Raw genomic sequence first — 57,671 nt, 5'->3', positions numbered from 1 at the left:
CGTGATTATGTCATTCGATCATTCAATCTTGATAAGCCGTATGACCAGTTCATTCGCGAACAACTTGCTGGGGACGAATTACCGGAAACCGGCAGCGACGGCGTGATTGCGACAGGGTTTTATCGGCTCGGGATGTGGGACGACGAACCTGCCGACAAGCTTCTTGCCGTCTTTGACGTGCTCGATGATATCATTACGACGACTTCTCAAGGGTTTCTCGGGCTGACGGTCAATTGTGCCCGGTGCCACGACCATAAGATCGATCCAATCCCGCAGCAAGACTACTACAGCATGCTTGCGTTCTTTCAGGGGATCACACCCAATGGGAATCCCAGCCCCAATACCGAGCGTCCGATCTTCGAGAATGACGCCGCGCGTCAAACGTATGACGCGGCGGTGAAGAAGCATCAGGATCGCCTGAATCAGTTGCAGGCATCGATCTCGACGATCGAGAACGAGTTTCGCGAGAAACTGCGCGAACGACAGACATTGGCCGATCAGCCGGATCTGGATGATCTCGAATATCGCTTCTACCGCGATACCTGGCAGTCACTACCTGATTTTGACAGCATCAAACCCGAGACGGTTGCTCGACTGGAGAAAGGCTTTTTCGATATCACCCCTGCCACGCGCGAGTTCGCATTTGGCTTTGTCTTCACGGGAGTGCTGAAGGTTCCTCAAGACGGTGAGTACACATTCAGTCTTGATTCCGACGATGGTTCGCGTCTGATCGTGGATGGCCAATCTGCCGTTGTCTACGACGGAATCCACGGATTGGGTAGTCCTCGCACGGGCAAGATTCGCTTGAAGCAAGGTCGAGTTCCGATCCGTCTGGACTACTTTCAGGGGCCGACGGGGGCGAAGGCGCTCGTTGTAAAGTGGTCGGGACCGGGAGTGGAATCGCGATCTCTTTCAGCCGGGGCGGAAAATGGACAATTGACCTCAGTCAAGAATCGGCCGGACTTCGCGGCTCTGATGGCCGCGCAGGGGCCGACAATTCTCGGCGGCGAGCGCCACGACCAATACGCGAAATTGACGAAAGAATTGGGTGAAGCCAAACGCCACCGGGTTGAGGCTGCATACGCGCTGTGCGTAACCGAGGTGGGGCCCAATCCTCCTGAGACCATGCTGCTCAAACGGGGCAATCCTCAGTCACCCGGTGAAAAGGTCGTCCCCGCGTTTATTACATCGCTGGGAGGAGGCACCGCAATCATTCCGGAACCGGGCCCCGCGGCTACCTCGTCAGGCCGTCGACTCGCTCTCGCGAACTGGATCGCATCGTCGGACAACCGATTGACCGCTCGCGTCATGGTCAATCGAATCTGGCAACACCTGTTCGGGCGAGGAATCGTGCGTTCACCCAACAACTTCGGTCTGCTCGGTGATCGACCCACTCATCCTGAACTTCTCGATTGGCTGGCGCTGCAACTCAGCACGGGCGGACATGCCGTGCCGGTTTCGGCAAAATCAGGCGGCGCTATCGCCAGCAACAACACTGCAATTGGAAACGTTCCATGGTCCATGAAGCGAATTCACAAGCTGATTGTGATGTCGAACGCCTATCGCATGTCGTCACAAGCTTCGATGCCTGTCGCCGCGTTTTCGAAGAACGGCATGGCGGTCACTGATCCCCGCGTCGTCGATCCCTTGAACAATCTCTTCTGGCGACATGACATGCGGAGGTTGAGTGCCGAAGAGATTCGTGATTCGATTCTCGCTGTCGATGGTCGCTTGAATCCGAAGATGTATGGTCCGGGCGTGTTTCCCGCGATTAGTGACGAGGTCAAGGCCGGCCAATCGGAGCCGGGCAAAGGGTGGGAAACGTCATCGCCGGAAGAGCAAGCTCGGCGAAGTATTTACGTGCAGGTCAAACGTTCGTTGTTGCTACCGATCTTGTCGGACTTTGATTTCGCCGACACCGACAGCAGTTGCGCCGCTCGATTCACAACCACTCAACCGACTCAAGCTTTGGGAATGCTGAATGGCGCGTTCCTCAATCAGGAAGCCGCAGAGTTCGCTCGACGGCTCAGGACGGAAGCGGGTGACGATGTGCAAAAGCAGGTCGCGATTGCCTATCGGTTGACGCTTGGCCGTGAACCCGATCCATCCATCATTGAAGAGGGGCTGAAACTGATCGAGTCCTTGAAATCAAAACACAATTTGACGGCCGAGAAAGCACTCGATCAATTCTGTCTGATGACACTCAATTTGAACGAGTTTATCTACCTCGATTGATGAAATTCATCGGTCGCGACGCTGGAGCGATCGGACCCCTGTCAACCAAGATCGCAAATAGCGGCCGCTAAAAATCTGATTCTTCGGTCCAGCCTGATGGAAGCGTTTCGGAGCCGAAACGCTCTTCGACCCAGGGATCACCGTGATTGTGATAGCCCTGTTGTTCCCACAGTCCAGGCTGGTCGTGATCGAGGAAAGTTAGCGAACGGCACCATTTCGCGCTCTTCCACGCGTAGAGTCGTGGAACCACCAGCCGAACGGGCCCCCCGTGTTCAAAGTTGATTGGCTGGCCGTCGTGCGTGTCCGCGAGCAGCACATCGGGCTGTGCAATGTCCGCCAACGGCATATTGGTCGTCCAGCCGTCGTCATATCCCAGAGCGATGACGAATCGAGCCTCGGGTTTGACACCCGCGCGTTCCATCAGCGTTTGGATGGAAACGCCCTCCCAGATGTTGCCAAGCCGGGACCAGCGCGTCACGCAGTGAAAGTCAGAGAATACTTTTGCCCGGGGTAAGGCCAGGTATTCTGTCCAGTTCAGCGAGAATGGACGTTCAACCAGTCCGCCTACTTCGAATCGCCACTGGTCGACAGGAATGTCCGGAATCGGTCCCCATTGCAGGACGGGCCATTTGCGCGTACGAGTCTGTCCCGGTGGAATTCGATTCTCGCGAAAGGTGTCCGAGCTGATGATGATTCCGGGGGGAACCGAAGAAGGGGCAGCCGGGTCGCCGGTTTGGTATTTGGGATCGCCTTCCATCGTGGATTGTCCTCGCATCGTCCGGCAGGAATTCAAGTGCAGTTCAGGGACCCGTTCATTCGTTCTGGTGTAGCGAACTCGCCGCGCGATGAACAGGCTTCCTGGTATCGGCGCAAGCAAGTCTGCATTGGCAGAGTGTTGGGATTCCTCGGCGAGGCCTTTGTCGAACAACTCAGAAATCGGCGATCAGTTCGCCATCCGAGCGATGGGCCAGGTTACGGAACGTCTTGGCGTTGATGGCCTGACTGAGGAATCGCACCGAACCATCGCCCAGCAGGATGTGAATGCCTGTCCAATGTGGACTGTGGTAGCCACCGACATACAGCGGATCATCAAGTGCAGTGGGATTTGCTGCCGCGTCCAGTGAGGGACCTGTGAATTCCGCGTGCATGGCAAATTCTGTTTTCGCAGGTGTTCCGTCAGCCGGTGCGGACTCTGGCCGAACGACGACGGCGTTTCGGAGTGACGAGCGTGTACCAGACATCCATCCGAGTTGGCTTCGTTGATCAATTTGAGATTCCACCACCATCATCGTATTGGAACTGCCATCGGGAATATCTTCATAGCGGACAGCGCTATTGAGGAACAATACGCCGTTCTGGTTTACATCGATCGGTGCTTCGACATCGTGATGGACGCCGCAATAGGATGTCGCGGGAGCGGGACTGCTGAACCTTAACGGGTCGGAAGGACAGATGAGCAGATTCACGCGATGTGAGCGGACCGATGAATTAGCGGTGTCATAGACACCGCGTGTGAAGTCGATCTTACGAAACGCATTCTGCTGATCGACGTAAGGCAGAATTTGAGTCAGCCAGCTCATGTGATAGCCACCTGACTCGGTTGATCGAATTGGCCCCGATTCATTTTGTGATCCTGCCGGCAAAGTTGTGTTCGCCATCAGGTAGTTGTTGAGTGCTAATCCGATTTGCATCAAATTGCTTTTGCATTGGGTCCGCCGTGCCGCTTCACGTGCTTGCTGCACCGCTGGCACTAGCATGGACATCAATACGGCGATGATTGCAATCGTGACGAGCATTTCGATGATCGTGAACCCGCGCGAGCGTTGGGGTGGCCGTGTGCGGAACGTATTGAACGCTTGAAGCATGTTGGAGACGTCCTGTTCAAAAGCAGACTGTCCGAATTCGATCGGCCAGATGGAAAACCCAACTAACAGCATGTGGAAGTAACGGGGACTGTCTCCGGCCAGATTAAAAAACGCCATGACATCGTGGCTGCCAAGATTCCTGTCCCCCTTACTTCAACAGGCTGCTAAAATATGGATGACTTCAAAAGTTCACCGTCGGCGCGGTGTCCCAGGCAGCGCAGGGTTTGGGCGTCAATGTTATCGCTGATAAAGCGAACGGCACCATCGCCCATGAGCATTTGGAGTCCGCCGGTGTGGTAACTTCCGGGGCCACCTGCAGAATTGCTCGTGGTGCTGCCTGTCATCGTAGGGTCGCCTTGGCCCTGTAGTTGCGGGCGCGGATGTTTCTCGTATTCAACGACGTGGTTGTTTCCACCTGCGGGATTTCCATTGGGGCTCTTCGATGTCTTGATGACAGCCAGCGTCAGCGTCCTCAGAGTGGATCGCGTGCCCGACATCCATCCCAAATCCGTTGTGGCATTGGGAACGACTTCGACGAGCATGGCGGTATACGAACTACCATCGACGATCTGTTCGTACGAAATCGAGCTGTTGAGGAAGAGTAACCCGTTTTGATTGACATCGATCAACGTTTCGAAGTCATTGTGAATGCCACAATAGTTGGTCGTTGGATATCCCAGTGCCCCTCGACTGATGAAACTTGAAGGACAGACAAATGCCGCGATGGGCCGTAAGCGAGTCGACAGATTACCTTTGTCGTACACTGAAAGTTTGAAATCGATCTGATTGAACGCATTCTGCTGGTCGATATAGGGCAGAATCTGAGTCAACCATCCCATATGGTATCCACCGCCCTCTGTCGATTGGATCGGCCCCGAAATGTTCTGAGTTCCGGGAGGAAGGACTTCAAACGCCATCGCGTAGTTTTGTAGTGCAATGCCAAGTTGCATTAGATTATTCTTGCACTGAGTTCTCCTGGCGGCTTCGCGAGACTGTTGGATTGCGGGAAGGAGCAGCGCGAAGAGCACCGAGACGATTGTGATCACGGCCATCAATTCGATCAGGCTAAAGCCTGATCGGGAGTGACTTTGATCGCGAGAACTTCTGGTCGATGTCAACATGACCGTGATTCCAAGGTGTGGATTTTTCTGCTTGAGACACAGCACACTGCGAGGTTGATCAAAAGATTGGTATCTGACGCTGAATGCGAACGAGGTTGGGATGATTGATCGGGTATTCCACCATCATGCGAAGTGATTTCTTCGAAGGTTCGTCAGGAACAGATGTGATGTCCATTCGCACCGTTGCCTCACGGCCGCTGACCAACTGGCTCGATGGGATGTTCCAAACTTCGCCCTGAAAATCGGGGTGGTTCTGCCGTTTCGCGAGAGCGCGGTCACAAGCGGAATCGGCGATCAGATTCGCCTGCATCCGAATTTCCTCGTTCATCGACTCTCGATGCGCGAGCCCCGTCATGCGCACTAGAGCCGCGATCAAGATCGAGGCCACAAGCAGAGCCATGAGTGAAAACACGATCGCCGCACCTCGGCGTGACTCGTTGGATGTGCGAATGCAGAGTTGGTGTCGATTCATTGGGGCACCTTTTCATCTTGGACCGGTGCATTGCGCTCGCCGTCGGATTCGAGATTCGCCTGCGGTACTGGCCAGCGATTGAGGTAGGCATCGATGACGAGCGGTCGCAATGGCCGCGGTGCTCGGGAATCCCGAGTGATCGTACTGCTGGGGCGCTCGATGCTCAGGGTTCTTAGATTGGGGTTGGCCGGGAATTCTGGCGATAGATGCGGTTGACAGTCTGGGAGGCGAAAGTCCTCACGCGCCATGACCGTGTCGCCTTTGACAAGCTCTCTTGTCAGACGATGTTGATCGGCCTGATATCGGATATGTGTTCCCTCTCCCAGATCCAGGTCGAGCTCTCGATGGAGACGCTCACCCGAAATCGGCATTGTGCCTGATTTCGCGCGATGGACATCATTGCGAAAATCGGTTGCGATTTTTGAGATAACTCGTTCCATGACAAAAGATTCTGATGCCATCCTTTCAGATCGCATTAACAGATGGAACGTGATTCCCGTAAGCATTATGACGACGGACAGCATTGACGACGCAACGATCATTTCGAGCATGGTCAGCCCCCATCGAAAATGGATCTGGCAATCGTCCTTAGATCGTGCCCTTCGACGGCGTCGGGCCCCAATTTGGTTTCGTGAATGGTGACGAGTGATCATCGTCATCGTGGAGTCTCCTTTGAATGAGAGACCCAGTACGACATTCGAATCGGTGTGACAAATTGGTCGCCTCGATCCTTCCAGCGCACGGTCGCCACGATCTGACGTGACTCGCTCTCGTCCTCAATTGCCTGGACGATCAATGACTGTTCGACGCCAGGCAAGATCGCTTTCAAATGTGCGTCAACGTCGGGGACGGACAATTCTCCGGGGTCGAGTTCTGACCAACCAAGTTGTCGGGTCTGCTCCAAAAGATTGACGGCATGCTGCAATGCGAACTGCCGCTGCTCAGTCGTCCGCCTTTCGCGCGCGACGATGGCAAACATCGGAACGGCGGTTGAAAGCAGGATTGCCAGCAAAACGCATGCGCCGATCAATTCGATCAGAGTGAATCCGCGAGGATGCGATATCGAGTGAGTGAACCGATCGTCTCTGTCGATGGCGGCAGGCGGCGGCGAAATTCGGATCATAGTCAGCATGCTTTCAGGTGGCTTTCATCTCATCCGTGGGCTGACGGTTGTCATGCACAGTCGTTCAAAAGCTTCAACACTGGTAGGAACAAGGCGACGATGAGACACCCGATGGCCAATCCAACAATGACCAGTGCGATCGGTTGCAGGAACTCAAGCCATGTTCGAATTCGGAACAAGCGCCGCCGATCAAGATTGTCCGCCAGCGTTTGAAGCACCCAAGGTAGATTGCCGGCACGTTCGGCAGACTCCAGCACATAAGTTTCCGCCGAAGACAAAATTCCGCGCGACTGCAGCGTTTGCCAACAGGGATCGCCGTCTCGAATATCATCCAGGGCCAGTCCAAGCTGTCGGCGAAGTTTCAGCGGGCCCGCAAATCGAACGATCGGATCGAGCGCCTGATCCAAGGGGATGCGTTGCGCGATGCCTTGCGCCAGCGATCGCAGAACATCCGGCGTGTGCCACCGAATGAACCAACGACCGAGAATCGACTGGAGTAAGATCGGCCAGCTATAGTACTCGGCAAATCCCACCAGGATTAGAAGTGAGGCCGGAATGTAGACAAAAAGGGGAAGCCCCATGATCGCCCAGTGACGAGCGACGATGTTTGAAGCATGAACGAGCGACTCAGTGACGTCGGGTAACTCCGTGTTGAAATCTTCGAAGATCCTAAGGTACTTCGGAATGATGTAGTACATGATGAACCCGATGACGAGGAATGCCACCGAGATCAACATCAGCGGGTAGGCCAGGCTGCTTCCCCCAAGATTCGATTTTTGATCTTCGGCCAGTTCACGAGTCGCACGAGCGGCCGTTGTGGAAAGCGATTCCTGTAGCGAATTCGCCAGGACTCCCGAGTGGATCTGCATCGTCGCCGAATCGGGCAGCAGGCCTTGTGGAACCGCGAGTTCGGTGAGTGATTGACCATCATGAAGCCGGTCGGCCATCGCGGTCAGCAGGCGGTGACGGCGTCCCGTCGTTCCACGCGCATAGGCATCTACTTCGGCGGCCAGCGGGCGCCCCAATTTCACCGCGGTCGCGAGAACCCATAACAACTCTGCCTCGCGTGCTCGATTCTGAACGCCTGCGAAACGAATCTCGGCGTAGATGATGGAGACACATACAGAGAGTCCCAAAATCAGCCCGATCACTCCCACGGCGTAACCGTTGACGGCCAAAATCGACATGCCGACCAAAGCGAGAGCCATTAATACGACGCTGGCGCGTAGCAACAATATCCGGCGTTTCTCCGCCGCAACCGAGTCACGTTGTACGGAAACGACGGCGCGCAACAAGATCGCCGAGACGAGCAGTCCGTATGGCAGGCTGATTAGTAAAATCGTGCTCATCAAATGAATCTCGATTCCTCACGGATCAACCAGTCATTGATCGAAGCAGGTGAATCAACGTTGCGAACAGGATACCACCGATGAATCCAGCGCAACCCAGGACGACATAAATCGCCAATTGGGCAATCATTCCATTGGCGACGGTGAGCGTCACCTGCGACTGGGCAGCGAAAATATCGGCCAGACCTCGCATTGAATCAACGAATGCGGATGACGAACTGACCCCGCGAAAGGCTTGGCACAATGTGCTCGGAAATTGAATCTTGATTGCCGCTTCCTCGGCTGTTGCTCCTTCTTGGAGACTCTTGATCATCCGGTCGCATTTACGTGTCAGCCATGGATCGTCACTGGCTTCGCCAGCGAAGTGCAAAGCTCGCGAGAACGGCAGTCCTGACTCTGTCAGTAGAGAAAGAATCTGGCAGAAGTCCATTAACGATGCGAGCCGAAAACTACGGCCGATTAACGGAAGTGACGTGGCCCATCTCCGACCCCATCCAAAGAGTCCTGCGGATATAATCGCCGCCAGTCCTGCAAGTCCTCCAGCAATCAAGATAAACCAGGGCAACCATGTGAATTTCGAGAAGAATCCAGACACGCTGAGCAGTCCCGAGGTCATCAGCGGTGTATTGACGTCCAAGTCGTTAAAGACGGAACCAAGTTGTGGCACCACCACCGTCAAAATGAATCCACAAATCAAGGTGGAGAACCAGAACAAGAAGATCGGATACGAAAGGCCCAACCAGATCTGCGTTCGGAGCGATGCCGTGCGTTGTGCCTGATCGATTCCGTATTGAAGAGTGGAATCCAATCGGCCGCATTCCAGTCCCGCGACGATCAGCGTTTTCATTTGACGGTTAAGGCCAGATTCGGCCTTCGTCACCGCCTCTTCCAAGGGCTCACCGCGTTCAAGTCGCTGGCTCAGTTCGAGCAACGCTACCCTCGTCCGGTGTGACTTTGTTTGTTCGGCGAGCGCGTGAAGTCCCGTCTCAAGTGGCAATCCAGCACGGATCACCTGACTGAACTGCGTGGCGATTGGCAGCGTATCGGAATTGCGAGGTTGAAGGATCTCATCACTGCTGGACATGAGTGGTCCTTGGACGCTTCGATTGCAAACAGGTCATGATCGATACATCCGATTTCTGCGTGAAACGATTTTGGCGTCATGGCCGTGATGAACGTGACTGTGCTGCAAGGATTGGAGGAATTCATGCGACGGGGACCCAGTCGTCGCGCGGCTGGCAGTACGCTTGGATGAAAGTACTCCTTTTGGAATGAGCTCTCAATTCAGCCAGCTTGTCGTCACTTCGAACGGAAACATGGGTCGGCGTCGCTTTTGATAGGGAAGTTGGGTCATATCTGCGACGGTGACACCCCGTGTGTTGACGCGCAGGATGCTTGGGCAGACCTCATGATAGGCCGCGAGTGGGGCGTTGACTCCTTTTGCGACGAGGATCTGAAATCGTTCTGGCTTCAGGCCAAACGCGGTGAGTTGCCTCAAGCTGAACGGTGGCGTTCGCTTCGAGGTCAGCATGATTGTCAATCCTTGGTTGTTCACAAGGACTGCGGTGCGCCCCTGATCAAACTCTGTAAATCCGCCATGCCGAACGCCGGTTTCCGAGTAACGGCCATCGGACAATTGCTGAACCGTGAATGTGGCCTTCAGCGGCGCTCCATGCAGTTCATCCATACGTCCACCAATTGTCATCATGGCGGTTCCGCCGACTCCCAGTTTTTCGGCTTCGATCACCGATTGAGGGTCATCAATACAGACAAAGGCGGGGCCGATCCCTGTCCGAAGCAATTCGTGTGCGATCCAGGTCCCGTCGCCAGGTGATCCGCCGCCGACATTGTCACCCATATCAAGCAAACAGACAGGCCCGGGCAAATGACTCGCCTGGGCGACGGCGTCTTCCACTGACAGGAAGTTTCCCGCCAATCCCTGACGCAGCGCCCACATCTCTGCCGCCAGTTCGTTGGCCAGTTGTTGAGCGAATTCCCGATTGCCATTTGTGATGACCAGCGTCGACGAACCCATTTCGTCGACGTCCGCATAGGGAAAACCGAGCATCAGGCTTGCACCTATGACACCGTCACGGCGGCGAACTTTGTCAAAGCAGCCTGTCAGTTCCCGACAGGGGGATTCGGACGTGCATTGCCGTTCAATGTTCATCGCCATCGGCGGATACGAAGCGGCCTGAACTGGCTTCCATTCTCCACGCAACGTTTTGGCCATGATCTCGGCCGCCTCCAACCCTCGATCCTCTTGATCCACGTGAGGATTCGTGCGATACGAGACCAGGGCATTGGTCGCCGCGACCATGGCGGGCGACAGGTTGCCGTGAGGATCAAGTGTTCCGATGATCGGCATCTCGGGACCGACAAGATCTCTGAGACGCGTCAGCCATTCGCCATCCGCATCTGGAAAGTTCGCGGCAACCGTTGCACCATGAGGTGCGACCAATAGGCCGTCGAGATGCCCTGCCCGTCGAACCTGATCCAGCATCGTTTCGAGGAGCGTTTCAAACGCAGCGGGCTCAATCGCGCCAAACGGCATGGCCCGAGCGGCGAAGAGTGGCACCGCCTCAATTCCCGCCCGTCGCAATCCATCCAGGAATCCCCTCAATTCGTGGTGCGCGCCGGCGAATTGCTTCCGAACATCTTCACCGATAAGCAACAATTCCTGTCGAAAATGATCCAGAGTGGTCGCACCAGGCAAGAAGGTATTGGACTCTTGAATCAACGCGAGGATGCCGACCCGGGCCATTGGCAACTTTCCGAATAAGATTGTCACAGAATCGCCGTCCACGGAAGCTGGTTTGGATAACCACTCAAGTGAACGTCACCGTATGCTAAACTAACGACACGATGTCTGAAACTGACTGCAACTCGTTTTTTGGGTGGGGTGTGAATTGCGAAATTTTTCAACGGCGACGCGCTTGACACCATCGAAATCATCGATCACCGAACGGTGATCCAAGCCGGGGCTCAACCTGACGGTTTGGTCGCTGGGGGGCACGACGCCAACTAATGTAACCCGTTTGGGGATGAGCCTAACGCATTTTCACTGCAAAAAACGCGAGGCACAGCGCGCGGCAGTTGCAGCAAGCGGCTTTTTGCGATGAAAATCGACCTGTCCCCCGCTATTTCAACAGCCCTCGAATTCAAAGGGGCGCGAAGCAGTACGAGTGTCACACGGCTTGTCGATTTCATCTTCGCACTGGTCAAGTCCGAAGCTCGGCATATGATGCTCCACCTCAATTCCCATGATGGCCGCCACCTTTGACTGGCACTGGTGGCTGAGCTTCACTCGTGGTCTTTCAACACGAATTGATCCAAGAATGACCGCGTCGAGAGCGGGCCAACGAGACTGCGATCTGCGCGAAACGGTGAGCACGATGTGGTTGTGCCACTCATACGACCACGTTGAGTGTGAGCGAGACGTCATCGAGCATCGACGTCCGAAGGCGCTCCGAACGTCGATGCGAACTTCGTCAGATGCCGACGGCGTCAACGGATCCGTCGACTTGCTGTCGAAACGCCGGACCTGCTTCTTTTGGGGGGCGGGAATAGGCCTTCAGATTGATGGGATATTGATCAATCAGCCCGCGCATCGTCACGAATGAGGAATTCGCGCCATCAGAAGACGCGCCTACGCTCCAGCGAAATTCTTCCAACTGAGTGAAGAGTTGACTGAGTCGTTTGAAATCGAGTTCAAACCCAACGATTTGTGCGTGACCGTCGAACTTGCCACCAACGATTTCCGTGGCACCCAGATAGAGACGCACTTCCCAACCCAGATCTGTGAATTCACACTGCGAGCCGACACGGCCAACTCCGCACATCGGCTCGAAGAGCGCCGCAACTTGATGCACGAAGACGCTTAACCATTCCGGACGGTGCTGTCGGTTGTGGCGTTCTCGCTTGTGATGTTCGAGCTGCTTCAAAAGTTGCTGAACAAGAAGATGCGAATGAGCCAAGATGGCGAACTCCGGTTGGAAAACCTCGGGATCTCAACAGGCAAGCAGACTGCGAGTTCCATCCCGCCGCGCGATTTTCCAGAACGAAGAGAACAGAGCTGTAGGACGTCCAGTTCATCAGCCACGCTGCTGATGCAATTGGACCAGACGGTTCAAAATGTCTGACTTATTGGGGATCACGAGCAGGCCCAAAGCGTTTGGCGCAAAGAGGTCCCTGCGACAGGGCGGGCTCTTCAAACCACGATGACACGTGATGCCTTCGAAGTCGTTGTCATTCGAAGATCGTCTCGACCAAGTACATATCGGGCGAATTGTCTCGGAAGCGGAGCGGAACTCGTGAGACAGACCGTTCGGCAATCGTTCCAGGTGCAATCAGGCACCGTTTGCAGCCGTTCCGAATCCGCAGGGCATTAACGATTGCAGCGGCTTGCCCGCCCATGCCGCGTTGTCCGTCGCCGGATTGAAAAGTTGACGGAACGGCGAGAATCGCCGCATTTTTTGTAAGAGTTGCAAGTAAATTTGGCGCCCGGATTTAGGTCCTTCCTCGTGCTGCCATACGGTCCGAAAAATCTAACGCATTGAAAAAAATGATCTTGTGTCGATCGTTCCGATCCGGCAAGATTTGCCGGTCGCGATTCGGTTCGCCAATTGCTCTTGTCGCGATGATCTGTTGTGCCTCGGCATGACGCCCTGGTGGCGATAGATCACTTCCTTGGAGTTTCGGAATTAGCATGGACGCTGTCTTCCGCGGATTACTTCTGCTTGGCGCTCTCTCGTCGTTAGGCGCCAGCTACCGAACACCCAATTTCGTCGTGGAAGCTCCGTCAGCGGAGTTCGCGAAACAGGTGGGCGATGCGGCCGAGGTTTATCGCCATGAATTGGCCATCGACTGGATCGGCAAGCCACTGCCGGGGAAATGGAAATACCCCTGCCCGATCAAGGTTCAGGTCGGAAAAATGGGTGCAGGTGGAAAAACGACCTTCAACTTCCAAAGCGGTGAAGTGTACGGCTGGAATATGGAGATCCAGGGCAGCGAACAGCGAATCCTGGATTCCGTGTTGCCGCACGAGATCAACCATACGATCTTCGCCAGCCACTTCCGACGTCCCCTGCCCCGCTGGGCCGACGAAGGTGCCGCGTCGTTAATCGAACATGAATCCGAACGAAATCAGCTTCGCCAAATTCACCGCCGAGTCTTGGGAACGCGACGAAAGATCCCGCTGAAAACCCTGCTGGAAATGAAGCAGTATCCGCAAGATCAACAAGATGTCCTGACGTTGTATGCGGAAGGCCATTCGCTGGCAGACTTCTTAATCCAAAAAAGTGGCAAGCTCGAATACATGCGACTGATGTCACTGGCTCATGACCGCGGTTGGGAATCGTCACTGAAAAGCCTCTACAGTTTCCGCAGTCTTGAATCACTCGAGAACGAATGGGAACAATGGGTCAGCGATGGCAGTCCAAAGTTGAGCATCCCCGAAGGCTCACAAGTGGCTGGAACGACACGCACGCCGCCTGAGACAACGATCCGCGGACAATCTCCCGAAACTGGCAAAGTGGCCGATGGCAACATCAAACTGGGGACACCTCTCAATCTGGCGTCCAACGAAGGTTCTGACAAATCCAAGCCACGTGATGTCGCCACCAGTGCATCCTCTCGCAGCCGCGATGAACTGCGAGAACCTCTGCTGACGGTCAGCCGCCAGACCACCGACGCCGCCAAGATCATTCAGGAATAAGGGCAAGCCGATTCAAGAGCAAAGAATCGTCCCGATCTGACGGTAATCCGTTCATTTCGACACGGAATTCCGACGGCCGAACGATTTCCACAGGATTTGGGACACGACGAGGAAAACCCCATCCGATAAAGATGTTCTGGAATTGCGGCGAACCTTGTCATCGGCCATCGGGTCGTTATACTGTCGCCCCTCGCATCGAGAAATCGAAGCACCCAGCCCAAGTGGCGGAACTGGCAGACGCGCTAGGTTGAGGGCCTAGTGGTAGCAATACCGTGCAGGTTCGATTCCTGTCTTGGGCAATTAGCAACCCCTGAATCTAAAAAGAGTTAGGTTCAGGGGTTTTTCGTTTTCATTCGTGTAAAATCACATGTAAAAAGCTCGTGTAAAACTGCGTGTAAAATCGGTCGGTCAATTCGATCCTGTCTCACGTGTAAAAATTCGTGTAAAATCCGGATAAGACAGACTGTCATTTTTCAGGCTTGTTCTCACTGAAGAGCTTCTCAAAAAATTGACGAGCAAATGAAGCAGCCCACATGCGCAATGAGTGCATGTGGGCTTTTGATTCAATTCCGTCGCCGTCACATCTTCTCAAACCCTTTGAAGTGAACGACCGCCTTGATTGAGGTTAATGGAATCCGAACCACATTCAATCCGGTGATATCCTCGACGACAACGAAATTAGGTCCGACTTCCAAGACCTTGTGCGATTGCGGCAGTTTCAAGTCGCCGTCGAGGACCGTGATCTGATACCGATCTCCAGTTTCCTTCAGACTGACAAGTTGATCAACCTTCAGCGAAGCCAATACACCGGTCGCTTTGGACTGTTCCTGCTGACCGAACAGGGGTGTCATGACGAGAGCGGCAAGCAGAAGAAGGATGGCAGGATTCTTCATTTCTCACCTTGAAAAGAAAAGCAGGGGTGTCATGGATATCCAAGACCCCACCAAGGGAACCAAGCCACAGGTTTTTTCGAAATAATTGATTGCCGTGGATCTTTGTAACACAGGTACAACTCGACTGAGTTCCATCCGTGCAAAAAATCGTCGCTTCCAACGCCAAGTCAATAATCGATTGGGATGCGACGAATTCGTTCAGGTCGGTTCAGCGAATCAAACCGAAATCTCAGTTCGAGCCAGTTTCACGGCCAAATCAAGCAAGTAATCTTGGAAGTCTCGGCTGGTGTCGGTCGATCCAGTGACGTGATGAGAGACTTCTTCGAGTGCCACTTTCAGCAGTCGATTCGACAATCCTTCTCGTTCGTTCGTGAGAGAAGCAGATCCGGCCAAATCCGAGTTGATGAAAACCAGCCCATCCCGGTAGAAGCCGTTCAACATCGAACCACCGTCGAGAATCGACGTGAAGCACTTCACAACCGGCTTTTCTTTGCCGTTGGTCAATCGGATTTGTTCAAGCAGTTCCCAAACAAAATCGACAGCGGCTTGAGCATCTGGAGTTGCTTCGGTGATTTCACGACCTGAAAGTTCGTCGGTTGAAAGTACGGTTATTCAGATTGGCCTGCGGCGGGAGTGATGGTTCAACTCTGCAAGATCGGTTATCAGGAACCAGTCGATGCACGTGCAGAGTTTGAGAAGTTGGGGTTTAAGTCAGAAACGATTACATCCGCTTCGATGATCGGTTACGTGCTTGCAATTGAGAACTCAGCGATTGTATTGCTGCGAGGCACAGACGATTCGGAGGATTGGGGACAAAACGCATCATTTCTGTCTTTGAAAACACCGGACGGTGCAATCCACAGCGGCTTTCACAATGCGTACCAACCACTTCACATACAAATTGAGAAGCTTTTGCATCGATTCAATCCGAAGCGTGTCTGGATCACTGGCCACAGCCTCGGCGGTGCATTGGCCATCGTTGCTTCGTATCGCTTAACGAGTGGCGATAATCCACCGATTGCGGGAGTGATGACTTTCGGTCAGCCGATGGTCGTAGGCTCAGGGTTGAAGGACTTCATGAAGTCGAAGCTCGACGGAAAGTACGTTCTGCCAGAAGTCGATGAGATCATTCGTCGATTCAAGGAATGCGGAAAGTTCGCCAAGAAGCACAGGCTGCGAACCTGCTTCCACCCTGATCAATTTGTCGTTCTGAACTCACCAAGGCTCGATGTCGTTGAGAAATCTGTTCAGGAGCTTGAATATCAAGCGGAAGTTGCCGAATGGATCGGAGCCGATGTCATCAACATCCACGGCGGCGGTGCTTACGGTGACAAACCAAAGGCTCTCGCCGATTTTGCCCGCAACCTTGACCGGCTTTCAGCAAGGGGCAGAAGCGACGGTTGAGAATGACGACAAGACCTACACGCCAGAAGACCTTCTTGGCATTTGTCGAATCACCGGCGTTCAACTGGTGTACGACGTGCATCATCACCGATGCAATCCCGATGGCTTGAGCATTGAAGACGCCACGAAGAAGGCATTGGCGACATGGGATCGGGAGGCACTATTTCATGTTTCCAGCCCGATGGATGGCTGGAGCAAGCCGAAACCGGAACGCCACCACGATTTCATCAACATCACCGATTTTCCGGAATGCTGGCGGGGTCTGGGTGCAACCATTGAGGTTGAAGCCAAGGCCAAGGAAGTCGCCGTGTTGAAGTTGCGAAAGCAATTGTCGGAACAGTGGCTTGTTTACATCATGCGATGTGCTGATGGATCACTCTACACTGGAATCACGAACGATTTGGAACGACGGGTCGAACAGCATAATGCCGGAACTGCTGCACGATACACTCGCTCTCGGCTGCCTGTTGTTTGTGTCTACCGGGAACTTCAACAGAACCAGAGCATGGCTTCGAAGCGAGAACTGGCGATTAAGTTGTTGTCACTAACAGCCAAAGAAGCCCTGATTCGGATGATGAACGAAGGCAAGTGATCTCGGTGAGTGGTTCGATTTCTCACAGTGATGAGCTTTGGAACGCAACTGATCAGACTTTATGACTTCTTCTCACGTCCGTTCTTCCTGTTCCCACGGCGGCTCAGGAGATTTATCCGCCCAAAGCCCGTTTTTCGCATTCCGAGCTTCGCCTTATGCCACAGCCAGTTCCTTCGACTTGGAATACTGCTTGTATTGCCAAGCCAATCCGTCCTGAACCATTTCGAGGTTGATGTGACGGTCGCCCAAGTAAATTTCACCGAGAACTCGACCGTATCGGTCCTTTTCTTTCCACTTCACGACAACTTCATTTTCACCGATTTTCTCGCTCAATCGTTCCTTGCTCTTGGTCCCGAACGCCTGCGCTTTTTCCGGTGCGTCAATGCCTTGAAGTCGAATCTTGTGCTGAACTTTTTCGACATCGAGAACCGTGACCGTATCGCCGTCAGCGATACTGACGACCTTACCTTTGATTTCGTCCGCATAGCAGATAGTGGACAGGACGACAAAAAGTAACGGGGCGGCCATCCATCGCATTGGAAATTCCTTTTGAAAATATCGAGGCAGCCCGGTTGAATCTGCTTGAATGTAACTGGAGAATATCCCCGACACGTCCAAATCGCTCGTTTTTCGGAATCGACCCAATGGCAATGGAATTATTCGTAGAACAAAACGGCGAGATTTCCGGTCCATTCTCTCCACAAGAATTGAAGATAATGGCTCGTGATCACGAGATCAGCAAGAATGATTTCATTCGTAAAACGAGGGATGGCAAACCAGTCAAAGCCGCACATGTCAAAGGCTTATTTGCGGAACCAACCACAGAACCTGCCTCGGCATCGAAAATCGTATCATCACCCGCAGCAACAAAAGAAGAAACGCCGCTAGGACTCAAAGTAGTACCGAGAGAACCAGAACCTAATTCGGCACAACCGCCAAATCAAATTGGTCTCGCCATTTTGGTTGTAATAGGATTGTTAGTGGCACTAGGTGTTTGGCATGTTGCAGACGGCGTTCAAAAAGTAGGACAAGAGAACAGGCGACGGGCTGAGAGAGAAGACGCTGAATTTAAGCGCAATTGGGAGTACGAAAATAGCAAGCCTCTCAATAAAGATCTAAAAACGATTTATGACGCCGAGGTGAAAAGTTTACCTGCTGGAACTCGGGTTCCATCGTTCGGTGAATTCCGAGATGACGTCAAGCGTAGAGTTGGAAAGTGAGCAATTTTGCAAAGCCGAGCAGAGCTCTTCGAGTTTTAACTATCAGAAATCATGAGAGCGTTCGCCAGAATCATCGTCGAAGAAAATTAAGGCCAATGGACCGCATGGTTCGGTGATTTGCCGCAGGTCGCTATCGGTGGCGAATGGCCGAGTGATGCAATTCGCAAATTGCTCGAACATTGTGGCGAAGCGAACTTTGATGCAGACGGAATGATTGCCGTCGAGGATGGCGCTCGTGATGGTCATCTTGAGTTCTTGATGCCGCTCTTGGGATTTCGGAGGATTCCAGTACCGTCAGTGAACTGAAACGAACAAGGGGCTTTCGTGAATCATAATTGAGAACTTGCTGAACCTCACATCAACTCACTCCACGATACAGCACTGGCTGAAGCTGGCATGACACTCGCAACGAGCCTTTGAGAATGTACAGGCGAGGTTGTCTGGCGATGTCAAAAACTCGATAGAGATGGAACTGCTGAGGTACGTCCTCAGAACAGCGTACTTCATTTGAAGAAACATGGAATGGGAAAAACTTGCCGAGTCCTGTGGCCTTAACTTCGAGCAGCTTTTCCGATTCATCGGTTTCGTCAAACGAAATGATGTCAAACCCAAGTCCATCACCGATATCTCGTGAAGCCCAAGTTACCTTCTTCGCCAGATCATCTCGCCCTAAAGACAATAGGCGGGATATTTCCAGTTCAAGGACGAATTCTTCGCCGATCAGTCCCAAACGACGATTCGTGGCATCACGCTCTGCAAAATCAATTCTGCGTGGCTTCCGAGTGATCCACGGTTTTGAATCTGATTTCGGCACGATGATTTGTTCGGGAGGTTCCTCAATGACGTCTTCAAACTTCGTCTGTTTGTTCGGCGGTGGTTCTACGGGATTCAAAATTGGACCTGCCGCAACTTGTTGCCAGAAATCGGGTCGCTTCTCCAGAAATGATTCCACTTCGGTCGCAAGGATCGACTGGTAGTTACTGCGGGGCTTGTAACCTTCAATGTACGGCAAGCCAAAATCGACCAAAACACCGCTAACATTCTGATGCTTGAATTCAATTGAACCGTCTGATCGTCCCGACAAGTGTGGAGCCAAGATTTTCCGATGATCGGACTTCTTGTATGGCACTCCCAAAAGTTCAGATTCAAGCATCGTGAAATAATCGGCGACGACGAGACGCACTTCTTGCTCTGACCAATTCTGCCCCATCTGTGGTTGATCAGGGTTCGAATCTGCCATCTGCGGTCTCTTTCACAGAGTGATTGTGTTTTGGATTTCTTCTAAGCAGGCTTCCGGCGTGATTTTCTTCATGATCGTCATCCATCCTCGTCGCACGGGAGCCGCCAAATCGAATTTACCATCGCCAACGTGTTGTATTCGAGCGGCATGAGTTTCAAGTTCTGGTGGAACATCGTGTCCCGTCCGCATTATGACGACGAAGTGCAGTGCATCACGGTGCCAACGAGTGAACAAATCATGGGGCCAATTGAACTGTGGGTTCTTTGGCTTCTTGCAATATCGTTTCTTCAATTTGGCGACGATTGGGGCGGATTGTGCTTCAATCATTTCTCGAAGCAACAGTTTTTGTTCTGTGGCCGAGTTTGTTGACAGCAGTTTCTGTCATCGGCATAATCAAAATGCTTTGTTTCCTGAATAACTGCTGTCATCCCTAACAGAGAGAGCACAGAGAGCATGTCTAAGTATATCACAGTCGAAGTTCATTTCGTAGAAGGAACTGTGGGTGCAGCAGGCGGAATAACCTTGTCGGGTAAATTCGATATTGATTTTGGAATTAAAATTTATACTAGTCCTGCAGGATGGGAGGTGCTCGAACATGACGCACTCTCTTTAACAGAGCAGGAATTCAAATTTAATCGAAAGAAGGCAAGAGACTGCCACCATATGTTTAAGCTAAAGCTTAACGATAATTCTGATCCGACAATTACTCCTCATGGAAATACAAGAATTAAAGATGTGTCTTATCAGAATGATGACGACGGGCTGTAGATTGGCCTGAGCATAAAGGATTACTCTGCATCATTCAGCTAATCGATCCTCAATCGTCATCACCGCAACCATCGACTCACGATAAAACGACCGCTCCTTCATTTTGTCCAAATCCATTCCAGTGACTAACCACCGGCCACGTTTGATGTACGGATTTGAATCCAGAGTTTCATCGTCCAATGGCTGAAGTTCTGTGTCCCGAACTTCCTTCACAAGAATTCGGCGTTCTTCCAACTTGCTTGGCAGACAAGCGAAATTGATTGACGGGTACAATAACCGATACGAATGACCCTGCAAAAGTGTTCGGTGAGAAATTGGAACGATCTCCAAACCAGGGCATGATTACGGGCATCGAATAATCGATGGCACGCCGACCCAAAGAAACGACACTGCTCGACATTGAGCTTGGGTAATCCGCTAGAAAATGCGAATTAAAAGAAGGCCGCAGTTTGGTCTGCGTAGGCACCGCCAGCACCGGCTGGATTTGGTTGGGTCAAATGACTTGGCAGATGATACTCAGAAATGGCAGTCGTGCAAGGCGAACATCAATAGCGAATTAAGCCACAGCCCTTTGAGCATTTTCTTCGCTTCATTTGCTGCATCCGATTTGCTGTAGAATTCAAGAGCTCACTGCTGGTTTGCCAAATTCGCTTCCACTTGGAATTCCGTCATTTCTTCGGTGCTTCAACAGTTGGGCAACCTGCCTCAATCCATTTCTGCACCGCATCGAGGCTCCAGCGAATTGCGGCACCAATTCGAATTGGCGGCGGCATCTGCCCCGTGGTGTGCATGCTGTACAGAGTTCTCTCAGAAACTCTTAGGAGCGTCGCCGTCTCTTTTGAAGTGAGAAGCAGCCCTTGGTGTTCTGGCAGCTTCTGCCCGGCGAACAGTGCGTTTTGTGATGATCTGAGGCGTGCTGCCATTTTCAATTCTTCTTGCGTAAATATGGCCTGTTTGATGGCCGGTGCAAGGAGTTCGGCAAAAGAATTGATGGCGTCTTCGTCAATCGTAACTTCGACTTGAACTTTGATTGTTGTCATTTTACTCGCCGTTAATCCTTCAACCGTACTGACTCGTTTCAAGGCCCATCGTGCCGAGTCTGAATCTACGGCACTATCACCCGATAGTCTCATGCAATACGATCATTGAACAAATCCTCACGAATTTCGGAATTCAGAGATCCGTTTTCGAGAATCGGACGTTGGCAATCGCAAAGGAGGAAATCAAACCGTGGGGATTCGCACCGCACTTGATGACAAGGACCATACGTCGAATTTGATTGCAGCAGTCAGTGCTTTGGCTACAGTCATTTTCGGTAGTTTTTCTATCGGATTTAGCCTCTATTGTTGGCAACTCCAACGGAATGACTTGGCCGAGACGAAGACGCAAAGCAAGTTAGACTTGAAAGAGCAAACTGATCGCTTCCAGAGACAGCTTGACCAATTCGAAAAAGCTCATCACCTAGAAGTCACTCCTCGACTTCAGTTGGAAATTGATTCGTGGCGAGAGACGCCGCTTGGGATGATGAAAATACCCACCGTTAAACTAATAAATACAGGCAGGGGAACCGCTTACGATATCGTAGTTGATACGTATGTTGAACGATTTGAATATCTTGAGCTTCCAAGCAAAGAGAGAGAGAAGTTTCAAGAAATGTACGAAGTTCTTCCGGGTGAAGTTCGGGTGACTGACGTGGACACAAGCAGTCTTGCCGGGAATCGCTTGATTGACCACCGGACGGTTCGGCCGAATGATGCACTCGATGGTCTGGCGATTCGAATTCCATTCTCGGGCGGCAATCATATTCAAGGCATAGGTGGCTATGCAAAAATCTCCTTCACCGATGAAGATGGTAGCCAGATCACCGATTTCCAGCAGTTTTTTGCTTTCTTCAATATGTCTGACAGTGGCACGCCGTACTCCTCAACAGAATTCAAATCAGCACGCCATCAAAAAGATTGGACCGTCGGAGAGTTACGGCGATCAATGCTGAAAGGAATGCAGCAGGCGAAATCAGCACAAGTGGGATCAGCTAAGCCTGCAATGTGAAGCAGCGTCAAACCAGCAACTATCGCCGCTGTTTTGATGTCGTCCAAGGTCCATCGTTCCGATTCTTGATCGCCGATTTCATGGCCTCATCTGCCGAGTAGACGTTCCGTGCAATCGGCTTTCCTGCCCGATAGTACGCCTCCTTCGGTACGATCCTTTTTCCAGTCGGCAATGCAAGATCAACAACGAAGCCATCTCGCTCGCACCAATCATGTTCAATCCGCTTGTCTAACTGGTCCCTCCAGACCGTGCCGTGTGCGGCGAGCCATTTTCATCGGCGTCACCCGCCCAGCAGAATACGACATAAACACGGTGGCGGTCCTGTCGGTGTATCCTCAGGTTCGTCTCGAGTGATTCTGGTCAGTGACGGAAGCCCCGATGCCGTCAACTCTGGGCCTGCAAATCGACACCGCTACTCCACCAACTTCAACTTGGGTTTCCGATTCGCCGCAGTTTCTGGGTAAACAAAGTGAGGGTATGAGTTGGCAGTGCCTCTCTTGAGCTTTGCTACTGGGGCAGTGAGAACACGTCCTTCCTATCTTATTTGTTGGAAGGAGTCGCAGCTAATCGAAATCCGGAACCGTGTCCAGATTTAAGATCCCATTCATCTTTCATTGCACATGATCTATAACCCGATCCGCAATCAAATGGAGCGTGCGTAAAGTCGCCGCCTCGACTGATCCACTCTGCGCTTTCAGGAAATCTACTAGATCTTGTAGCTGGCCCTCTGGGATCACGCCCGCCTTTCAACTGAACTGAATACCAGTCACTACACCACTCGTCTACATTTCCATACATGTCAAACAACCCCCACGCATTTGGTTTCTTCATTTTGACTGGTTGCGGGGATGCGCCCTTAAGTCCCATTAACAGGAAAGTATTGGTTTGGAACCATCCATATTCATCCGATTTCGAGACATCATCACCAAAAGAAAACCGTGTTTTCGTCCCAGCTCGGCAAGCGTACTCCCATTGAGCCTCGGTAGGTAGCGTAAACTTCCAGTCGATAGGAAGTCTGCCGACTCTGTGTTCCCGATCTGTCATTCTGAGACAATAGGCGATAGCATCGTCTCGGCTAATACAGCTTGCAGGATAGTTGACACCGTCCTTGACGAACTGGTCTAACCCCATCCAGGGGCTGCTATCCATCAATTGCTTCCATTGACTTTGTGTGACCTCCGTCTCTCCCAACCAGAAGCCATTGGTCAGAGTCACGCCAACTTGGTATTCATCGGACACTCGCTCAGACTTCGAGGTTCCCATCATGAACGTACCTGCGGGGCACCAACGAAATGCAATTCCTGGAAGAAGCTCCTTGCGGTCTCCAGCTTTTTCTCCTTCCATGTTGCCGCTATTCGAAAAGACCAACTGAAGATCAATCGAATCATTCGAAAATGGACGTGGGGTTTGTTTGTCTGATCGGTTTCTACTTGCGACTAACCTCGGCACTTTTTTCTTCAATCGATCTGCCAATATCCCTGTCGTGGCATCCTCGCCGTTTGTGGTTAGATCATTCAGTTCGTCCAGCAGGCACTTTGTGAATGCTCCGTGCCCCCAATCCTTGTGCTCAAACGCCTGCTGATTCGGGGAACATCCAAACAAGACCGCTGTATTGTCAGGAATCTCTGAGACCTTGAAGCTGGCGCCAACACTTAGGGATCTTCCTCGTGCTTGATTAGGAACCTTGCGGCAACAGTCCGCCAAAACGACTCGATTCCCAGCTTTGGCAACTTTCAACGAGAGAAGAATCTCTGCCATTTTGATCAGGTTCTTGGGGTCAGGTTCGATCATTGGTTCACCGTTGTCGTCGTTAAGAGCAATTCCGTCACGACTTTTCACAATTCGAACTGAGGCATCATAGGGACAAAAACAGCCTTCAGGATCTTGCCCAGATCCAGCATCAATCAGAACTCCATGACCAAATAGCCCGATGAGAATTACACCGTCCGCTTCACCTTTTTCGTTCAGTGAGTCAAGTTTGTTGCGGATCGCAGCTTGATTTGCTTGCTTGCCGAGCAGCAGCTCAACTTCATACCCAAACGATTTCAGCAACTCACCAAGTTCTTTGGCGTCAACCTCGGGATACTCCAATTGAGGTTTATTCATTCCTGAATGCTCGTACTTCGTTACCGCCACGAGAAGTGCGTATTTCTTAGGTGTTTGGGCATTTGCTATACTCGTGATGATCAGCAATGCGAGAGAGATTAAGGGAACGATGAAACGCATAAGTGGTGCCCACTATATGAAAGGCAAAGTTTTTTGAGGTAAATGATCGAATTCGGCTGCGAAACTAAAGTCAGCGCCTTGGTGCGCTTGATGCAGTTCTGTTTCCTCACGATCAATGCTGGTCATGCAATCGAACGCTACGCCATTCCGCTCCGATCTCCTCGGTACTCTCCATTCTTCCTACGGACCTACGTGAACGGCTATCCTCGGTCATTCAAGAAGTCACTGCGGACGATTGTACCGGATGCTCACAGTTGACAAGACTCGATCCCCAATTTTTACGGGTTCCAACTTAAACTGCTGATCCAGTGGTGCCCCCTTGCCGGTCTCCCCTCCAAAACTTCGACTTAAGCTGCCATTTGGTCGACATGATTCACGGAATTGTGCGGTAATTACTCCCACCGCACCCCGGGTATTCAGCTGAGTTGCCGCACCTTGTCCAAGCTTATTGACGACAAATGAAAAGACATTGTCCCGCTTAGATTGATCGACGGTATGCAACCATCCCTTGATGACAACCGTCGTTCCCTTGAGGACAAGGAACCCCGGATATCTGGCTTTCTTGCCATCCGGCCCCAAATCGGAGGTAAACGACGTTGTGACATCGAGTCCATCGACAGTGATCGAAGCAATCGCATCGGCTTTGTCGTTGTTCGCAATTTCAATGTCGTAATACTCCCCAACGCCAACATTCGTGAATGCCAATCCCTTCACACTCTCCGGCACGACGGGAGTTGCCTTTCCATTAAACGAACTCTTCTTGAGAATCCCCATGCTGAATTCTGGAGCACCTTTCGCTGCGACTCGATGACCACCGACAAGGTCAAATTCAGGCTTTTCGACGGCTCTTTGCGTCGATTCATTCCTGTCCTTCAATTCTCCCTCGGGCTTCGCTTTGTTCAATCCCAAAACTCGGTCGATGTCATCCGTTTCGTTGACTTCGATATCAGGAATCGTGACCAGCACTTTTCCCAATTGCTTGATGGTGACTACTAGTCGCACGATCTTGAGTCCCAGGTTGTCACCCGCACCTTCGGCATAGACGTAGTTGCCTGCCAATGTATAGTCAGAATTATCGTCCCGAAAGTTCGCCAGCAATTCTCCTAAACGTCGTTGAAGTTCGACGCCAAAATTAGAGTTTCTCGCTGATGATCCTTCGCCATCAAATTGTCCTAAAGCCAGTTTTTGGCCTTTGACTAAGGGGTTTTCAGTCAAATTCTGCGTTACGAGATCGGCAAGATCGTTGATCCGTCCGTTGAGTGACATTTTTTTGGGAGCGCCGTCGGCGACTCCCATTGAAAACATTCCGATTGCATATACGAGAATGAAAACTCGATTCATGATGATTCCTTATCGATTCAAGTTATGTGGTTAGGGCTTGGCGAATTGTTTAATCGAAAAATCCAAACCGAACGCTGTAAGTTGCATGATTGAAACTCCGCCTCGAAGGCTTTCCCAGTAAGCACGTTTGATCTTACCGTCAGGTCTCAAAAGGATTCCCATCCCCAATTGGCGCAGGCGTTCGTCGTTGCGGATTCGTTCTTCCAAGCGTTTCGTGTCCAGTCCAATTCCATCGGGTGTTACCAGATTCAATTCTGCCGCCACGGTCTGCAAATCGAGTTCGTCCAACGCATAGAGTCGAGCTATTTCACTGACAGGTTCAGCAAACTCGTGAATATCTCGATTTGAATCCTGACCAACACTCAAGAAGCTCTTGGTAGCTCGTTCAGTGGCACGATTGAAAAGATCAGCATCCGCATTCACTTTGGTCAGGAATTCGTCTTTCGTTGGATGCAGCCTCTTCACCTGATCTCGGGCCTTGTCAAACACCAACGAGAAGTCACGAATCTCATCGCTCGGCGGATTAATCATTCCCTGCTTGTGACAGGCAAAACAGGATACGCCGGTGACAATGGCGGGAGAGCCAGAAGTTTTCAGTGCATCGCTGACGACTTCAATCGGTCCCGCATCAATTCGTTCATCTTTGCCGTTCACCAAAAAATACGCCTGAAGTCCATTTGGTAAGTTGAAAATGATCTCTCCGCCATCATGATCGAACGACTGTTTGATGAACGGATTGCCGGGGTATGCTGGACCTAACGGAAATTGGGCAAGGATCGAACGCCGATTGTCCGCCTTGAAGTCATAGCTCTTCCAATACGCACCAAATCGAGACGGATGTCGTTCCAGCAGCCGGTTTTGTTCGGAAACTCCGCTGGGTGTGAAACCAGATCGAGCAACCTTTGCATCTCCCTGCTCAATATTCGAAATCACATCGACACCTAGAAAGTGTTCCAGATCACGGGCCGTCATGTGCTTGGGATTGGCAGGTTGATTGCGATCATCAAGTCGACCCTTCACGTCCGGCAAATAAAGATCGAACAGGATCGTGTGATATAACGGCGGGCGAGTTGCTGTGGCGATGAACCAGTCCGCCCTCACGAGGTACAAGGATTCCTTGTTCATCATGTTCGTGACTTCTTTGTCCAGATCGAGCAGCGTGGAATCATTCAGATTTTCGAATCCAATTCCAAATGGGTAATGGGAACGAATGGCTTTCCACTGGTCGTCCCCCCAGCCAAGTTGTTGAAGATCCACCACGAAAATCGTGCGATCCGTACCTTCCATGGCTTTGGGAATCGTCATTTCCCGTTCCCAAGACAGGCTGTTCAATGCCTTGGAGAGACCGGCACGAGCCAGCGCCAACGTTTCATCAGAGACTTCTGGATTGTTATGCATCTCCGTGAGTGAGAAATACCGTAGCCGAGCTTGGATACGTGGGTCCCGAACATTTTTTAAGTGCTTGCGGATGGCTTCCAGCGATGTCTGGACGGTGACTGGCTTCCGGGCCTTGGGTTGCGGAAACTTTGGGGCGCCAGCATCAATCCATTGGGCGACAAGTTTCGTGTCATCGGCAACCATTTTTGAGAGTTGCGGTTGTGAAGGCGGTGGCATCGTTCCTTTGGAGGCTTTTTTCCACAGGGAAGAATCCTGTGATTTGCCGGGTTTGATCACGTCGTTATCGATCATTGATTGAGCGTCACGGACATCGAAATTGGCATTCGAAGCAGACCCGTCGCCACGGTGACATTGCAGGCAGGATCTTCTCAAGGCCGCCCCTGCTTTTATGGCCAACTCTTCAGCAGGGAGGCTGTTTTGTCTTTCATCCGCCGCTACGAAAATCGCACTGGACGACAATAGAACAGCAATGGATAAGATTAACTTCATGAACGGAATCCTTTGATCGGGAGCGATCATTAATCTTTTGAGAGCTGTCGTGGGTTCAGACTTTTCATAGTGGTAGATGTGAATGCGATCGTTCGTGAACATTCGATGCCCGAATTCCCGCAAAATATTTCCGAATAAGATCATGAATTGCTACTTCACCGCTAAAACGACGGCTGCCAAACGAAAACCTATTCCGCTGTCTCGATCTTCGGGTGACCTTTTACTCCGACACCCTGAGCGAGAGAATCTATCGCCGCTGTACCAACTACCGCCCCGTATCACATGCTCTGAGCCGGTACTACTTCCAACAGGGTCTCGGCCGCCGCTTAATCTGCTACGATACAAGTAGCTGCACCATTCGCTAACATTGCCGTGCATGTCGTTTAATCCCCAGTCATTTGGCTTTTTCTGGCCAACTACATGAACATAGCGCTCTTCTGAAACCCAGCCGTACTCACTCAGTTGAGATTCATCATCACCATACGAATATGCCGTCCTCATTTCGGCTCGGCATGCGTATTCCCATTGCGCCTCGCTCGGCAAGCTATACTTCCATTCGTTAGGTAATTGTCCCGAACTGTGTTCACGTCTTGTCAGCTTCTCACAAAACGAGACAGCTTCCAAGTAGGTGATGTAACTCGCTGCGCAATCAGTTCTACCAATCCAGGGTTTCGTCCCCATTAAAGTCAACCACTGCTTTTGCGTGACCTCTGTCTCGCACATCCAATATCCTTTAGTCAGAGTGACGGAAACCTCGTTTTCATTGTCATCATGCCACTTTTCAGACTTCGGACTTCCCATTATAAAGACACCTGCAGGACACCACCGAAAGAAGTAACCTTTCATTAATTCTTTTCGATCACCAGCCTTCAAGCCATCAAATCTTTGGGTGCGAGTATAGACGGCCTCAATAGTATTCATTCTTTGTTGAGGCTTCGCAGATTCAGATAGCTTCGCTTCTTCTGGTTCGCCCGGTTTCTCAGTTCTTGGTTTCGAAGGTGACAATGACGTCAACTTTAAATCCACACGTCCGCCAGTCGAAATCGATCTGGGTGTTTGGCTGGCACGAACCTTGTCTCTCACGAGTTGTTCGACGGCTTCTTCCACATCGGCGGCGACGAAGGCAACCAGTGATTTGCCATGTGAAGCATTCTGCCGAATCGCATCCAACAAGCATTTGGTGAATGCTCCATGTCCCCATTCAGGATGTTCGTACGCCTTTTCCGAAGCAGAGCACGCAAACAACACTGCAGTATTTGTTGGCAGTTGATTGGTCTCCAGGCTTGTGCCGAATGACCTTCCCCGAGCGGCATTCGGGTCACTCCGACAGCAATCGGCAAAAAGGATTCTATTCGTGGCTTTTGATTCACGGAGCGCCAACAAAACATCTTCGATTGCGATCATCGTGTCGGCATCAGGCTCCATCCTCGCTTTGCCATTGTCGTCGGAGATCGGAAGTCCCTTCTTATCCCGCTTTGATTTCACCACCGTATCGTAAGGGCAAAAGTACGACGTTTTAGTCGAGTCAAACTCGATCCCATGTCCGAACAAACCGACAACGACGACTCCCTTGTTGCCACCTTTTGTCGCAAAGGTTGCCAATTTATTGCGAATAATGTCCTGGGTCGCTTGCTTGCCAAGCAGCAGGTCGACCTCGTACCCAGCCTCCTTGAGCAAGTCGTTCATCGACTTGGCATCGACTTCAGGATACTGAATAGGCGTCTGATTCATGTCGGGATGATCATATTCCCGAACGGCGTCTAGGAGAGCGTATTTCTGAGGCTTCGGCTCCTGGGCACAAATTGGGCCAACGCAGAGGAACAATGCTGCAATAGTCGTCAACATTTTCATGACACTGTCCAAATTGCTCGCACCATCTGGGTGCAGTCGGTATGTTCGTTCGATGGACTTCGGTTGCGGAGCTGGCACCGGGAAGCGAACAGAATCTTGTCGAATTCCGTCTTGGTTTTCCACGCAGTACCAAGCACTCTCTGAGAAAAAGATTGCTGCAGCGTCATGGTTTCGCCACGAATTCAGCAGTGAACTCTGCGCCGTTTCATATATCCATCAGGTGAACGGATACGGCTCCAAAACCTTCCCCGAATTCTTCTTGAAGTTCTCGAAATCCTTAGGAACTGAAAGTCCAAAATCTCGGGGAAGGAAATCGACGACGGGCCGTTTACTTGAAGGAGGGGGGCCTCTAGTCAGTGAAACAGGGATTATTTCCATGGTTCATGCTCCTCAACTTCTTCGTGGCCGATTTCGGCTGGCGCTCTTCGACTACATTCACTCACTGGGGGACAGGCCATACAATACCTTTTTGTGTACGTTACATTCTTTTTGCGGTAATTGTTCTTTCTGGAAAGCACGCATTTTCTGAAGAGATCCAGTCGATGGCGGGAACACGGACACTTGAATCCAGGACCGTCAACGGTGATCGACGCCGATAGCCATCCACACCAGGTGGGGCAGTAGCTATCTAACAAATGGGGCATCAAGGACATGCACTGAAATGTCTTTGAGTGGTGCAGCGATCGGTACGCTATCAAGTGGCCAAGATCCTCAGTGACCGCAACACGGCGAGGACCGGGTGAATCGAGGAGGTTGCTGGGTCTTCAGTCCTGAGGACAGTCGATCTGCACTCTGAAACCACGACCCAGGCGGTTATGGGGGCATTTTCTTAAAATTTCGCCTGGCCGCAGTCATAGAATATGATAAGGGAATGCATATCTCCATTGCTCAGTGTGGCCGCAGCGTGATCCAGTCGGTCAATCGATCACCAAGTCATCGTAACACTGAAGCAGTCTGAATCCGACCCCGGCTGGGACGCTCAATTTGCTCACATCATCGATGCCCGTGGAAATCTGAATCAAGGCATCGAGTAGCGTCTTCTCGTCGTCATCTGGAAGCGTCTCGTCGTTCAGGTGCTTTTCGTGGTAGGCAAGCCATGCCGCCGTGATGCTGCACCAGACGGCAACTTCACTCTTGGGCTCACTGTCCCTCATGAAGCCAATCTCGAACTGCTCAAGCGTCATGTTGAGGTATGGGCCGATGAGATTGAATACTGCCTCGATCTCTTCGAGCAACTCTGGCGGAAGTTACTCGTGGCGAATCGGGCCTGGCCGAAGCTTGCTGGGATTGATGAATTCGGGCTCGGTCATGTTAGAGCGACCTTTCGATTTCGGCAGAATCTGCTTCTGCCTTGCTTAGCAGCCTGTTGAAGTAACGGGGACTGGCTCCGACCAAATTCAAAAAACGCCATGACATTGTGAATGCCAAGGTTCCTATCGCCCTTACTTCAGCAGGCTGTTAGAGAATCGTTCCGTCAGTCCAGCTCAAAATGACGTCATTGTCTAGCCATTTGACGCAATCGTTAAACAAATGCCGATACGCAGAAAAACTTGTCGACCCCGAATCAAAAGGACGGGCTAAGATTTTACCAGATGTCGATTTTTGCACCAGAGGGCTCGATGTGAACCGCTGCAAGGACGTAGCAAATGCGACAATTTACCTCTCTTTGCTTGTTGTACATCATCGTTTTATCATTGGGTTGCACGCAAGTTTTAGTTCGTAAAGACCCAAGTTTGAAAGATAAAGGAATTAGGTACTGGCGCCCTAAACCCTACTTGTTTATTGGCCCCGCTGGAAGCGAGCCGCAGGCTTCAGCAAAACCCGGCGATCAATCCAAGGGCGGGAATAACGAGACCAAGTTGGTCCAAGATCCCGACAAACCTACTATAACCGAGGTATCAAACTTTACGAAAGTATCGATGACGATAAGGTATATGCCTGACTATAATGAAGAGTATTCAATTCGTATGACTCCTGGGCTGGGTATTGGAAAACTTGATATCGTACTCCAAGACGGTTGGAACTTGACTACTGTTGGAATTCAGCAAGACCAACAAACCGCTGCGATTTTGAATTCCGTCGCCGGCCTGATTTCCGCAGTACATGGCGGTTCACCGGCCGCTTCAAAAGACACGAAAAACGCCAGCTTTAACGGTGACTCATCTGGCGGCGGAGTTGAGCAGATTTTCGATGCCAGCCGAGATGTGCCGCTTGGATTCTACGAACCAATAATCGCCACAGATCAATGTGGGCGGAAATCTCTCTTTGGGTGGCGATATGTGGGTTTCATGCCATACGCAGGATGTCCCGTTGAACCTTGCATAGGAACTCCGACAGTTAGCTGCGATCCTCACGAATTGTGGGGAATCTTTGCGACAAAAGATGCCCTTAGATTTCAGCGTCTGTCCGAAATGGAAGAGGGAGTGATCGGCTACGGAGAAAAAGACAATCGCCCTAACCTGAACGACAAGCGATTCAAACTACTTTCTCAGTCAAATCCGAAGCCGTCAACCGATCCTACGCCTGAATCGAGTGAAACTGATGAACAATCAGAATTATGCCCGCCTTCACGAGAGTCGTCGGAAAGAAACTCCAACTTGTTTAGGAACCGGCGTTTGTCAATGAATACTTCATTTCGGCGAAAGTAGGTAATCCATCATCGAGTCCGCCAAAAAGGGGCTCACCGTACATTTTTCCTTCGGTGCGACTTGCTTGCCACTCAGGCCAAGAGTTGACAAGGCACGTTGTAACGGGAGTTCCCAATTTCGCATGATGAAAATCACTGGGCAACGAAGAGCATCAGTCCAGCGTATTCACTGCCTAAGTACGCCCGCTCATGCTGGATCTGCAAGCGGTAGAGGATTGTCTTCCGAAATTGATTCCGTTGCCGCCGCCTCACCAAAAAACTCCACGATTGGAACCCCAATCGAGTCTTGAATCTCCACATTCTGAGCCATCATTGTTGGCGGAAAGTCCACTCTTTGAACTCCGGGAGCAAGGGCTTTGAAATGGAAAAAGCTCACACCTCCTTCACGCCGAACACCAGTTGAACCGCCTGTCACGAGCAACCCGCCTGCATCTAACCGGGCATAGGTCTCCTGCGGTGCATCATCGATTCGAATGTCAAATTCTTCTTCAACGAATACCCTGATCTCCTCGCCACTTTGGAAAACTCGTGTCATTTTTGTCACCAGTTGGTTGTCCTACCTGAGCCTGAACCGCCTGAACTCGTTTGATGGTCACGTCAGACGACGCCGAGGCGAAGAAGAGTGTTCGCTTCGAGCTTCTCGTTCTACCTGCTAACTCAGGGTCTACTTTTTCGTTGTGACTTTCTTGACGGCTTTCATTGTCTTTTTTACGACCTTCGTGACTGCCTTTTTCGCATCGACGGTGACCTCCCTTGCGATCTTGAGGTCTTTCTTGACTGTCTTTGCAACCGCTTTCGTGGCTTTTCTCGCAGTCGTCGTCGCCTTCTTGGCAAAATCCGAAACCACTTGGCCGACCGTGTTGAGAACAGAGGCTTTTTTCTTCGCCATTTTTTCCCCTTCCCTTTCATTGGTCTGACTGAAGCCTGATGCTCAAACGATCTTGAGTAACGAGACATTCCTTGTCAACAAGATTCAACGGCGGACCGGGCGTAAGGCCAATCCATCAAGGCCGCCGACAAGCAGGAGTGGATAGCCACGTTTCTTTTGGTTTATTGTGTGCTTTGAAATAGATCGTGGTTTTATTCGTCTGATCCTGACCCACTAAGCGGACCAATCACGGATTGACGACTAGAGGCAGTTTCAAAACCCACTTTTGCAATAAATACTATGGCAGGCAATTTGCGTACCCATGTGAGCGAAAGGAGCAACTCACATGCTTATGTCCCTGTCTCATTGGCCCCAGCGACGGCCGCCGAATACGACAGGGTCCAGGACGGCCCCGAAGCCTTTTTTAACAGATGCTCAGTGGGATTTGATCAAAGATTTGTTTGCAAACCCTCCTCCGTCGCCCGCCGCCTTCGATCACGACCTCAGAGCCATTCTTGCTGCCGCCCTAGGTCTTCCTTGTGATCGTCGTTCAGTCTTTGGCTTTGACGGGTACCCTCGACGCATCGGGACGAACGTGATGTCACACGCCCAAACCTGATTGGGACGCACGATCTCAACATCTCGCAAAAGGTACGGGTAGATCTTGTGCCCGACCGCTCGCTGTGTCGTCCGAGGACTCGGGGCAAGAGACTTAAGCCCCATTTCTCTCAGTAATCGCTGTATTTTCTTGCGATTGACCAACTCACCATGCCGTGCCAGATGAGACACCATCCCGCGACTGCCCAGATGCGGATGTTGGAGATACTGCTCGTCAATCAGTCGCATCAAACGAAGATCTTCTTCGCTCACGCTGACCGGTTCGTAATACACGTTCGAGCGATGCAGGCCCAGCAGCGCGCACTGCCGACGAATGCTCACGAAGCGATCGCTCGGATCAATCCAAGACCGACGTTCAGCCACCGTGCTCGGCCACTTTTTTTTTGAGCCAATCGAGCTCAACCTTCAGTCGACCGATTTGTTCATAGAGCTCTGCGGAACTCGGTTCGTCGGTGGTGGCCTTGCTCGCTGAAGGACTCTCGAAAATCGAAATCGCTCCTTCCAACAGCTGCTTTTTCCAAAGTGCAATCTGCGTCGCATGAACTTTATGAATCGATACCAATTCGCTCGTCGTCTTCAATCCACGAATCGCATCCAAGGCAACTTTCGCCTTAAATGGTCCGTCGAATTTACGTCTGCTCCGAGGCACGGTTGTCTCCCGCTCAATTGCTCGACACGATGCCTCAATAATCCTCGATCCAAACTCCGTTTTCTATCTAAGACGGTGGTCCGAAAAACGGGGTCCACTTCACATACTGTTTCTCCACAACACCTTGATCACGGATGAAGGTTTGAAAGTTTTGAGCGGCCACAAACACCTGACGATAATCAGCGTTGGCTCTACGAAGGTCACTGAAGCGGGTCAACAACGGTTGAGGGCCTCCTTCCCTGATTTGACGATCCAGCAATGACCATTGGATTCCAAGTGGTCGTCGAAGAACCGCATGCACACTCTTCAGGAGAGAACCCTGTTTCGGGGTGACCGTCAGTTTCTGACTCCCAAACTCACTGGCCGATTTTGAATCGGGCCAACCTCTTACACACCGGCATTTTTTCAGCCGCCGCATTTTTGAAGTTCCGTTTTCAGGGGAGCTTTTTGCGATACAGCCAGATTTTTCAGAGTTGATGAATATGAAAAAGGGTGGTGATGAACCCCATAGGGGCGACCATGCCCTGAAACTTTCTGGGGAGTCTCAGAGAAGTTTCTCGATTACAAATTTTGCAACGAGGTCGGTCTTCTCGGAAGAAACTCCATGAAGCGTGCTCTGGGGATCAAGCGAGTGTCTCAAGCAAAACAGGCTGTCGCAGCAACGCCACGACAACCGCATGCGAACCGGTCGTAACGCGAATCGAGGCCGATGCATGACCAACACCGACTTTTCCGAAAACGCCTTGGTGGAACAGCCTGCCATTTCCCTATTTGAAGAATTGGGCTGGCCGTGTGCCAATTGCTTCTACGAAAAAATCGGTGGTGCCAATTCAACGCATGGGCGGGAAACCACCAGTGACGTAATACGTTGGCCTCGTCTCAAATCCGCACTGCAAAAGCTGAACCCCGTCATCTCCAGCGATGCCATCCAACTGGCGATAGACGCCGGAGCCGATGTGAACGTCGCTTCACAGGATGTCCATAACATCAAGATGGACGAGTCCATCAGCGACGCAATGCAAGTCGCGCGTTCCCTGGTGCTCGTGGGGAATCATCTGGTTCCTGTTCCATCATGATTCCACCAAGGCATGGCACAGCGATTCATTTGTCAGCCAGGCTTGAGCAGAGCACCACGCCTCGAATGAGGCTTGCTTCCCACCGCGCGCATTGGCAGACTACAGACGAATCGTCACGAATGATGAAAGTCAGATGATGCGAGAGTTCTTCACAGGGTGGAAGCGCAAGGTCGGCATACTGACGCTGGTGATGGCTTGTGTATTTGCGGGCGGCTGGGTGCGAAGTACGCTCGTTGGGGATTTTCTTACGAAGTCGGAAATGGAAGTCATCTCAATCAGTGGAGTCTTCATTATTCGCTTCGCTGGCTCAGACGCCCCTGTGACGATGGCCTACGAGTCGGCGATTCTTGATCGTGCTGGGAGCGGACTCGGCTACGACGACGAATGGGACTCTCTGCAATTTGGATTTGGGCGCCGAACTTTTCCTGTCATGCGGATTGTCAATGGCGTTCGATCCGAGAGTACGACTGTCGATTTTCGTATCCCCTACTGGTCGATCGTCGTGCCTCTGACGTTGCTTTCCATCTGGCTCTTGCTCAGCAAGCCACGATCGACAGCTTAGAATGCGAGTGCTGTTCTCTGCCACGTGGTCATGACAAATGGCGAACTCTTCCGTCACGTCAACTGAAGCCTCAACTCCCGCCACTTCGAATTGACAATGAAACGAGGCGCTGATTTGATTCGTCGTTGAACCATGCCTCGACAACGCTGCCGCGATTGCCGGCCATGTCTCAGGCGAATGGATGAGAAGGTCGTGCGAGGCGGGCTTGGTCATCGGTCGATGACCCGGCGTCTGAGCCGGCGCGCATCGTCAGAAGTACAACTGGCATCGCACCCAAAAGAGATCGTTGTGCTTCGATCTCAAATCTTTCTGTTCGTTAAGAAGAACTGGAGTTGCATACATGGAATGTTGCCAATCCAGTGTCACGCGAACGAAGTGAGTCAGATACCAATTGACTCCGACATCCATGATTCCGGCTGAGTTCGTCCAGTCGTTGGGGTTCGCTAACCCTGACGAGAATACTTCACTGCCGATCTTTAGATTTGAGTATCGTCCAAAGACTTCGACCGCACCGCGGCCTGGTCCATCCTTCGTCATCGGCCGTAATGGGGTAACGGTCTTGCGATCCTCAACTGTTTCTCCAGTGAGGAAACTGGCGAGCGTCACGTCGTAACCAAGAATTGGAATTCCCACGGAAGATGACGCGGAGTTGGGAGCGAGTCCAAAACGAGCCGCGTAACATTCTGCTTCAATGGAAAACGGGCCGCTATAGAGAGCCGCATGCAAGGCTCCTTGTAGTCGTTCACCCTTGGCGACAGAGCCCGTCGTGTACTCTAGAAAAATTGACGAAGCTCCTTGCGCTGCTTCATCGTTTTCCGATGTCTGGATTGATGTTCTTAAGGGTAACGGTGCGGCCTCATACGCCTGTTGTCCTACTGCCAGCGACCCACCAATGTTGAGAAAACGGAGCCATGAAAATTGTTCGGAATGCAAATATGGCTTGGCGTTCAAATAGCCGACAGCGTCGCGAGTTGTGTTGGTGTCGGCGAGGCCGGAAAGTTGCCCAAACGCGGCGCCAATCGCGTACTGCAGTTGTTGATTGAAGACCTTGCCGTGGGCGAACAACCCCGCTTGGCGGGCGAGCCCAAAGTTGAGCGCAAATAGTCCTCGTTCGGGTGTGATGTAGTACTGCTCAAGGTGGTCATACCATGCATAGCTGTACGGCACTAAAGCGCGTCCCAGTCGCACCTGAAATTCTTCATCACGAACGAAGTTAATATTTGCATCCAGAATGTCGAATGTGCCTTCGACGCTTCGTTGCAATGACAATTCGTATTCAAACAGGTCCGTCAGTTGACCTTCGAAATAGACTCGAAAACGGGGGATATATAGACCGCTTCGCGCTGGCTCTTGATCCGATGGTGCGAAAACTTTGCCGTCGAGTTGTAACAGCGTTCGAATCCGGAGTTGAAACTGATCGTCCTTTGACTTGAGACGAAAACCATCATCGAACACCGCTTTGAGGGGAATCTCGCTGAACGAATCTTGCTCGGATACGCTCGCGAAGTTGCCTTCGTGTGATTCGAACTCGTCCACCAATGGTGCCAATGCCACCGCGTTGCAGGCGTGGTCGATCCCTTCGGCGACTGTGAGTGGTCCGTCAGCTCGTCCGGATGAATCTTCTTGGGCGAAAAGAATTCCGAATGAGGCTGAGACGCAAAGCAAAAATGCAAATGCGGAAAGGGACTGGCAGCGAAGAGAATCGGTGGGGCTCACATTGAATCTCTACGGATAGAACGTCGTCCGTGAATGCCCCTCGAGAGCGAGCGATGCGAATGGACGGACTTTCGGTCCGCTTTGAAGTGAATCGGCCGTCGCTGTCGTAAAATTTAACGACATTTCCGCAAATTCCGTTTAAGGCGGATTTTCTGGCGCCAGCGTCTTCAGAATTCGGTACTTGAGTGAGGGCGCCGCCCCGATCTGCGCTGCCGTAGTTGATCACAGTTTCCTGTGAAACCATCCATAAATCATTCCCTCAATGACCGTCCTCAAAAAGCGAAGGCCACGTCAGGTGGACTTAGTCCTTGGGAATTGGTTCTGCGGTTGGTCGGCTGCGGTCGGTCACTCTTGAGCCGGGGCCGTAGTCGATCTTGAATGAAACCTCGTCGGGCTTGGTGAATGCAATTGAGTCCAATTTGATTTGGGTTGTCAGTTCCGGTTCATCCGTGAAGTCTTGCAGAAAAAATGGTGAGCGAGTGTAGTCACGCTCGATGCATCGGCGTGGTAGCCAAATTTGTTGTTGAGGAAAATGCTCGAATTCTTCGCAGTCAATCGTTTGAATCCGCTTTCCGTCCAGGGTTTCGTCTGTCTGATGCCGCAAGGCATAGCCTTTTTGACGATCGAGTTTGATCACGGTCTTTCGCCAAGGCTCGCGTGCAGCGACTTTGCGGTACAAGTCAATCAACTTGAACTGATTGTCCTTGAACAGTTGGCTTCCTCTTGTTTCGGCCTCTCGCTTCATCGCTTCCAAATCGATTTTGCGCGCTATCAACACGGTTTGATCGGGGACTTCCATTTCCAATGTCAGGATCGAACCTTCTTCGGTCAGTTTATTGATCTTGCCTTCGGCCGCGGCTTTCAGGATCGACGAATCCAAGGTGGATGTTCGCCAATCCGCGAAGCTTCTGGGCAGCTGGAAGCCTGCCGCCTCCAAATAGTACACGTGAACCGTCAGGGTCTGAGCTTCTTTGCTGTCCCGATTTTCGCCCAGGAACTTCGTCACATGTCCGCGACCCAGCCCCGGTGAGCCAAGATAGAAGACTTGTCCGTCAAAGGCGTATTCCTCGTAGTTCGGCCTCAATGTGCCGTCGCTCCGAGTTCGTTCCGCGCGATTTGAGAAAATGCGTCGATGATAAATGCGTCCGTCGTCAAGGACCGTATACCCATCGACACCTTGAGTGGGACGGTTGTCGCGTTCGCCTTCCGGTAGCGGCACGTATTCCCTGTGTTGCGAATACGCGAGTGTACATGCTTTGAGTGCATCCACATTGTGTTTTAGTGCGCTGATGCAGCCAGCGGGTAACGAAATGGCTGTGGTTGCTTCTGACGTGAGTGCGTTCGACGAACTTACCGTGTCGCTGGGTATGGGCGTCCCAATTGGAGTCACCGGAACGTTTTGTGACTTTGTCAATTCAAAGTCGACGGAGGCGGTTCCTACCAGGTCGAATTTGACTTCGCGCCAATCCGACAATCGATACCCATTTGATTCGACTTGTACCCAATTCACGTTCCGACGAGCGTCGACCCCCTCGGTTTGTTCGATACGATAGCTTCCGTCGCTCCCCTTCGCTCGGCCAATAATCAACCGATCGCTGGGAATGGCACTCCCATTGTCGAAGCGATTGCCCGTCGTCACGACAAAGCTTTTGACCGGCGTTTTCGTTTCCGCATCAATGACTTTGCCGACAACGACCAGTGCTGCCGGCAGTCGAAAGACGTATTCTTCGTCTCGAGCTTTCAAGGTTTGCTTTGCCAAACACAGTCCGTTCGGTCGACAGATATCCGCCTGGAATTCGTCGAGGGGCGCCGCATCCCATTCCCAGATGCCTTGTTCGTCTGCGTGGCGGTTCACCTGATCGAATTCAAAGTAGCCGAACGAAGTCCCTCGCCAACCGCGGAATATCAAATGAGCCATGGGGATGGGCTTGTCCGCTTCGTCCAGGATTTTCACACGGATTTTCGCCCCAGGTTGCATTTGAAAGTCGACGGGTGTCATCGCGGGTTCGATCAAAACATCTTTAGCCTCGGGGGCGCGTCCGTTAGCGAAGACGACAATTCTGGTTGTATTCGTTGCGCAGCCAGGGAGTTTGTAGGTTCCATCAGTTTCGGTCATCACTTGCCGGATGTGATACGAAGCCACCCTGGCAAACACCCGCGCCTGAACGATGGGATTTCCTTTTTCATCGATGACCTTTCCCCTCACCGTCAGGCCACACTGAAGTCGAATTTTCCTTTCGGTGATTTCGCGGCCGTTCTCGGTGCGACTGTCGCGACGAGCGAATATTTCATTCATCGGCATGAAGTCAGGGTGGTCGATGTCGACAGGAAGGCCAACTGGCTCTTGCACGCTGTCGAATCGCCATTTCCCCGCCTCATCAGTCGTCGCAATTGTCCCGATGGTTGTTCGAGTGAAGACGTCGGGACGGTTCTTATAGGAGGCACGTGTCTCGATTCGGGCTCCAGAGAGAGCATTTCCATCCTCGTCAACGATGACGCCGCCCACCGACCAGCCCGTATCGAGTTCTGCTTGGAATTTTGCGGGAGCCTGCTGAGTATCCGATTCGGCCGACCAGGCGGCGCGGTAGGGAGCATAGCCAGGGGTGACAATCCTGATGTCGAGACTGGTCGAAGTCTGAGGGAACGTGATCGCCAGGCGTCCCGCAGAATTCGTCGTAGCAAACGTCTTCTTGCCCTCGGTTTTGATGAACCGGCCTTGTTGAAATTGTGCCGCAGTCGGTGGAGGATTCAGGCGGATCTCGAGCGTCGCGTCTGGGATCGGCTTCCCTGCAGCGTCCACGAGCGTCAATTCAAATTCTCCGGTCTCCCTGGCAAGGGGCACGGCCGGGGTTGGATTTTTCTGATCGGTTTTGAGCGAGTCACTCTGAGCGCCTTCACGTGGGCTGGCCGGTTCTTTCGATTGATTCGGCGCGGCCGCCGGTTGTTGTTCTTGCGCGGCATGAATGTGGGGCAAGGCGATGGATGCCAACAAGACTAAACCGCAGAGCGAAAAGTGGTCCAGGCCCGTCCGAATCGGTCGATCCGTATCCATCAAGCGGTGAACTCGTGCAAAACAGACGGCTCGCGAATCCAGCCCGAAGACGCCCAATGCTCCATTCAGATTGTGCCGACGCAGGCGAGCCTGACGCAGGATCAACAAAAAGGCTTCTCCCGAATCGATTGCCGATCCCTCACTCCGTAAAATCGCCAGATCATCGCAGACATATTCGCGCAGTCGATGAATCATTCGATTCGCGATCCAGATCGCCGGATTGAAAAAATGAATCGCGGCGACCAATCGTTGGCATGCAACGACCAATAGGTCTGCGCGATGGATATGAGCCAGTTCATGGAGCAGGACCCATTGCAATTGCGGCGATGACAAGGACAAAATGACTTCTCGGGGCAATATGATTGTCGGTCGAATGATTCCCCAGACGGACGGTGCCGAAACCTCGTTGCTGACGATCACTCGAACGGGTCGGGAAACACCTTGTCGGCGGCAGAGTTCGCGAAGATCTAAACCTAGCCGCGAGTCCTCGACCGTCTCAAGCTGATTCAGCCGCTTGCGAAATCGACATTGTGTCGAGAACAGTTTTCCCAACAGAAACGCAGTGCAACTGAACCAGGACAATAAGACGTATGCAGCGACGGAAAGTCGGGGGCCGATCGCGACCGTATCTTTGGCCTCGAAAGCGAATGGTTCTACAATTGGTCGCGATTTCGCAAGGTTCGATGGGCTCGATGGATCAGGTGACGCGAGAACGATGTGTCGTTCTGCGGATGTCGCCGCGAGGTCAGACTCGGGATCACGGTCTTCGGGCGGCGACGGTCCGTCGAGCGGCATTTCGGCCAATCGCGGATTCGCCGGTGAATGGATTTCGGTCCGCGATTCGAACCAGGATGGAACGCAAACCGAAGGCACGTACTGGGCGACCACGGCAGGAATGGTAACACTGATTGGCAACAACAATTTCAGTGGGACAAGTAGAAACAGACAGTATCCCACTTGCGGTGAGGCACGTCGTCGAATGGTCCACCACAGAATGCTCACCAGGATTAGTAGAGCCGTCGTGTCCAACAGGCCTGCGAAGGCCCACGAGATCCATTGATCACTGAGTGAATTCGTCAGATTGACCAGGCCGTTGATCATGATTGTGACCTCGGTTGAGTGCGCTTGGACTTTGGTTTGTGGTCACTCTGCTGCAGCGATTGCTTTTTTGCATCGATCAACTTTTGCAATGAATCCAGATCGTCTGCATTGAGTGAAGACTGTTCGACCATGTGAACGAGCAATGGCCCCGTCGTCCCTTCGATGGCATTCGTCAACAAGTTGTCGGCGGCCGATTGCAGCAGTGTGGCGGCACTGAGGATCGGTCGATAGACAAATCCATTCCCAACGGGAGTGGCTGAGATATACCCCTTGGTGGTCAGACGTTTGAGAATGGTTTTGACGGTTGCGGGCGCCCAGGAATATTGTTGGCCAGCGATTGTGTAGACCTCGCGCGACATCGCCTTCTGCAATTCCCAAACGATCTTCATGACCTTCCATTCCGCTTTTGAGAGGTCTTTCCGTTCCGTGGAATTCATTGCTGCAGGGCCTTGCGATGGAGTCGGCGATCGATGTTTTGGCTCAGCGGACATTTTTATAGATAGCCAAGCCGGCTACAAATGTAAACGAAAATGGTAACGGATTTCAGGAATCACCTCACTGCTCGGCTTCGGCGCCCATGTCGTCCCGGGGCTTGGCCATCTTTCCCATCGAACACGAGCTTCTTGATCTCGATTCTGCCGCCAGCACATTTCGTTTCTCGCTCAGAAGCCTCAATGTATTCAAGCGGGTATTGGACAAAAGGGTGGCATGACATCAATGCCGTAGCGATTTGCGTGTTTCCCCGATATCGCGAATATCAGCATGCTTTTAGCATTGAGCGATGCGAGTTATTGCCCCGTTCAATCGCCGACTTTGCGCACTTCAGTCGCGGAGGCATCGAGTGAGCGCCCTCTCGCATTTCGAAGCGTAAGCGGTCCAACAGGTTCGCCGCTCGACTTCTCCACGAGCACCGAATGTGCCTCGTCAGGCTGGAAGCAATGGGCTTCTCCCCACTGCCTTAGGCTGACGATTACGTTGAAGAGGTCGCGTCCCTTTGGTGTCAACACATATTCGCGGTACGCACCACCGTCCTCGGGCTCGACCGGCTGCAGGATGCCGGCCTCCTGGAGGGCCCTTAGTCGGGCAGCAAGGATGCCCTTCGAGATCCCGAGGCTGTGTTGGAACTCACTGAAGCGGCGTATGCCGTCAAACGCATCGCGCACGAGCAGCAATGTCCACCAGTCGCCGATCAGGTCCAGGGATCGGGCCACTGGGCACTCGGCTCCTTCCATGCTCTTGCGCTTCATTCGGATACTCCTATTTTTTGGGTCCATGATAGAACTTGTCTTGCTGTTTCGCAGTTGGTTCTATAATAGAACCGTGTGGTCAGCAAGAAAGGAGACCCAATGTTAGAAAAGCATGTCGACAATACCACTGCCGCCACGATTCGCCGCAACAGCCCGGTCCGAGTCGCTGTCGTTCAGTTTGATCCTCAGGTCGGTTTGGAAAATCGAGAGGCAAATCTCGCTGCGGTCCAACAGCGTCTGAAGTTGGCGGTCGCAGAGGGGGCGAACCTCATCGTTCTGCCGGAACTCGCCACGACGGGCTACACGTTTTTCTCCCGCGAAGAGGCTTATGCTCATTCCGAGCCGGTGCCCTCCGGTCCCACGGTCCAGGTCTGGGAAGAGTTCGCGAGGGCTTATGGCGTCTACATCGTCGGCTGCCTGCCCGAACGAGACGGCGTGACGCTTTACGACACCGCGGTTCTGGTGGGGCCGGAGGGTTTTGTCGGCAAGTATCGCAAGACCCATCTGTGGAATGAGGAGAAGCTATTCTTCACGCCCGGCGATCTCGGCTATCCCGTGTTCGACACACGGATTGGGCGCATCGGCCTTCTCGTTTGCTGGGACATCTGGTTTCCCGAGACAGTTCGGATTATTGCGCAGCAAGGGGCCGACATCATCTGCATTCCGACTGGATGGGTGTGGACTCCTCCGCCCCTCTATGATGCGAGCGGCACCTGCATGGCTGCCTACCTCACCATGACCGCCGCTCATGCCAATACCATCTTCATCGCCACGGCCGACCGCATCGGTGTGGAGCGAACCTCTGGCTTCATGGGCAACTCGCTCATTGCTGGAACCAACGGCTGGCCCGTGGGCCGCATCGCCGGGCCTGATGAGGATACGATCCTCTATGCCGACATCGACTTGGTCGAAACCCGCACGGCACCCATCTGGAACCGGTTGAACGATCTGCCCCGCGATCGGCGCGTCGACCTTTACGACCAGATGCTTGGCTATCGGGGCGGCAGCCCGCTGCCTCGATAGTGAAACCAGACCATAAGACAAGAGGAGAAAATACGTAGAATGGAAATGCCTTCGATCAGAGGAGACTGGTACGTGTCGCCGATGCGAATTTCACTGGTGGCCAGAGCGGGGGGCGTGGTCATCGCAGTCGCTTTTCTATGACCAGACAAGGCGAACTACGCACCTTGGCGTGGCGAGCCCGCTGATTTGGACTGCTTTGCCTGGTCGCGCTGGTCACCTTGCCGATCCAGGTTGCCGGCGAACTGCCGGTCGGCCTGATGCTGCTGCGCCGGCCGGGTGTGACGCCAAGCTCATCGATATCGCCCACGCCATCGAATCCGCCCTTCACCACGTAGGAGAAACGCAATGCCCTATCTACAGCTTGATGTTCCGTGGAGCTATCCAATCGAAGTCAAACACACACTCGCTCGTCGATTGGGTGAGATCTACAGCCGCATGATGCAGGCGGATGTGCGGCGCATTTCCGTTGCTATTCGAGAGTTGGGCGAAGGAGGATTATGGCGATGTACTGGTAAGGCTCCTTACCCGGCGGCGTTGCTCATGTGCGACATTCGCCGCGGACGCACCGCTGAGCAGCGCGCTGCGGTTGCGAAGGCGCTGGTCGCAGCCTGTATGGATAGCTTGGAGCTCAAGATCAACGAAATCAATGTCGAGTTCACGCAACATGCGGGGGACGAAATGTACCACCCTCTGCTGGGCGGTCTCAGCGATGGCTGGTCCGAAAACGAAGCCAGCGGCTAACGCGCGCGGTTCAGACGACCATGTATTGATGTCCAGTCATTGTGGCTCTTCGTGAGTTCACGAACACTGAGTTGAATAGAAATGGCGGGGCGATTTTATCCCTCGGCGCGGGTCGCGAAATTTGCTGATTCGAGCGCGCAATGGCGCGATAATTTCCAGATTCGACAGATCGGTGACGGCATTCTCATCACGTGACGAGCCGACGTCGGTGTGCAGTTCCAAGGAGCGAATTGGTGAATCCGTTCACGCCTTTACTAATCTCGTGAACTGTCTGCCGCGCCAGAATCTTGATACTTGGACGTCTGATTCGTAGAGGTTGAGGTATTTCGTATCGGTCGAAGGAGTTGTGGGATCAGGTCTAAGTACGTTGAGTCTGCTCAAGAGTCTTCATTTTGACATTCAGCCATCATTTCCGGCCAAGGTTGCGTGATAAAGTTTCCGATGCGACGCATTTTTGGCCGATGAATCCTCTAGCTGCCTGTTGATAAGTGGGACAGGCACCTTGACGTTCACAATGTCATGGCGTTTTTGAATTGGTACGGAATTGATCCCCGTTATTTCGCCAGGCTGCTACGCATCAGCCTCGGGGGCATTTTCCGTTCGACGCTGGGGAGCAGGTGAATGCCGTCTGGAACGCAGAACAACGGGTCGTACTATTCGACGGAATCGCAACCTCGCCCATTGTCTGATCTTGGGTTGATGAAGTGCGTTTACTTGTCCGACAATCGGGCGTACCGCGATCCGACGATTGTTTGGGGAACGGCCGTTGCCACTCAACCGATGACGGATTTTCTTGCAACGGAGTCTCGAAACTCCAACACCCTGCTCTCGTCGGCACATGTGTTGATTTGCGCCGTGGCTCGGTCTCTCGCCGAACATCCTGGCCTCAATTGCAAAGTGATTGGGCGGCGAGTTCACCCGTTTAAACAGATTAATATTTCCATGCCGCTCCTGGCGCCTGTCGACAAGCAGGTCGTGCCGGTGTTGCTGCAGAATGTGGAAGCAATGTCGCTGCGAGACATCGCGCAAAATCTTTGGAACGAGGCAAGACAACGGGGAGCAGAGGCCGCCGCTGAGCGTCGCAATGAGGCGGCACGATCACCTTGGAAGCGGTTTTGGACCGGTGTCTGGCGTGAAATCAAAATGCAGACGGTCCTTCGTGGAACCTGCCTGCTGTTCATGATCAACAATCAGTTTCGTCGGCCAACCCGATCGTACAATGCGGCTTCCAATAGCGTCAGCGCTCTCGTCAACTTGCTGAGCTTTCCCAGCGGTGCGCCACCGATGCAGAGTTTTAAGCCGAGCACGCTGCCCATGAATTCCGCCATGCTCACCGTGAGTATGGCAGCTCCTGAATGGCGCGCGGTCGTTGTTGACGGTCAAGTCGTCGCGCGGCGGGTTTCGCCTTTGTTCATCAAGGTCGATCATCGGCTTGCACATATCCATGAGATTGCGGCGTTTATGAACACGCTTTGTCGCTACCTGGCAGAACCGAATCGATTGGTTCGAGATAATGGCGAGCCCGCAACCCCGATCTCCACATTGAGCGCTCAAAGTCATCGGCCTGCGGCTTAATCGCCTTCTCTGACTCCCGTGTCATGGGAACTTGAACTTTCGCTTTGGCGAAATCTTGCGAGACGTTCGCTCACGCCTACGGGCGACGACTTTAACGGGTGAACGGTTTGGTGACAGAGCTCCTTGGAATTCGCAGATATTGAGATCAAGCGGGTAGGCTCCTTCATTCATGACGTGGTGCTGCTTTGAGTTAAGGAGGATGAGCCTCCCCGTGAAATCAAGCGCCCGCGCACGGACTCGGCAAGCACGGCAAGATGTAACGAGCATAGCCAATTGGTGATTGGTAGCTTCCGTATTGGGGGAGAAGCGGTAATGCGAGACACAGCCTTTCCGGTTGTCGAGAAAGATGTGGCATTGTCAGCGTCATAGCCGATACGAGTGACGAAGGCTTTATTATTGGAGAGATTTGCGCGGGTTCCAAGACTCGTTTGCAGCGTCGCCTGTTGACAGACGCACTGAAACACATGGGACGATTGATGAATTCGCGCGAACCAATGTCACTGATTCTCAAAGGGGGACGAACAAACGACGTTCCACATGCTGCAAGCGTCAGTCCAACAAGTGCGAATCGAGAAAACACGCATTTGGGCCAGTTGTTCGAATCCGTCGCCTTCAACAATCTGACGAAACTGGCGTTCACCGCAAAATCCGTCGGCTGGACTTATTTCGATCTACTTTTAGCCTCACGTGCGATCTCCCAGAGCCTTTTGAAGCTTCACGCCTTCCAGACGGGTGATCGCGTGCTGCTCATGCTGCCGAATTCGGCGGAATACATCGCCGCATTTTATGGAATTCTGCTGGCGGGAGGCGTTGTTGTGCCGATTCCGCCGAAGACAGAAGCCGGATATCTGCAATCGATCGTTCACTCGACCGAGGCGTGCGCGATCATCACGGACCCGACCATCGCGAATCAGCGCAAAGATCAACCTTTTCATCACCAGATCGAAGTTGATCTCTCAGTATTGACGCATGAAGACACTCTCTCCTCCGCGTTAACGACGGGGTCTGAATTAGCGGCGATCTTCTTTACTGGCGGATCAACAGGCACCCCGAAAGGGGTGATGCTCAGCCATCGCAATCTGATTTCAAACGCTCGGTCGATCCGACAGTATTTGCAGATTACGCCCGCAGACCGGCCACTGTGCGTTCTTCCTTTTCACCATGCGTTCGGCAATTCAGTTTGGCAGTCACATCTGCTCGCGGGGGCGCACCTTGTTTGTGACGGCCTGACGTCGTTTCCCGAGACAATGGTTGCGGCACTGGCTCGTCACGAATGTACATCGCTCTCGGGGGTACCTGATCTGTTTCGAGTTTTGCTCGAGCGATCTTCGCTGGGACAAGCCTCGCTTCCGCACTTGCGGTACATGGCGGTTGCAGGTGGAGCCTTGCCACGTCACCTGTCATTGGAAATATCACGCCGGATCGCTCCGGCGGAATTTTACGTCATGTATGGTCAGACGGAAGCCACCGCTCGTCTGGCGTATTTGCGTCCCAACGAGCTTGAGCAGATGCCAGAGGGATGTATCGGGCAAGCCGTCCCAGGTGTCACGCTTGAGATTGTCGACGAGAATGGGCGACCGACACTCGCGGGGCAAATTGGGGAATTGCGTGCTTCGGGTGATAACGTCATGTTGGGATATTGGCGGGACGCCTCTGCAACGGCCGATCGAATTCGATCGGGTTGGCTGCATACGGGTGACCTTGCCTCACTCGACAATGCAGGACGCGTCACGATCCACGGACGCAACAGCGGTTTCGTCAAGATCGCTGGTTATCGCGTGCAACCGGCAGACTTGGAAGACTTCGCGGTACGCCGATTGACGGCAACTCAAGCTGTTGCGGTGGCATACGAATGTCCCACAATTGGAACGCGACTCGCGCTGTTCGTTCGTTTTGATCAGAGCAAGTCGAATCCGAATGTTTCCGAGATGATCGCTCGTTCCCGTGCCGAGTTACCGCGTCACATGGTTCCCGAATTGATTCAATTGGTCGACGAGTTTCCGCTGAATTCCGCGATGAAAATTGATCGACCGCTGCTCCAACGCTGGGCCGATCAAGCTAAGGCTGGTTCAGCTCGCGCACTCGCCTGAGTGCATGTTGAACGAATCGAACCAAGTCCGTTGATCATGCGACTTGCCATTGATCACGCCGATATCTTTCTGCCTCATATCAAGACTCGACGTAACCGACACGAACTTCACTGATGGAGTCACTGCGATGAATCAACCGATTGAAAACCGTTTGGTCGACTTTCTCCGCTCGATGACGGGCCAAAAATCGCTAGTCGCGGAAACGGATTTGTTCGAAGCGGGGGTTACCGATTCGCTGACAATCATGGACCTGCTCGTGTTCGTTGAAACGGAATTCCAAATCCAGATTGGATTTGAACACCTCACCCCCGAAACATTCGAGACGCCTCGAACTCTTGCAAATCTCATTATGAGACAACTTGCAGGCAATTCGCATTCTGCTGCTGCATGAATTGACTTTGAGACGGCTTCGTCCACGTCGGCGAGTCCACCTTTGGTCATTCGGCTCTTGATCGAAGCGTCGGTGGCGATTGGCTGTCATCGAACGAATGTGGACTCGTCCGCAGACGCCATGGTATTTCGCGTCGATCGGGTCGCGAAGCACGCGTCGATCAGAGTCGGGTCGCAATGAGGATCGGATAAACCTTCATAGGCTCTTCGCACTCCTTGTCCGTGCGAAATCCTGCGGCGTTTAGGACCGTCTTCACTTCCGATGCCGTCCGATAGATGTGATACAAGCCGAAGGTGCGTTGCAGGAATTTGGCAGAATGAAAGCGATCCACGATGCCGTGCGTTAGGATTTGACCTCCGGGCGCCATGATGGCATGGAGTGCACGCAGCAGATCAACCGCCTGGTCATCAGTCAGGTATTCCAGCAGTCCCACTAACTTCACAATTTGCGGCGAGACATCAGGGAGAACTCGGCGAATGTCGCGCGCATCGCCCTGTACGTACGAGACGCATTCCTGAATTCCCCGCTCGGCGGCGCAGGTGCGACCATATTCAAACGCATCGCTGTCGCGGTCAATCAGATATGCGTGGACATTTGCACGACGAATGTCTGACTTGCAAATGGCTTCTTGAACGTGCAGCCCGGGACCAGCACCCACGCCGACAATATCGAGTCTCTCAGTCTCGACGTTGCTGTTGATTAATTCTGTTAGGAGAGAAATGACCAGTTTTCGTCGATTCCGTGATGCCATGCTGATGGGATTGAATCGAACCGCCATCCGGTCCTGGATTCCCTTCGGCGTTTCGTTTTCGTAAACGATTCGCATTGATTGCCAGCCACCAGGACGACGAAACGATTCCGCGATCAGTGGGCTGCGGCTGCGGCGCATCACATATCGCCAAAACGAAGCTGGCAACAATACGTTGCGCCACGGGTTGACGATCGACTGGACGACGCGCTGCTTCCACGGAAGCACCTCGTACTGAATCCCCCCGATTTCGACAAACTGCATGGTCGCCGTCTCTTTTGCAATTGCACTGATCACAGAGATTGCCTTTTACGACGAATGTGCATGTATTTCGCAATGTGTCTGATTTATCGGCAAAAGAAATGCTCAGGATGAGCATGGTCACGATTTTGTCGACATTATCGGATGATACGTTTTTGCGAGATGGCTTTGCGAGGACAGGTACAGCGAGCTCGTGCGCACGGATGATTCATGTTCTTTCGCCAGATTCCGACCGAAAACATAAAAGCAGTTTCCTCATCACGCGCCTGTATTTCGGACATCATCCATGCCACTCAAACGACCGCAACGGCGCACTTCGTCGCGTCTTCATCTTGTTGGAGTTGTGGGGGCGTGGTTCCTTGTGTTCGGCTTATCATTCTATACGGTCACGTCTGCTCAAGCGCAAACGATGCCAAGCTATACGTTGCAACCGATTGTGACGAACGCGGGGACTCATGGTGTGGGGCACCGACGCTGCTGCAATCGGCCGGAAGTTTTTCTGCTGAGAGGGGGCGCTGGGTATTTTCCGAGAGCCGCGCAGTTCGAGGACGCATTGCGATGTCGCGGCTTCGAACCCAGAACGATTTGCCATTGGAATCATCGCGGGGTTGCCGATGAGATTGCCGAAGCGTACTACGCGGGAGAGTTAGCGGGACCGGTGACTATCATCGGCTACAGCAGCGGAGCGGATGCCGCATGCCTGATGTGTTCCAGATTGGAAAAGGCTGGCGTGCCTGTCACCAACCTTGTGTTGGTCGAGTCAACGTTCGGCTTGGCTGTGCCTGCAAATGTCGAGTATTGTTACAACGTTTATCAGTCCCGATGGGCCGATGCAGTTCCCGTCTTTCGCGGGGTCGCCGTGGAAGCAAAAGGGATGCACACTCAATTGGTCAATGTGGATGTCAATGACTATCCACAAATGACTCCGTTGACGAATCATAATCACTTCACGATTGTTTCAGTGCCTGAACTGCACTCGCTCGTTGGGAACGTGTTGGCTCAGCGAAATTATGTGCAATCGTCCGCGATGCAAGCAAATGTCAGTGCGCCTGAAGTCAACTCACGTGAGGCGCAGACTGCATTTGATTCGCAGGCGACGCCCCTGGTGAAATAACCTCGCTGCCGACGGTGGTCTCCGAACTCTGCACGCTTCACATGCAGGCAAAAAATCCGACCGTGCCTCCAGGCGTCGCACCGTCTGACGCAAGGCCGAATTCTTTCGCCGTTGCGAAGAGGCCAATCTGCTGGTGGGTGATGTTCTTGCAGGAGATACCGTGGCTGTCCTGCTAGGCGGCTTTCGGGCGCATACGGCTCATCTTGTATCGCAATTGATTCCAAGCACCTGGTAGCCGAGAAATGGCCCAGGATAGGTTCCGCCGACTCAGCAGCAAGTGTGGCTTCAAATAGAGTTCGGCGCTGTCCAGCGAACAAATGATGCGATGCATCCGCCAATTCTTGCCATTCTTGTGCAACGTGAAGCGTGCTGAGACCCCCAGTGTCTGCAATCCGAACGGCCATCGGAAGACAAAGTCCAATGGCTGCGAATGAATGGTCACATCGGGAGCGGTCTCGGCCGAAATTTCTCGGAGCCACCCATCCTTCAGTGAGAACTCGACCGTCTTATCGAGATCAGGAATCCGCACAACAACCGGATTCAGCCAGCGCAACACCAATCCTGGATAAAATTTCCGTAGATGAGTCCTCTTGGAGTTGAACGATTGCTGAATCGTTGTCAGCTCAACAATCGGCGAGCGGTCGATTGGCAGTTGGTCCATCGTGGCGTACAGTGCCCGAAATCGATCGAGGGCGGGACCTGAATCGTGTGGCAAACCGACCTCATAGCTGTCGCCGCAGTAGAGAACGACACTTGGTAGCCCCTCGCTCGCCATCTTATCGACGACATCCTGGGGTTTGTTGGCATAGTCGTTGATATAGCGATTGTCTTCGGAGCTAAAGTAGATGAAGCTGGCCATCGGGATCGTCACCTTGGCCTGCAGATCGCGATGGTTTTCGGCGATATTGGATAAGATCGATTGAGAGTTTGCCGTCAGATGTTTGGCCCGGTCCTCTTCGCCAGAGTATCCGGCAATCGAGAATTGATTCAGCACGACGTCGATCGGTCCAAGGTCTTTACGCAATGTCACGCAGTCCGTCGTGTTTGCTTCGCAGTCATTGAGATTCAATACGGTCTGTCCGCCATGTCGGACTCCCAAGCACGAATCCATATTGCCAATCTGGCTGCAATAGACTTCCGTTTGGTCGGACAGGGCGACAAGTTTCCGATGAGGTAACGACCGAAACTTCGTGAACCCAAACTTTCTCAATGCATCGAAAACCTTGTCGGAATTGTTTTCTTGAAACAGAACCGTTACCTGTTGCTTAAAGGCCTCGGGCAGGGACTTTAGCGTTGGGATATGGAAATGATCAGGATGCTCGTGCGAGATCCACAAGTAGTCGATGCGGTCCAGGCATTCCGGGTTGAATTCGGCCGGCGGAAGAAGAGACCACGAATCGTTAAACGCTTTGCCACGTAGCCACGGATCCGTCCAGATTGTCAGGTCGCCGCACTCGATAATGAATGATGCGTGCGAAACCAGTTTCAGCCGCATGGTCGAATCCTCCGTGAATTACCAAACGTGTCCCGGTTGAAGTTCGCAACAAACGGAGACGCAATCTCTTGGATACGATATCGAGGGGATTGGTTGTTGATCGGACGTTGAAATCGTGCGAGTCGTCCCAACGCGGGAGACAAACGTGACGTTACGTCACAGTGTTTTCTAACACACGTGAGTTTTAACATGAACTGCGAAAATGTAAACCAGCGGATACAACTGTATCAGTCGTGATCGCCAAGAACAAAATTGTCCGAGAAAAGAGTTGCTCTCAAAAAAGCATTTTTCGCAGCCGGGTGGCAGCCTGTTGAAATTATGGGGACTGGCTTCTGTCCCATTCAAATATGCTATGACACGGTAAATACCAAGGCACCTCTCTCAAGATTTCAACAGGCCGGGTGGGTGACGAGTGTTCAGGTATCGCCTTGATGGTGCGCGAATTCCGGCGAGTGAGTGTGCCTGTGAAAATGAGGGCACCGTGAGCTGACGTCCGAGAAGGAAATGACGGTGCGTCTGACGTGTTTCTGACACCTTTGAGGAGCGATGTATGCTCTCGAACACAATGTGTCACACGCCGCTCGCCGTGGCAAAGCACAATGACAATCGCGTGAACACGCCGAATTTGTATTTCCATCGGCTGAAGAAGTCGCACGCGTTCTGTCAGTCTGTCAAAATCAAATGCCTCGCGCGGTGTCACGCGTCATTTGCGATGAAACTGTGTCAGTCCCCAACTGGTGAGCGGTTGCTGCGATGAGATGCGGCTAATACCTTCCTGCTGCCTCGGCATGTTCCGATCATAGGGAACTTCAATTTCTCGCGGTGCGTCTGTATTTCAGGCGGGCTGCCTCAATTTCCGAATTGTCTGATTGAAGCTGCGTTTGCAGGCCTCTTCAATTGACTTGCAGCTTTGACCATTCCTGAAGATATCGCTTTTCATCAGAAATCCGCTTTGCCATTGAGATGAAAACGAATGGAGCCAGAAGCGATGCAGGTAGTGCGCCCCAGAGGGTGGATGGTCCGAGAATGCTGTTGTCGTCAACGAAGGGAGACATTCCTATTGAGAAAACAGTCGGCAATAGCAATGGGACGAAGATGCAGGCGGCCGTAAGAAGTCCGGCCTTGAATGGGGACCGACCCGTTTCACAGAATAGGGTTCGTTCCAATCCATTCATCAATAGCGTTGCAACGAATGCAATGACCCCAAATGACACGGCGGCGAGCAGCAGCATCCAGTCAATCGTTCCAAGCTGATGAGCCATACCAAGAACTGGAAAAATCAGCAGAGACAATGCAATGGATAGAATGGAATCGATAACGCACACCAGCATCCCGTACCGTCCGGCACGTTGAATGAGCGATTCGCCAATTCGTGGTTGAAATAATTGCTCGAGAAGAAAAGAGAATCGATCACATTTGGGAACGGATTCTTGAAGCTGTTGAGCAAGCTCGCTTGGTTCGCCCAATCGTTTTTCTGCTTGAATGAATGCCGCTGCTTCGCCGCACCGAGGTAACTCGTCTTCAAATACACCGGTAACATGGGCGAGCAGCTCTTCCCGTATCTTCTTCTTGCGAGCGAGTGATGACTGCACTGGTCGGACGGCGCGCTCGACGATCTCCATCAATTTCAACAAGACGGTTTCGTTCATGCGGGTGCTCCGAGAATTCCGCCAATTGTTTGAACAAATACGACCCATTCTTCACGGCCCTTGTTCAAGGCTCGCTTCCCTTTGGGTGTGAGGCGGTAGAAGCGGCGACGAGCACCTCGTCTTCCGTGCATTTCTTCTTCCCAGACGGCTTGAACCAGGCCTTGCGTTTCGAGCCGATAAAGGGCTGGATAAAGGGACCCTTCCTTGAGCTTCAGCAGCCCGCATCCAGCCTCTTCCAGGCGTCGCAAAATTTCCAGGCCGTGAGTTTCACCTTTCTCCAAAGACGAAAGGATCATCGTTTCAAGATGCCCACGCAGTTTGTCGCCAGTGATTTCGTTCATGACAAATATCATAGACAGGCTAGGGTTTGAGCGTCAACAAGAATCTTGACCGATGATTTCTTTAACACGCGAGTTTACCGTCGCGGCTAAATTGCATTCCATCTGCGTGATGTGCGGGAATTGAGGTCGCTGCGCGTTCTACGCGGATTGGACATCGCTCACAACGCCAGTGCTGTCGCCGTGGGACTTCACGTTCGCTCCCACGCCGTTGAGCAATGTCAGCCATAGATTGCATAATGGTGTGTGCTTCTCTTTGAGCACGATGTGTTCGCCAAGCTTGAGGCCCGCTCCCCGACCTGCAATCAGGGTGGGACAATTATCGAGGTAGTGGATCGTTCGAATATTGCTGCCATAGACCAGAATGGTGTGATCGAACAGGCTTGAGCCATCCGGCTCTTTTGTTGCTTTCAACTGATCGATCAATCCCGACAATAGTTCGGATTGAGCAATGTCGCGCTGTTGTGAAGCCATCGTACGCTCGCCGGGCGTGTAATGACTGACATCGTGCGGAGCGAACTTGATTGAGAGACTCTTTAGGAGTGTGCCAACCGGCTGACGATAGGTGATCACACGGGTGCTGTCCGTCTTGAACGCGGCAACAATCAGTTCATACATCATCCTGATCTCGTCACGCCCCGCGAGTCCATCATTGGGGGCTGGCAGGGGAGCACCTGGTTTCGGGACGGTGAGCCATTGTTCGTCCTTGCTCAGCCGAACTTCGATGTCGCGGATGCTTTGAAAGTATTCGTCCAGTTTGTCCGCGTCAGTGCGGTTCAGGCGACGTTCAACACGTCGGGCGTCGGACAAAACCGCATCAAGCACGCTGCGATGCTGAAGTAACTTTGCCTGGCGTTCTTCCAGCGACAAGGAATCGGCAGAAAACATGCGATGGAAGGCCGTCACTGGATTGTCCAGGCCGGAAATCGGCTTCCCTCGCGCATCCCATGCGAGAGACAATCCGGGGCCATGTCCGGAGGTGATGACGTCCTCGCTGCCGAGCTGAATTGAGGAAAATCGAGTGTCCGTTCCCAAGTTCGCCGCGGCCACTTGGTCTGCGGAGATGCTGTTGTGAAAGCTTTGTCCCGGTTGAGAATATCGATTTGCGCCTGTAAGCCAGAACGTACTGCCCCAGTGGGCCTCGTTGTTGTACTGGTTCGACATTCCCTGAATGATCGAGAAATCCGACTTATGCCGTTCGAGTGGTCTTAGGCCTTCGGGCAATGTGTAACTGCTGCCGGTCTGTTTGACATCAGGAAACCACGTTTCGTTGGTGACACCGTAACCAAAGCCGAGGAACACGACTCGTTTCGGTCGTGGAGTGAAATTGTCGGCGGCGGAAGCCAATCGTCGCAGCGAACCAAAAGATTCAAATGCAGGCAGCGCAATCATTGATCCAGCCGCGCTGAGGAATCGCCGTCGGGAATGGTGTGGCATGTTGTACTTTGGGTTCGGTGTCTGAATTTGCAACCAGGCGTCAATCGGTCCATCAACGATGAAATTCCGGACTCGCCACGAGCGCCTGAAAAAATTCCTGCATGGAGAAGTTCTGTGTCTTCGCCCGAGCGACAAGTCGCATTGCCAGATCTTCGTCCGAAAAGCTGTAGGGGCGTCCCAAAGCGTATTCGATCAATGCTTCAGAAAATCCATGGGCGAAGTCGTCTTCGCGCGCGGCAATCAAATCTCGTAATTCGAAATAGCTCTTGAAGGAAGGGCCGTTGTGAAATGCCCCTGCAGGATCGATTGTCCATTCCTTATTGCCGATGCCAGGTTTCACGTAGCGGTCTTCAGTCCGCCAGGAGCCGACCGCATTGAAGTTCTCCAGGCCGAATCCGATCGGATCGATTTTGCGATGGCAAGACGCGCACTGGGCTTCTTCCTGGTGTGCGGCCAGTCGCTCGCGTGTCGTCAGTAACTGGCCTTCCAGACGCGAGATTTGCGGCACGTTCGGCGGCGCGGGCGGCGGCGCATCGTTTAGAAGCTTTCGTAAGACCCATGCGCCACGTTCAACCGGACTGGTGGTCTCGCCATTGCTGCCGATGGCGAGAATGGCAGCCATGCCCAAGAGACCTCCTCGTGGGGAGCTGGCAGAAAGTGAAACCGGGCGGAAATGATCGCCGGTGACGCCTTCGATTTCGTAGTAATTGGCGAGCAACCCATTGGTGACAATGAAGTCGGATTTCAGCAGCGAGCTCAGGCTGCCCTTGTTGCGCAGCAGGTGCTCAACTGTGGCAAAGACCTCGGCTTTGGCGGCTGCCTTTGTGCTCTCGTCAAATCGGGGATAGAGCTTGGTGTTAAACTGAAAAAAATCCAGTCGATCCATTCCGAGCCACTGGTGCGTAAATCCTGTGACGAAATCCCGTGACTTCTCGCTGGCGATCATGCGATTGACCTGTTGGGAAAGTCGATCTGGATTTCGCAGATCGCCGTTACGTGCCAAGGTCAGCAGTTCGTTGTCCGGTGGCGCACTCCAGAGAAAGTATGAGAGCCGACTGGCGAGTTCCATAAGTGTCAGCTCGCGTCGTTCGCTTTGACTGTGCGCTTCAGACAGGTACAGAAAGCCTGGTGACGCGAGTACGGTGCTCAGCGAGACCTTGAGCGATTCCTCGAATGACCGGCCGGTTTGACGGGATGATTCAAACAGGCGCACAAGGCGATCAATGAAATCGGCTTCCGGTTCCTGGCCTCGGAATGCGAGAGATGTGAATCGCTCGATGATTTTTCGGGCAGACTCAGTGGTTTCGTTGGCCTCTGCGCCAACAATCCGGAACATCGCATCTTCGCCCGCGGGGGTGGGCAACGGGCCATCCCATTCAACCCAGTCGATCCACAATTCCGGGTCAGGAATAACACCGTTCTGCTTGATCGCGTTCAGAAAGATTTCGTCATCGGGAAGTCTCGCTCGTTTCTCACGGAACACGAATGAACGCGGGCCGTCAGCTGCGACGGACACGGTGATTTCAAGGATTTGTGGTTGGGCGACGGTGCCGGTGATTTCGAAGCTGCGGAGGAAGGCAAATTCCACATTGCTGGTGCGTGTTCCCATCTCCACGAAATGGCGCTTGCCGGACTTTGGCGAGATTGCTCCGATTCGCATTTTTAACCGGTAAGTGCCGGTGGGAACGGGCTTTCGGACGGTCTTGTCCCAATCCGATGGCGTGTCGGGCGGCAACGCAATGACCTCATCGGCCACGCTGTAGCTAGTCAGCAGGGATCCCGTGTCTGAAAGTGGATTTGAGAGGTACGCCGCGTAGCTGGGGCCGTATTTCTCGAAGGCTTGAATTCGATAATCCACTTCGACTTCGTCGGTCAGCCCAAACTCGCTTGGGGGCTTGCTGCGGTCGGAGTTTCGCCATGC

The 57,671-nt window shown here is 52.6% G+C and carries 51 protein-coding genes and 1 tRNA gene (2 of these 52 running past the window's edge); 17 read left to right on the top strand and 35 right to left on the bottom strand.

Annotation, left to right across the window (positions count from 1 at the left end):
- Nucleotides 1-2,235: the 3' portion of a DUF1549 domain-containing protein gene (locus tag OSO_RS0125315; protein ID WP_010585846.1), read on the top strand. Its footprint begins 756 nt before the window's first position; the window shows 2,235 of its 2,991 coding nt (coding positions 757-2,991); the start codon falls outside the window, past its left edge; it ends in the stop codon at nt 2,233-2,235.
- 67 nt (nt 2,236-2,302) lie between these two features.
- On the opposite strand, the gene OSO_RS0125310 is transcribed toward OSO_RS0125315, so the two are convergent.
- The 10 genes from OSO_RS0125310 to OSO_RS45065 form a co-directional block, all read right to left on the bottom strand.
- Nucleotides 2,303-2,992, bottom strand: coding sequence for a sulfite oxidase-like oxidoreductase (locus OSO_RS0125310; RefSeq protein ID WP_157605450.1), 690 nt, complete (start codon nt 2,990-2,992; stop codon nt 2,303-2,305).
- A 172-nt stretch (nt 2,993-3,164) separates the two neighbouring features.
- On the bottom strand, nt 3,165-4,217 hold the full coding sequence (locus OSO_RS0125305) for a DUF1559 domain-containing protein (protein WP_010585844.1): 1,053 nt from the start codon (nt 4,215-4,217) through the stop codon (nt 3,165-3,167).
- 47 nt (nt 4,218-4,264) lie between these two features.
- Nucleotides 4,265-5,221: a DUF1559 family PulG-like putative transporter gene (locus OSO_RS0125300; protein ID WP_010585843.1), complete on the bottom strand. Its 957-nt coding sequence runs from the start codon at nt 5,219-5,221 to the stop codon at nt 4,265-4,267.
- A 58-nt stretch (nt 5,222-5,279) separates the two neighbouring features.
- Nucleotides 5,280-5,693 carry a pilus assembly PilX N-terminal domain-containing protein gene (locus tag OSO_RS0125295; RefSeq protein WP_010585842.1) on the bottom strand — a complete coding sequence of 138 codons (414 nt, stop codon included), beginning with the start codon at nt 5,691-5,693 and terminating at the stop codon, nt 5,280-5,282.
- Nucleotides 5,690-6,133 (bottom strand): hypothetical protein, encoded by a 444-nt coding sequence (locus OSO_RS45070; RefSeq protein ID WP_029247454.1) that lies wholly within the window; start codon nt 6,131-6,133, stop codon nt 5,690-5,692. Before OSO_RS45070 ends, OSO_RS0125295 begins: the two co-directional genes overlap by 4 nt.
- Before the next feature lie 215 nt (nt 6,134-6,348).
- Nucleotides 6,349-6,816, bottom strand: a complete 468-nt coding sequence (locus OSO_RS0125280) for a pilus assembly FimT family protein (protein ID WP_029247452.1) — start codon at nt 6,814-6,816, stop codon at nt 6,349-6,351.
- 50 nt (nt 6,817-6,866) lie between these two features.
- Entirely contained in the window at nt 6,867-8,165 is a 1,299-nt protein-coding gene (locus OSO_RS0125275) for a type II secretion system F family protein (protein WP_010585839.1), read from the bottom strand.
- A gap of 25 nt (nt 8,166-8,190) precedes the next feature.
- Nucleotides 8,191-9,249 carry a type II secretion system F family protein gene (locus OSO_RS0125270; protein WP_010585838.1) on the bottom strand — a complete coding sequence of 353 codons (1,059 nt, stop codon included), beginning with the start codon at nt 9,247-9,249 and terminating at the stop codon, nt 8,191-8,193.
- A gap of 195 nt (nt 9,250-9,444) precedes the next feature.
- The gene (locus OSO_RS0125260) at nt 9,445-10,956 is read right to left on the bottom strand and encodes a M81 family metallopeptidase (protein WP_029247451.1); all 1,512 of its coding nucleotides are present in this window, start codon (nt 10,954-10,956) and stop codon (nt 9,445-9,447) included.
- A gap of 700 nt (nt 10,957-11,656) precedes the next feature.
- Nucleotides 11,657-12,142: a hypothetical protein gene (locus OSO_RS45065; protein ID WP_157605449.1), complete on the bottom strand. Its 486-nt coding sequence runs from the start codon at nt 12,140-12,142 to the stop codon at nt 11,657-11,659.
- A gap of 731 nt (nt 12,143-12,873) precedes the next feature.
- Between OSO_RS45065 and OSO_RS45060 the strand changes: the two genes are divergently transcribed.
- Nucleotides 12,874-13,881, top strand: a complete 1,008-nt coding sequence (locus tag OSO_RS45060) for a hypothetical protein (RefSeq protein WP_010585831.1) — start codon at nt 12,874-12,876, stop codon at nt 13,879-13,881.
- Nucleotides 13,882-14,096: 215 nt separating this feature from the next.
- Nucleotides 14,097-14,180 (top strand) — tRNA-Leu (locus tag OSO_RS0125220).
- 279 nt (nt 14,181-14,459) lie between these two features.
- Here OSO_RS0125220 and OSO_RS0125215 read toward each other — a convergent pair.
- Entirely contained in the window at nt 14,460-14,774 is a 315-nt protein-coding gene (locus OSO_RS0125215; protein WP_010585830.1) for a hypothetical protein, read from the bottom strand.
- A 216-nt stretch (nt 14,775-14,990) separates the two neighbouring features.
- Nucleotides 14,991-15,251 (bottom strand): hypothetical protein, encoded by a 261-nt coding sequence (locus OSO_RS0125210; protein WP_157605448.1) that lies wholly within the window; start codon nt 15,249-15,251, stop codon nt 14,991-14,993.
- 270 nt (nt 15,252-15,521) lie between these two features.
- Between OSO_RS0125210 and OSO_RS45055 the strand changes: the two genes are divergently transcribed.
- Complete coding sequence (locus tag OSO_RS45055; RefSeq protein ID WP_261340393.1) at nt 15,522-16,178, top strand: lipase family protein; 657 nt, start codon at nt 15,522-15,524, stop codon at nt 16,176-16,178.
- Nucleotides 16,129-16,770 carry a GIY-YIG nuclease family protein gene (locus OSO_RS52320; RefSeq protein ID WP_261340392.1) on the top strand — a complete coding sequence of 214 codons (642 nt, stop codon included), beginning with the start codon at nt 16,129-16,131 and terminating at the stop codon, nt 16,768-16,770. Before OSO_RS45055 ends, OSO_RS52320 begins: the two co-directional genes overlap by 50 nt.
- A gap of 153 nt (nt 16,771-16,923) precedes the next feature.
- Here the strand turns inward: OSO_RS52320 and OSO_RS45050 are convergent, their stop codons facing one another.
- Complete coding sequence (locus OSO_RS45050) at nt 16,924-17,307, bottom strand: thermonuclease family protein (protein ID WP_157605447.1); 384 nt, start codon at nt 17,305-17,307, stop codon at nt 16,924-16,926.
- 107 nt (nt 17,308-17,414) lie between these two features.
- On the opposite strand from OSO_RS45050, the gene OSO_RS50425 reads away from it, so the two are divergent.
- Nucleotides 17,415-17,990, top strand: coding sequence for a hypothetical protein (locus OSO_RS50425; protein ID WP_010585827.1), 576 nt, complete (start codon nt 17,415-17,417; stop codon nt 17,988-17,990).
- Between the two features lie 358 nt (nt 17,991-18,348).
- Here the strand turns inward: OSO_RS50425 and OSO_RS0125185 are convergent, their stop codons facing one another.
- Nucleotides 18,349-19,230, bottom strand: a complete 882-nt coding sequence (locus OSO_RS0125185) for a protein NO VEIN domain-containing protein (RefSeq protein WP_010585825.1) — start codon at nt 19,228-19,230, stop codon at nt 18,349-18,351.
- Nucleotides 19,231-19,242: 12 nt separating this feature from the next.
- Entirely contained in the window at nt 19,243-19,557 is a 315-nt protein-coding gene (locus OSO_RS52805) for a DUF3024 domain-containing protein (protein WP_010585824.1), read from the bottom strand.
- A 126-nt stretch (nt 19,558-19,683) separates the two neighbouring features.
- Between OSO_RS52805 and OSO_RS0125175 the strand changes: the two genes are divergently transcribed.
- A complete protein-coding gene (locus OSO_RS0125175; RefSeq protein WP_010585823.1) occupies nt 19,684-19,998 on the top strand; it encodes a hypothetical protein in 315 nt (104 codons plus the stop codon).
- 668 nt (nt 19,999-20,666) lie between these two features.
- Here OSO_RS0125175 and OSO_RS45045 read toward each other — a convergent pair.
- Nucleotides 20,667-21,038 (bottom strand): helix-turn-helix transcriptional regulator, encoded by a 372-nt coding sequence (locus OSO_RS45045; RefSeq protein WP_010585821.1) that lies wholly within the window; start codon nt 21,036-21,038, stop codon nt 20,667-20,669.
- Nucleotides 21,039-21,228: 190 nt separating this feature from the next.
- Here OSO_RS45045 and OSO_RS0125155 point away from each other — a divergent pair, with 190 nt between their 5' ends.
- On the top strand, nt 21,229-22,047 hold the full coding sequence (locus OSO_RS0125155) for a hypothetical protein (RefSeq protein ID WP_010585820.1): 819 nt from the start codon (nt 21,229-21,231) through the stop codon (nt 22,045-22,047).
- Nucleotides 22,048-22,587: 540 nt separating this feature from the next.
- On the opposite strand, the gene OSO_RS52095 is transcribed toward OSO_RS0125155, so the two are convergent.
- The 5 genes from OSO_RS52095 to OSO_RS0125120 form a co-directional block, all read right to left on the bottom strand.
- The gene (locus tag OSO_RS52095) at nt 22,588-24,273 is read right to left on the bottom strand and encodes an SUMF1/EgtB/PvdO family nonheme iron enzyme (protein WP_050986190.1); all 1,686 of its coding nucleotides are present in this window, start codon (nt 24,271-24,273) and stop codon (nt 22,588-22,590) included.
- 222 nt (nt 24,274-24,495) lie between these two features.
- Nucleotides 24,496-25,614, bottom strand: a complete 1,119-nt coding sequence (locus tag OSO_RS0125135) for a hypothetical protein (RefSeq protein ID WP_010585818.1) — start codon at nt 25,612-25,614, stop codon at nt 24,496-24,498.
- Nucleotides 25,615-25,644: 30 nt separating this feature from the next.
- A complete protein-coding gene (locus tag OSO_RS0125130; protein WP_157605446.1) occupies nt 25,645-27,501 on the bottom strand; it encodes a c-type cytochrome domain-containing protein in 1,857 nt (618 codons plus the stop codon).
- A gap of 150 nt (nt 27,502-27,651) precedes the next feature.
- Nucleotides 27,652-29,352 carry an SUMF1/EgtB/PvdO family nonheme iron enzyme gene (locus OSO_RS52090; protein ID WP_157605445.1) on the bottom strand — a complete coding sequence of 567 codons (1,701 nt, stop codon included), beginning with the start codon at nt 29,350-29,352 and terminating at the stop codon, nt 27,652-27,654.
- A gap of 917 nt (nt 29,353-30,269) precedes the next feature.
- A complete protein-coding gene (locus OSO_RS0125120) occupies nt 30,270-30,506 on the bottom strand; it encodes a hypothetical protein (protein WP_157605444.1) in 237 nt (78 codons plus the stop codon).
- A gap of 492 nt (nt 30,507-30,998) precedes the next feature.
- On the opposite strand from OSO_RS0125120, the gene OSO_RS0125115 reads away from it, so the two are divergent.
- On the top strand, nt 30,999-32,000 hold the full coding sequence (locus OSO_RS0125115; protein WP_157605443.1) for a hypothetical protein: 1,002 nt from the start codon (nt 30,999-31,001) through the stop codon (nt 31,998-32,000).
- 186 nt (nt 32,001-32,186) lie between these two features.
- Here OSO_RS0125115 and OSO_RS0125110 read toward each other — a convergent pair whose 3' ends face one another.
- From OSO_RS0125110 to OSO_RS0125095, 4 genes are all read right to left on the bottom strand, one after another.
- Entirely contained in the window at nt 32,187-32,543 is a 357-nt protein-coding gene (locus tag OSO_RS0125110; protein ID WP_162130561.1) for a hypothetical protein, read from the bottom strand.
- Between the two features lie 120 nt (nt 32,544-32,663).
- On the bottom strand, nt 32,664-32,888 hold the full coding sequence (locus OSO_RS0125105; protein ID WP_010585812.1) for a hypothetical protein: 225 nt from the start codon (nt 32,886-32,888) through the stop codon (nt 32,664-32,666).
- Nucleotides 32,889-33,362: 474 nt separating this feature from the next.
- The gene (locus tag OSO_RS52690; RefSeq protein ID WP_390511463.1) at nt 33,363-33,737 is read right to left on the bottom strand and encodes an IS3 family transposase; all 375 of its coding nucleotides are present in this window, start codon (nt 33,735-33,737) and stop codon (nt 33,363-33,365) included.
- A 103-nt stretch (nt 33,738-33,840) separates the two neighbouring features.
- Nucleotides 33,841-34,134 (bottom strand): IS3 family transposase, encoded by a 294-nt coding sequence (locus tag OSO_RS0125095; protein WP_010582138.1) that lies wholly within the window; start codon nt 34,132-34,134, stop codon nt 33,841-33,843.
- Nucleotides 34,135-34,847: 713 nt separating this feature from the next.
- On the opposite strand from OSO_RS0125095, the gene OSO_RS0125085 reads away from it, so the two are divergent.
- Nucleotides 34,848-35,210, top strand: a complete 363-nt coding sequence (locus tag OSO_RS0125085) for a type I restriction endonuclease (RefSeq protein ID WP_010585809.1) — start codon at nt 34,848-34,850, stop codon at nt 35,208-35,210.
- Nucleotides 35,211-35,343: 133 nt separating this feature from the next.
- Nucleotides 35,344-35,772 (top strand): hypothetical protein, encoded by a 429-nt coding sequence (locus tag OSO_RS0125080; RefSeq protein ID WP_157605441.1) that lies wholly within the window; start codon nt 35,344-35,346, stop codon nt 35,770-35,772.
- A gap of 249 nt (nt 35,773-36,021) precedes the next feature.
- Here the strand turns inward: OSO_RS0125080 and OSO_RS45025 are convergent, their stop codons facing one another.
- The 4 genes from OSO_RS45025 to OSO_RS0125045 all read right to left on the bottom strand — a co-directional run bounded on the left by OSO_RS45025 (nt 36,022) and on the right by OSO_RS0125045 (nt 42,888).
- Nucleotides 36,022-37,488 carry an OprO/OprP family phosphate-selective porin gene (locus OSO_RS45025; protein WP_010585807.1) on the bottom strand — a complete coding sequence of 489 codons (1,467 nt, stop codon included), beginning with the start codon at nt 37,486-37,488 and terminating at the stop codon, nt 36,022-36,024.
- A gap of 301 nt (nt 37,489-37,789) precedes the next feature.
- The gene (locus tag OSO_RS0125060; protein WP_010585806.1) at nt 37,790-41,641 is read right to left on the bottom strand and encodes a M56 family metallopeptidase; all 3,852 of its coding nucleotides are present in this window, start codon (nt 41,639-41,641) and stop codon (nt 37,790-37,792) included.
- On the bottom strand, nt 41,638-42,078 hold the full coding sequence (locus tag OSO_RS45020) for a BlaI/MecI/CopY family transcriptional regulator (RefSeq protein WP_050986189.1): 441 nt from the start codon (nt 42,076-42,078) through the stop codon (nt 41,638-41,640). The genes OSO_RS0125060 and OSO_RS45020 overlap by 4 nt, the downstream gene beginning before the upstream one ends.
- A gap of 363 nt (nt 42,079-42,441) precedes the next feature.
- Complete coding sequence (locus OSO_RS0125045; RefSeq protein WP_010585804.1) at nt 42,442-42,888, bottom strand: winged helix-turn-helix transcriptional regulator; 447 nt, start codon at nt 42,886-42,888, stop codon at nt 42,442-42,444.
- Nucleotides 42,889-42,987: 99 nt separating this feature from the next.
- Between OSO_RS0125045 and OSO_RS0125040 the strand changes: the two genes are divergently transcribed.
- From OSO_RS0125040 to OSO_RS0125010, 5 genes are all read left to right on the top strand, one after another.
- Complete coding sequence (locus OSO_RS0125040; protein ID WP_010585803.1) at nt 42,988-43,911, top strand: nitrilase family protein; 924 nt, start codon at nt 42,988-42,990, stop codon at nt 43,909-43,911.
- A gap of 345 nt (nt 43,912-44,256) precedes the next feature.
- Nucleotides 44,257-44,652, top strand: coding sequence for a tautomerase family protein (locus OSO_RS0125035; protein ID WP_010585801.1), 396 nt, complete (start codon nt 44,257-44,259; stop codon nt 44,650-44,652).
- A 621-nt stretch (nt 44,653-45,273) separates the two neighbouring features.
- Entirely contained in the window at nt 45,274-46,227 is a 954-nt protein-coding gene (locus OSO_RS0125025; RefSeq protein WP_010585800.1) for a 2-oxo acid dehydrogenase subunit E2, read from the top strand.
- A gap of 476 nt (nt 46,228-46,703) precedes the next feature.
- Nucleotides 46,704-48,317: a class I adenylate-forming enzyme family protein gene (locus OSO_RS45015; protein WP_157605439.1), complete on the top strand. Its 1,614-nt coding sequence runs from the start codon at nt 46,704-46,706 to the stop codon at nt 48,315-48,317.
- A 127-nt stretch (nt 48,318-48,444) separates the two neighbouring features.
- Nucleotides 48,445-48,708: an acyl carrier protein gene (locus OSO_RS0125010; protein WP_010585798.1), complete on the top strand. Its 264-nt coding sequence runs from the start codon at nt 48,445-48,447 to the stop codon at nt 48,706-48,708.
- 160 nt (nt 48,709-48,868) lie between these two features.
- On the opposite strand, the gene OSO_RS0125000 is transcribed toward OSO_RS0125010, so the two are convergent.
- On the bottom strand, nt 48,869-49,720 hold the full coding sequence (locus OSO_RS0125000) for a class I SAM-dependent methyltransferase (RefSeq protein WP_157605438.1): 852 nt from the start codon (nt 49,718-49,720) through the stop codon (nt 48,869-48,871).
- Nucleotides 49,721-50,003: 283 nt separating this feature from the next.
- Here OSO_RS0125000 and OSO_RS0124995 point away from each other — a divergent pair, with 283 nt between their 5' ends.
- Nucleotides 50,004-50,831, top strand: a complete 828-nt coding sequence (locus OSO_RS0124995; RefSeq protein WP_010585796.1) for an alpha/beta hydrolase family protein — start codon at nt 50,004-50,006, stop codon at nt 50,829-50,831.
- 172 nt (nt 50,832-51,003) lie between these two features.
- On the opposite strand, the gene OSO_RS0124990 is transcribed toward OSO_RS0124995, so the two are convergent.
- The 5 genes from OSO_RS0124990 to OSO_RS0124965 form a co-directional block, all read right to left on the bottom strand.
- Nucleotides 51,004-52,326 carry an MBL fold metallo-hydrolase gene (locus OSO_RS0124990; protein ID WP_010585795.1) on the bottom strand — a complete coding sequence of 441 codons (1,323 nt, stop codon included), beginning with the start codon at nt 52,324-52,326 and terminating at the stop codon, nt 51,004-51,006.
- A gap of 893 nt (nt 52,327-53,219) precedes the next feature.
- Nucleotides 53,220-53,975: a hypothetical protein gene (locus OSO_RS0124980; protein WP_010585793.1), complete on the bottom strand. Its 756-nt coding sequence runs from the start codon at nt 53,973-53,975 to the stop codon at nt 53,220-53,222.
- Nucleotides 53,972-54,316: a PadR family transcriptional regulator gene (locus OSO_RS0124975; RefSeq protein ID WP_010585792.1), complete on the bottom strand. Its 345-nt coding sequence runs from the start codon at nt 54,314-54,316 to the stop codon at nt 53,972-53,974. Before OSO_RS0124975 ends, OSO_RS0124980 begins: the two co-directional genes overlap by 4 nt.
- A gap of 138 nt (nt 54,317-54,454) precedes the next feature.
- On the bottom strand, nt 54,455-55,705 hold the full coding sequence (locus OSO_RS0124970) for a DUF1552 domain-containing protein (RefSeq protein WP_010585791.1): 1,251 nt from the start codon (nt 55,703-55,705) through the stop codon (nt 54,455-54,457).
- A gap of 97 nt (nt 55,706-55,802) precedes the next feature.
- On the bottom strand, nt 55,803-57,671 hold the 3' portion of the coding sequence (locus OSO_RS0124965) for a DUF1592 domain-containing protein (RefSeq protein ID WP_010585790.1). The gene runs 699 nt beyond the window's last position; the window shows 1,869 of its 2,568 coding nt (coding positions 700-2,568); its start codon lies off the right edge, out of view; the stop codon is at nt 55,803-55,805.

Origin of the sequence: Schlesneria paludicola DSM 18645, from assembly GCF_000255655.1 — a bacterium.
Lineage (GTDB): Bacteria > Planctomycetota > Planctomycetia > Planctomycetales > Planctomycetaceae > Schlesneria > Schlesneria paludicola.
This window is presented reverse-complemented; position numbering and strand designations above follow the sequence as displayed.

Coding starts and splice junctions, on each gene's coding strand:
- OSO_RS45050 (WP_157605447.1), bottom strand. CDS start 17,307: ATGCGATGGATGGCCGCCCCGTTACTTTTTGTCGTCCTGTCCACTATC.
- OSO_RS0125080 (WP_157605441.1), top strand. CDS start 35,344: ATGATGCGAGAGTTCTTCACAGGGTGGAAGCGCAAGGTCGGCATACTG.
- OSO_RS50425 (WP_010585827.1), top strand. CDS start 17,415: ATGGCAATGGAATTATTCGTAGAACAAAACGGCGAGATTTCCGGTCCA.
- OSO_RS0125135 (WP_010585818.1), bottom strand. CDS start 25,614: ATGAATCGAGTTTTCATTCTCGTATATGCAATCGGAATGTTTTCAATG.
- OSO_RS0125010 (WP_010585798.1), top strand. CDS start 48,445: ATGAATCAACCGATTGAAAACCGTTTGGTCGACTTTCTCCGCTCGATG.
- OSO_RS45015 (WP_157605439.1), top strand. CDS start 46,704: ATGAATTCGCGCGAACCAATGTCACTGATTCTCAAAGGGGGACGAACA.
- OSO_RS0125000 (WP_157605438.1), bottom strand. CDS start 49,720: ATGCAGTTTGTCGAAATCGGGGGGATTCAGTACGAGGTGCTTCCGTGG.
- OSO_RS0125310 (WP_157605450.1), bottom strand. CDS start 2,992: ATGGAAGGCGATCCCAAATACCAAACCGGCGACCCGGCTGCCCCTTCT.
- OSO_RS0125300 (WP_010585843.1), bottom strand. CDS start 5,221: ATGTTGACATCGACCAGAAGTTCTCGCGATCAAAGTCACTCCCGATCA.
- OSO_RS0125185 (WP_010585825.1), bottom strand. CDS start 19,230: ATGGCAGATTCGAACCCTGATCAACCACAGATGGGGCAGAATTGGTCA.
- OSO_RS0125105 (WP_010585812.1), bottom strand. CDS start 32,888: ATGGCGAAGAAAAAAGCCTCTGTTCTCAACACGGTCGGCCAAGTGGTT.
- OSO_RS0125120 (WP_157605444.1), bottom strand. CDS start 30,506: ATGAGGGACAGTGAGCCCAAGAGTGAAGTTGCCGTCTGGTGCAGCATC.
- OSO_RS0125035 (WP_010585801.1), top strand. CDS start 44,257: ATGCCCTATCTACAGCTTGATGTTCCGTGGAGCTATCCAATCGAAGTC.
- OSO_RS52090 (WP_157605445.1), bottom strand. CDS start 29,352: ATGAAAATGTTGACGACTATTGCAGCATTGTTCCTCTGCGTTGGCCCA.
- OSO_RS0125295 (WP_010585842.1), bottom strand. CDS start 5,693: ATGAATCGACACCAACTCTGCATTCGCACATCCAACGAGTCACGCCGA.
- OSO_RS45045 (WP_010585821.1), bottom strand. CDS start 21,038: ATGACAACAATCAAAGTTCAAGTCGAAGTTACGATTGACGAAGACGCC.
- OSO_RS45020 (WP_050986189.1), bottom strand. CDS start 42,078: ATGAATTCCACGGAACGGAAAGACCTCTCAAAAGCGGAATGGAAGGTC.
- OSO_RS0125305 (WP_010585844.1), bottom strand. CDS start 4,217: ATGGCGTTTTTTAATCTGGCCGGAGACAGTCCCCGTTACTTCCACATG.
- OSO_RS0125130 (WP_157605446.1), bottom strand. CDS start 27,501: ATGAAGTTAATCTTATCCATTGCTGTTCTATTGTCGTCCAGTGCGATT.
- OSO_RS0125215 (WP_010585830.1), bottom strand. CDS start 14,774: ATGAAGAATCCTGCCATCCTTCTTCTGCTTGCCGCTCTCGTCATGACA.
- OSO_RS0124975 (WP_010585792.1), bottom strand. CDS start 54,316: ATGAACGAAATCACTGGCGACAAACTGCGTGGGCATCTTGAAACGATG.
- OSO_RS0125270 (WP_010585838.1), bottom strand. CDS start 9,249: ATGTCCAGCAGTGATGAGATCCTTCAACCTCGCAATTCCGATACGCTG.
- OSO_RS0125175 (WP_010585823.1), top strand. CDS start 19,684: ATGTCTAAGTATATCACAGTCGAAGTTCATTTCGTAGAAGGAACTGTG.
- OSO_RS0125040 (WP_010585803.1), top strand. CDS start 42,988: ATGTTAGAAAAGCATGTCGACAATACCACTGCCGCCACGATTCGCCGC.
- OSO_RS0125045 (WP_010585804.1), bottom strand. CDS start 42,888: ATGAAGCGCAAGAGCATGGAAGGAGCCGAGTGCCCAGTGGCCCGATCC.
- OSO_RS0124980 (WP_010585793.1), bottom strand. CDS start 53,975: ATGAACGAAACCGTCTTGTTGAAATTGATGGAGATCGTCGAGCGCGCC.
- OSO_RS45070 (WP_029247454.1), bottom strand. CDS start 6,133: ATGGAACGAGTTATCTCAAAAATCGCAACCGATTTTCGCAATGATGTC.
- OSO_RS0125085 (WP_010585809.1), top strand. CDS start 34,848: ATGACCAACACCGACTTTTCCGAAAACGCCTTGGTGGAACAGCCTGCC.
- OSO_RS0125280 (WP_029247452.1), bottom strand. CDS start 6,816: ATGATCCGAATTTCGCCGCCGCCTGCCGCCATCGACAGAGACGATCGG.
- OSO_RS0124970 (WP_010585791.1), bottom strand. CDS start 55,705: ATGATTGCGCTGCCTGCATTTGAATCTTTTGGTTCGCTGCGACGATTG.
- OSO_RS52095 (WP_050986190.1), bottom strand. CDS start 24,273: ATGCGTTTCATCGTTCCCTTAATCTCTCTCGCATTGCTGATCATCACG.
- OSO_RS52805 (WP_010585824.1), bottom strand. CDS start 19,557: ATGATTGAAGCACAATCCGCCCCAATCGTCGCCAAATTGAAGAAACGA.
- OSO_RS0125025 (WP_010585800.1), top strand. CDS start 45,274: ATGCCGTCTGGAACGCAGAACAACGGGTCGTACTATTCGACGGAATCG.
- OSO_RS0125060 (WP_010585806.1), bottom strand. CDS start 41,641: ATGATCAACGGCCTGGTCAATCTGACGAATTCACTCAGTGATCAATGG.
- OSO_RS0124995 (WP_010585796.1), top strand. CDS start 50,004: ATGCCACTCAAACGACCGCAACGGCGCACTTCGTCGCGTCTTCATCTT.
- OSO_RS0124990 (WP_010585795.1), bottom strand. CDS start 52,326: ATGCGGCTGAAACTGGTTTCGCACGCATCATTCATTATCGAGTGCGGC.
- OSO_RS45060 (WP_010585831.1), top strand. CDS start 12,874: ATGGACGCTGTCTTCCGCGGATTACTTCTGCTTGGCGCTCTCTCGTCG.
- OSO_RS0125115 (WP_157605443.1), top strand. CDS start 30,999: ATGCGACAATTTACCTCTCTTTGCTTGTTGTACATCATCGTTTTATCA.
- OSO_RS0125275 (WP_010585839.1), bottom strand. CDS start 8,165: ATGAGCACGATTTTACTAATCAGCCTGCCATACGGACTGCTCGTCTCG.